We start from the raw sequence: 56,079 nt of genomic DNA, 5'->3' as shown, positions 1-56,079 counted from the left end.
CTTGAGCGAACCGGTGGGGTGCACCGACTCGTCTTTCAGATACAGATCGATGCCCCACTCGGGCGGCAGAGGGAACAGATGCAGATGCGTGTCTGCGCTGCGGTTCGCATCGGCTTCCAGCAGGGCGATCGCGGTGCTGGTCCAGTCGCTCATCCTTCGAGCGTAACGCCCGTCTACCTGTCGGTGTAGCCGCCCTCGCCCGTCTCGCCGTCGTAGGTGAAGACCTTGTCTTCGAGAGAGATCTTGATGTCGTCGCCGAGCGGCTGCTGGGCGAGCAGGCGCTCCTCGAGCATCGCCATCCGCTCCTCGTATTCCTGCGCCTGCGCCTCGTCGGCGCCCCAGAGCGTCGCGACCTTCATATCGGTGAGGAGGTAGAGGAAGGCCGAGACGGCGGTGCGGTTGAAGTCGTTGTCGGGGATGCTCTCCCACAGTGCGCCGCTGTCGCGCAGTCGCTTGTACTCGTCGATCTTCGCCTGCAGCGTCGCCTCGATGCCCGACGCATCGGAGTCGCCGGAGTCGTCGGAATCGGAATCCGACTCGTTCTGCGGTGGGGCGGAGGGAGCTGCGGGCTCTTCCGTGATGGTCGTGGCCGGCGGAGCGGTCGCCGGTTCGGTACGCGAACTCAGCAGCAGGGTCACGGCCACGCCGACACCGACGACGATGATCAGCACGAACGCGGCGACCGCCGCGATCACGATGCCGAGGGTCCTGCCCGAGCGCGAAGGAGGGCTCGGGGGCGCGGAGGGGTACGGGTATGCCGCTCCGTAGGATGCAGACGACTGCTGCCCCGTCGGGAACCGGCCCGGTTGCGGAGCCGGATACTGACCTGGCTGGTCTGCGGGATACTGCGACGGATGCTGCCCTGGCTGCGGAACCGAGGCGTAGGGAGGCAGCGGAGGTGCGGGAGGGCCCGCCGGGGAAGCGGGCTGCGAGCCGACCGCGTAGGGAGGGAGCGGAGGTGCCGCAGGGCCACCCACCGGCGGCGCGAGCGGCACGGATGACCCGGCGCCGGCGGGCGGCACAGCGGGAGGCGGGGGGATGACCGGATCGGGATCCGCCCCTGTCGCGTGCGCGTCGTCGACCATCGTGTTGCCCCCCTGCTCGCGTCACCCGGTGCGACGCGTGCTCCGCTTCAGGCTAGCGGCCTCGGCCGACTCGCCCGGCTCGCTCGTCCGGCTCGCCTGTTCAGCTGACGGTGCCGGCGCGGGACGTGCCGCCGTCGCCGTCGACGTGCAGCAGCGACGCCTGCGACTGCTCCTGCTGCAGTTGGAACTCGAAGCGCGAGCGGTCACCACGGTGGTGGGCCACGAAGTACTCGATCGGGATGCCGTCGGCGGAACGACTCACGCTGCGCAGCCGCAGCAGCGCCGAGCCGGCGCTCACGCCGAGATGCTGCGCCTGCTCGTGGGTCGCGACTGTCGCCTCGGCCGACCGGACGCCGCTGGTCGCCACGATGTCGTGATCGGACAGCAGGCGATACAGCGATCGCTCCGACAGGTCGACGCCGAGCGTGACGCCGCCGACGGCATCCGGCATCCAGGTCGTGGAGAGCGACCACGGCTCGCCGTCGACGTGACGGAGGCGATCGAGCACCACGACGGGCGTGCCGACCTCGACCTCGAGCGCCGCCGCGATCTCGTCGTCGGCGAGCGTCTGCTCGTGCCGCAGCACGTCGCTGTGCACGTGTCCGCCGCGGCGCTCGACGTCGTCGTAGAGCCCGACCAGCGTGTGCACGAGGCTCTCGCTCGTGCGCGGACGCGAGACGAACGTGCCCTTGCCCTTGACCCGCTCGACAAGGCCCTCGTGCTCGAGCTGGGCCAGCGCCTGGCGCACGACCGTGCGCGAGATGCCGTAGCGCTCGCACAACCGGTGCTCGCCGGGCAGCGGGTCGCCCGGCTGCAGGCCGTCTCGCGAGATGCCCTCGATGATCAGCTGACGCAGCTGGTCGTACATGGGTGCCGCGGAGTGGCGGTCGATCGTGTCGTTCATCTCAGTACGCCACTCCCGCGTGCAGGATCACATTGGCATACGGAGTGAACTCGCCCGAGCGCACGAACGCGCGCGCCGAGTGCGTCAGCTTCTTGAACTCGACGTGCGGGATGAGCTCGATCTCGAAGTCCTGGTCGGCGAAGCGCTCGCGCAGAGCAGCCAGCACCTCGGGGCTCTTCTCGGCGACCTCTTCCGACACCGTCGCTCCCTCGACGACGAGCTCGGCCAGCACGGTGTCGAGCACGTCGAAGAACGCCGGCGCCCCGGGGCGGTACGCGAGATCGATGCGCTCGGACCCCGGCGGAATCGGCAGCCCCGCATCGGTCACCACCAGCAGATCGGTGTGGCCCGTCTCGCTGATGACGCGCGAGAGGGCGGGGTTGATGGTCGTCGCTGTCTTGCGCATGGTGTCTCCTCGGAGGACGTCAGTGGGCTTCTCGTGCGGCCAGGAATGCATCGACCTCGGCTCGCAGCGGCAGGCTCGGCGATGCGCCCTGCTTCGTGACGGCGAGGGCGCCGGCCGCGGTGGCGATGCGCACGGCATCCGTCAGCTCGAGGCCGTTCGCCAGCGCAGCACCGAGATACCCGGCGTAGGCGTCGCCCGCGGCGGTCGTGTCGACGGCCTCGACCGGGAACGGTGGGATGACGGATGCTCCGGCCGCCGTCACGACGCAGGACCCCTGTCCTGCGAGCGTGATCACGGCCGCACCGACACCGCGGTCGAGGAACCAGCGTCCTGCGAGCGCGGCTGAGGCGGCATCCGTCACCTCGATGCCGCTGAGCACCGACGCCTCGGTCTCGTTCGGAGTGACGATGTCGATGCTCGCCCAGACCGCGTCGTCGAGAGGAGCGGCGGGTGCCGGGTCGAGGATGACGGTCATGCCGTGCTCGCGTCCGCGCGACGTGATGTGCGCGGTGAGCGCCGACGGCGTCTCGAGCTGAGTCAGGAGCACCGACGTGGTCGGCGCGAGGGCCGCGAGCGCCGCATCGATCTGCTCGGTGCTGAGAGCGGCGTTGGCGAGCGGCACCATCACGATGTCGTTCTGCGCCGAGGCGTCGACGCGGATGTGCGCGATGCCCGTCGGCCCGGGCACCGTGCGCAGGTGCGCGAGGTCGACGCCTGCCTCGCTCAGCCCGTCGACGACGAGGTCGTGGAAGAGGTCGTCGCCGACGCATCCGACGAAGCTCGTGCGTGCTCCGGAGCGCCCGGCCGCGACCGCCTGGTTCGCGCCCTTGCCGCCGAGCATGAGGGTGAACTCGTCACCGAGGATGGTCTCGCCGCGGGCGGGGAGTCGGGTCGAGAAGGTCGTCACGTCTGCGGTCACACTGCCGACGATGACGACGCCGGTGCGATCGGGCGAGGTGGCGGCTGTCATGGCACTCCTGATCGTCGTCGATGCGGGGTGCTTTGACATCCTCCGCGGCTGTCATTACATTAGCCGAATCCGAACCTGTAACGACAGGTTGTGCACAAGGAGACCCGATGACCGCGCTGGCCCCCCGTCTCTATGTCGACAGCGCGGACGTCGACCGCGTCTCTTCTCTGCTCGCGGCGGGGGTCGTGCACGGCGTCACGACCAACCCCACGATCCTCGAGCGGGGTGGACGCACCGCCGCCGAGATCCCCGACCTCTATGCGCGCTGGTCGAGTGAAGGCGCCCGGGAGATCTTCTTCCAGACGTGGGGCGGCGACACCGCATCGTTCCTGCGCAACGCCGAGGGCATCCGGGCGCTCGGCGACAGGGTGGTCGTGAAGGTCCCCGCGACGCGCGACGGCTTCGCCGCGGCATCCGCTCTGGTGGCCGACGGCGCGACCGTGCTCGTCACCGCCGTCTACACGGTCGCGCAGGCGCTGGCCTGCGCCTCGATCGGTGCGCAGTACATCGCCCCCTACCTCGGGCGGATGCGGGATGCCGGCATCGACGGCGACGCCGTGATCGCCCGCATGCAGGAGGTCTGCGCGGGCAGCGAGTCGAACGTGCTCGCCGCGAGCCTGCGCTCACCCGACGACATCACGGGTCTGCGGCTCGCGGGGGTGCCGTACTTCACCGCAGCCCCCGACGTGATCGAGCAGGTGCTGTTCCACGAGGTCAGCGACAGCTCGGCCGCCGAGTTCGACGCGGCCATGGGGCGGCTCGGGGCCTGAGGCGGGATTCGATCGGGTGGTCCAGCGTCGGCCAGACGTGCCAGATGCGGCCCGACGTCACGGATACGGCCGACCGAAGCGCGTCTGGCCGAACGTGCCGGCAAGGGCCGGGTGACGCGAGCGTGAAGGGAAGCCCCGAGGGACGTGCGCGTGGCCGAGAGAGGACGACGCGGCGTCAGGCGGATGCCGCCTGGCGCAGCCACCGCTCGACCCCGGCGATGTGCGCGGTGGCGAGCGAGATCGCGAGGCCCGAGTCGTGCCGCGCGATCGCCTCGGCGATGGCCCGGTGCTCCGACAGGGTGCGTTCGACCGCCCCGCCCTCGGTGAGGCCTCGCCACACGCGGGCACGCACGGTCTGGCTGCTCAGGTGCTCGATGAGGCTGGCGAGATAGGCGTTGCCCGCCATCCCGGCGATCTCGCGGTGGAAGCGGATGTCGTGCTCGACGAGCGCTTCGACGCTGACGGTGGGGTCGATGGACTCGACCTCGCGCTCGAGGTCGGCGATCGCCTCGTCGGTGCCGAGGGTGGCCGCGAGACCGGTCGCCTGCGACTCCAGCATCCGTCGCACTGCGAAGATCTCGAGCATCGAATCGTCGTCGTGCATGTCGACCACGAACGAGATCGCCTCGAGCAGCAGGTGGGGTTCGAGGCTCGTCACGTAGGTGCCGTCGCCGCGCCGCACGTCGAGCACGCGGATCACCTCGAGCGCTTTCACCGCCTCGCGCATCGAGTTGCGAGAGAGCCCGAGTCGCTCGGACAGCTCCTTCTCGGGAGGGAGGCGATCGCCGGGGGCGAGCTCGCCCGACACGATCATCGCCTTGATCTTCTCGATCGCGTCGTCAGTCACAGCCATGGCGTCATCCTAGCCATTCATCGGATGTCTGCGGCAGGATGGGGGCATGCGCGTACTCGATTCGCACCTGCACCTCTGGGATCCCGAGCTTCTGCACTACATCTGGCTCGAAGGCCCCCTCGGCTGGCTGTTCGGTGCGACCGAGATCGAGCATGCGCGAATACGGCGGGCAACCTCCGAGCGGGCGGTCTTCGTGCAGGCCGAGACCATCGAAGACGACTTCCTCGACGAGGTGCGCTGGGTCGCGGGCCTGGCTGATCGGGTCGGGGTGGTCGGAATCGTCGCCGGCGCCCGCCTCGACCGCGGCACCGACACCACCGCGCACCTCGAGGGCCTCGCCGCCGAGCCGCTCGTGGTCGGAGTGCGGCACAATCTGCAGGGCGAGCCCGACGGACTCGCGGTGTCGGCCGCGTTCGTGACGGGGGCACGCGAGGTCGCCGCGCGCGAGTGGGCCTTCGACGCATGCGTGCGCGCCTCGCAGCTTCCGGAGATCGCTCGTCTCGCGGGAGCGGTGCCCGAACTGCGAATGGTGCTCGATCATCTCGGCAAGCCGACGGTCGGCACCGCGGATGCTCCGGTGGCACCGACGATGGAATGGGTGCGCGACCTCGACGACCTCGCACGGCATCCGAACGTGTGGTGCAAGCTGTCGGGGCTCCCGGCGGAGGCCGGCGGCGACTGGTCGGCCGAGCAGCTGCATCCGTTCCTCGATGCCGCAGCCGACGCGTTCGGGGTCGAGCGGCTCATGTGGGGGAGTGACTGGCCGGTCTCGGTCATCGGCCCCGCCGAGGCGGATGATCCGTATGCGAACGAAGACGGATCCCCGATGTACCAGCCGACGGCGCGCAGCCGGTGGGCGGATGCCGTGAGCGGCTGGGCCGAGCGCCGCGGGCACGATGTCGACGCCCTCATGTGGCGCAACGCTGAGGAGTTCTACCGGATCGGCCAGCGGCCCGCTCACGTCGATGCTCGGGAGGAGCGGCCCCGTCGCGGGTTCCTGGGATGGCTGCGCGGCGACCGCGCGTAGCGGGCGCTCCTCACGCCCCGCAGTCACGTCGTGCACACCGAGCCCCGAACAGCACACGAACTGCCGAGGATCGTGTGCGAATCGGGGCCTGCTGTGCTGTCCGAGGCCGGGGAGGAGGACGACGCGCTCAGCTGCCGGCGGGGCGGAGGCGCAGCTGCGCCATGCCGCCGTCGACCTCGATGAAGGTGCCGGTGGTGGATCCGGCGGAGGGGCTCACCAGGTAGGCGACAGCCGCGGCGACCTCGTCGGGCGAGACCAGGCGGCCGTGCGGCTGACGGGCCTCGAGGGCGGCGCGCTCGGCGGCCGGATCGTCGGCCGAATCAAGCAGGCGTCCGACCCAGGGGGTGTCGGCGGTGCCGGGGTTCACCGCGTTGACGCGGATGCCCTCCCGCAGGTGATCGGCCGCCATGGCGCGGGTCAGAGCGGAGACGGCCCCCTTCGACGCGCTGTAGAGGGCGCGCTGGGGCAGACCGGTGGTCGAGGCGATGGATGCCGTGTTGCAGACGGCCGCACTCGGCGACTTCTTGAGCCACGGCAGCGCCGCCGAGGTGACGCGGGCGATGCCGGTGACGTTGATCGAGAGCACCCGGGCCCACTCGTCGTCGTCGTTGGCGCTGATGTCGCCCTGCGCGCCGACCCCGGCGTTGTTCACCACGATGTCGATGCGGCCGAACCTCGCGGCGACGGCATCCACAGCGGCATCCACCGATGCGCGGTCCGACACGTCGGCCGTGAACGCGGCGAAGGCGGCATCCGCTCCGGAGATGTCCCGGTCGAGCACCGCGATCTGAGCTCCATCGGCGTGCAGGCGGGCGGCGACGGCGGCGCCGATTCCGGATGCTCCGCCAGTGACGATCGCGACGAGTCCGTCGAGTGCGTTGCTCACTTCTGTGCCTCCCATGCCACGAACTCCTGTCGCTGGTGCCCGAGTCCTTCGATCTCGATCTCGACCACGTCGCCCGCCGTCAGGTAGGGGAACTTGCCGCCGAAGGCGACGCCCTGCGGAGTGCCGGTGAGGATCAGATCGCCGGGCTCGAGGGTGACGTACTGCGACAGGTGGTGCACGATCACGCGCACGTCGAAGATCATGTCGTTCGTGTTCGAGTCCTGACGGGTCTCGCCGTTGACCCAGCTGCGCAGTTGAAGGTCGTCGACGTCGACCTCGTCGGGGGTGACCAGCCACGGGCCGGTCGGGTTGAAGCCGGGCGCGATCTTGCCCTTCGACCACTGCCCGCCCGAGACCTCCATCTGGAAGGCGCGCTCCGAGACGTCGTTCGCGGTGACGTAGCCGGCGATGTGTGCGTCGGCATCCCCGGGCGAATCCAGGTAGGCGGCGCGGGCGCCGATGACGATGCCGAGCTCGACCTCCCAGTCGGTCTTCTCGCTGCCGCGGGGGATCGTGACGGCATCGTTCGGGCCGACGACCGTGTTCGGGGTCTTCAGGAACAAGATCGGCACGGTCGGCGGCTCGGAGCCCGACTCGCGGGCGTGGGCGGCGTAGTTCTGACCGATGCAGATGACGGCGCTGGGGCGGGCGATCGGCGCTCCGATGCGCATCGCAGCGGCGTCCTCGAGCACAGGCAGCTCGTCGGCGGCGCGAGCGGCGTCGATCCGTGCGCGGAAGTCGGTGGCGAGGAAGTCACCGTTCACATCGGATGTCACCGACCTCAGATCGAGGTAGCGCTCGCCTTCGACGAGGACGGGGATCTCGGCGCCGGGAGTGCCTAGCCGTGCGAACTTCATGTCTCTCCTGACCGCTGGGGATTCTGTGCTGCTGAGGGCGCGCCGTGGTGGCCCGTCTCGTTGACAGTATAGACATCGGATGTTTACACTCCAAGAGATCCGCACGAATCCCCACCCGTGCACGAGAGGACCCCGTGAGCCGCATCGTCGCCCTCGACACGACCGACATCCGCTTCCCCACGTCGCTGAGTCTGGACGGGTCGGATGCCATGAACCCCGACCCCGACTACTCCGCTGCATACGTGATCGTGCGCACGGATGCTGAGGACGGCATCGACGGCCACGCCTTCGTCTTCACGATCGGCCGCGGCAACGACGTGCAGGTCGCCGCGATAGACGCGCTCGCCGGGCACCTCGTCGGTCGCGAGATCGAGCCGCTGCTGGACGACATGGGCACGACGTTCCGCGACATCATCGGCGACTCGCAGCTGCGCTGGCTCGGCCCCGAGAAGGGCGTGATGCACATGGCCATCGGCGCGGTCATCAACGCGCTGTGGGACATCAAGGCCAAACGCGCCGGTCTGCCGCTCTGGCAGCTGCTGGCGAGGATGACGCCGGAGGAGCTCGTAGGCCTCGTCGACTTCCGCTACCTCACCAATGCGCTGACGCCCGAGGATGCCCTCGAGATCCTGCGCGCCGCCGAACCCGGGCGCCTCGAGCGCGAGCGGGAGCTCCTGGCCACCGGATATCCCGGTTACACGACCAGCCCCGGCTGGCTCGGCTACTCCGACGAGAAGCTCGAGCGCCTGGCTCGCGAGGCGATGGCCGACGGCTTCACGCAGATCAAGCTCAAGGTCGGCGCCGACCTCGACGACGACATCCGCCGGTTCCGCAAGGCGCGCGAGGTCTGCGGACCCGACTTCCCCATCGCGATCGACGCGAACCAGCGGTGGGAGGTGTCGGAGGCGATCGAGTGGGTGAATGCGCTCGCAGAGTTCCACCCCGCCTGGATCGAAGAGCCCACCAGCCCCGACGATGTGCTCGGTCACGCCGAGATCGCGAGGGGAGTCGCGCCCATTCGCGTCGCGACGGGCGAGCACGCGCAGAACCGCGTGATCTTCAAGCAGTTGCTGCAGGCCGAGGCGATCTCGGTCATGCAGATCGACGCCGTGCGCGTCGCGGGGGTCAACGAGAACATCGCCAACCTGCTGCTCGCCGCCAAGTTCGGTGTGCCGGTGTGCCCGCACGCCGGTGGTGTCGGACTGTGCGAGGCCGTGCAGCACCTGTCGATGTTCGACTTCGTCGCCGTCACCGGCACACGCGAGGGCCGGATGATCGAGTTCGTCGACCACCTGCACGAGCACTTCGTGATCCCCACCGACATCCAGGGCGGCTCGTACATGGCGCCGATCGTGCCGGGATCGGGCATGGAGATGAAGGCCGAGAGCATCGCCGCCTACACCTGGACGGGGCAGCATGTCGGGGTCTGACGCTCTGGCGATTCCCTCGCTCGGGTACGGCGCCGCGAACGTCGGCAACCTGTTCCGCGCGCTGAGCGACGACGAGTCGTGGGCGATTCTGGAAGCGGCGTGGGACAGCGGCATCCGCTACTTCGACACCGCTCCGCACTATGGCCTCGGGCTCTCGGAGCGTCGCCTCGGGGCGTTCCTGCAGACCAAGCCGCGCGATGAGTACGTGCTGTCGACCAAGGTCGGAAGGCTGCTGCGGCCGAACCCCGACCACGACGGCGGCCTCGATACCGCGAACGACTTCCACGTGCCCGACGACCTGCAGCGCGTGTGGGACTTCTCGGCATCGGGGATCCGCGCCAGTCTCGACGAGTCGCGCGAGCGCCTCGGCATCGAGCGGATCGACCTGCTCTACCTGCACGACCCCGAGCGGCACGACCTCGACCTCGCACTCGCGGAGGCGCTGCCGGCGCTCGCGCAGCTGCGCGCCGACGGCGAGGTGGCTGCCGTCGGGATCGGCTCGATGGTGTCCGACGCGCTCGCCGCGTCCGTGCGCGCCGCAGACCTCGACCTGGTCATGGTCGCCGGTCGGTACACGCTGCTCGAGCAGCCCGCAGCGGCTCACGTGCTGCCGGCCTGCCGCGAGACCGGAACGGGGATCGTCGCGGCGTCGGTCTTCAACTCGGGATTGCTGGCGTCGGACGAACCCCGTCGGGACGGCCGGTACGAGTACGGGCAGCTGCCCGACGAGCTCTGGGAACGGCTGCTGCGCATCGCGCGGGTGTGCGCCGAGCACGACGTGCCGCTGCCCGCCGCGGCGATCCAGTTCCCGCTGCAGTCGGATGTGGTGCGCTCGGTGGTGGTCGGAGGAAGTCGGCCGGCGCAGCTGCGCCAGAACTCCGAGTACGCGGCGCTCGAGATTCCCGGTGCGCTGTGGGAGGAACTGGCGGCAGAGGGGCTGATTCCGGCCTGAGCCAGGGGCGGCGGGTCAGCGGCCGACGGTCGACTCGCGGACCACGAGCTCGGCGGCGAACGGCGTCGGCGCGGGGAGCTCGGCCGTGGGGTCGGAGAGCTGACGGATCAGCGCGGCACCCGCGGCGCGGCCGATCTCGTACCCGGGCTGCCGCACGCTCGTCAACGGCACGACGCTCTGGTGGGCCTGTGCGACATCGTCGAAGCCGACCAGCGCGATCTCCTCGGGAACGCGGATGCCCCGGCGCAGCAGCTGGGTGAGCACGCCGATCGCCACCATGTCGTTCGCGGCGAAGATCGCGTCGGGGCGTTCGGCGGCGGGCATCTCGGCGATCCGCGCGCCGACGTCGAGGCCGTCCTCGGTCGTCAGGTGCGGCACATCGATGACATCGGCCGTCATGCCGGCCGCGGTGACGGCGTCGCGCAGCCCGAGGAGCCGGTCGTTCGACTGGCTGACGCTCGGCGCCCCCAGGAACAGGATTCTGCGGCGTCCGATCGACAGCAGGTGCTCACCGGCGAGACGCCCGCCGCCGCGGTCGTCGAAGAGGACGGAGCCGACGGTCGGGGAGTCGGGGATGGGCCCGACGACGACCGAGCGAATGCCGCGGTCGGCGAGCTGTTCGAGCCGGGGCACCACGTCTTCGAGCGGGTAGATGACGATGCCCTGCACCCGGTGCGCCTCGAACATGTCGATGTTGCGGCGCTCGAGAGAGGCGTCGCGGTTGCTGTTGCTGAAGAAGAGCGACCAGCCTTCCTCTCGGGCGACATCTTCGACCCCGCGCGAGAGCTCGTGGAAGTACGGAAGCCAGGCGTCGAGGAGGATCAGCGCGAGCGCCTTGCTCGACCCCGCGCGCAGCTGCCGTGCCGACTCGTTGGGCACGTAGCCGAGCTGTTCGATCGCGTCCCTGACCTTCGCTGCGCTCGCCTCGCCCAGCACATGCGGGTGGTTGAGGTAGTTCGACACGGTCGAGGAGGAGACCCCGGCGAGGGCGGCGACGTCTTTGACGCTGGCTGGCATGGAGCTCCCTGTCGACTGCGCGGTGCGCGATTGTGCGAGCGTGGCTGCTCGCCCGCGCGGCGCTGACGGATCCACAGTAGCCGAGAGATTGGCACGTGCCAAGAAAGTTCTTGACACGGTCATCCGACCCCGCGTACCGTGACCTGAACGCAGACTTGGCACGTGCCAAATTGCAGAGGCGATGGTGCCCCACACCCGTCTCCGAGAGGTCTCATGAACATCGGATGCCACGGGCTCGTCTGGACCGGACGCTTCGACGCCGACGGCATCCGCCTCTCCGTCGAGAAGACCAAGGCGGCGGGGTTCGACCTGATCGAGTTCCCGCTGATGGATCCCTTCACGTTCGATGTGGCCGCCGCGAAGGATGCCCTCGAAGAGCACGACCTCGCCGTCAGCGCCTCGCTCGGGCTGTCGGGTGCGACCGACGTCACCAGCTCCGAGCCTGCGGTCGTGGCCGCGGGGGAGGCCCTGTTGCTCAAGGCGGTCGACGTGCTCGCCGATCTCGGCGGGCAGCATTTCTGCGGCGTGATCTACAGCGCGATGCAGAAGTACATGGATCCGGTGACCCCCGAGGGTCTCGAGAGCAGTCGCCGCACGATCGCCCGGGTCGCCGACCACGCCGCCGAGCGCGGCATCTCGGTCTCACTCGAGGTGGTCAACCGCTACGAGACGAATGTGCTGAACACCGCACGGCAAGCGCTCGCCTACCTCGCGGAGGTGGACCGGCCGAACCTCGGCATCCATCTCGACACGTACCACATGAACATCGAGGAGTCGGATATGTTCGCGCCGGTCCTCGATGCGGCTCCCGCCCTCCGCTACGTGCACATCGGCGAGAGCCACCGCGGCTATCTCGGCACGGGAACCGTCGACTTCGACAACTTCTTCAAGGCGCTCGGCCGCATCGGCTACGACGGTCCGATCGTGTTCGAGTCGTTCTCGTCGGCGGTCGTCGCGCCCGACCTCAGCCGGATGCTCGGCATCTGGCGCAACCTGTGGACCGACAACGTCGAACTCGGCGCGCACGCCAACGCCTACATTCGCGACAAGCTCGTCGCGGTCGACTCGATCCGACTGCACTGAGTGGGCCCGATCACCGGATCGGGCGACCTGTTGCCAACTTGTTATTACAGGTCTTCCCATCCGGAGAAGTCTTAGTTACATTTAGATACAACTTGCGCAGGGTGGGGCGCAGGACGCAGAATTGATCCGATGTTTCCAGGCCCGACTGGAATATCGCATTTCGACCTTCAAGGAAGCAGGTGAGCACATGAGTGACCCCATTCTCAGAGTCGAGGGGATCAGCAAGGGATTCCCCGGTGTGCAGGCTCTCAAGGACGTGCACCTCGAGGTGCGAGCCGGCGAAGTGCTGGTGCTCGTGGGCGAGAACGGCGCGGGCAAGTCGACTCTGATGAAGATCCTCTCCGGGATCTACACCAAGGACGAGGGCACGATCACGTTCGAGGGCCAGGAGGTCGAGCTCACCAGCCCGCTGCAGGCGCAGCAGCTCGGCATCACGATCATCCACCAGGAACTCAACCTGATGCCCGACCTCACCGTGGCGCAGAACATCTACGTGGGACGCGAGCCCACCACGGGGCCCTTCCTGTCGGAGCGCAAGCTCAACACGCAGACCGCCGAGCTGCTCGATCGCCTCGGCATCCGGCTCAACCCACGGCAGCTCGTGGGTGAGCTCACCGTGGCCGAGCAGCAGATGGTCGAGATCGCCAAGGCGCTCTCGTTCAACGCCAAGGTGCTCATCATGGACGAGCCGACCTCGGCGCTCACCGACTCCGAGACCGAGACCCTGTTCGTGCTCATCGAGCAGCTGCGGGCGACCGGCACCGGAATCGTCTACATCTCGCACCGCATGGACGAGCTGCGGCGCCTGGCGGACCGGGTCACGGTGCTGCGCGATGGCACATACATCGGATCACTGGACAAGTCAGAGGTCAGCATCCCGAAGATCATCGAGATGATGGTCGGACGCGTGATCGACGAGGGGACCCGCCCCGAGGCCCGCGAGCACGCCAACGATCCGATCGTGCTCGACGTGCAGGGGCTCTCGACCAAGAGCCTGCTCAAAGACGTGTCGTTCCAGCTGCACAAGGGCGAGATCCTCGGATTCGCCGGTCTCATGGGTGCCGGACGCACCGAGACGGCTCGGGCCATCATCGGCGCCGACCACCGGGATGCGGGCACGATCTCGATCAGCGGACGACCGGTGCGCATCGCACAGCCGGCGGATGCCGTGAAGCACGGTCTCGGCTACCTCTCGGAGGACCGCAAGCTGCTCGGCCTGATGCTCGAGCAGGACGTGACCTTCAACACCGTGCTCGCCTCGCTCGGCTCGTATGCCAACGGCATCGGGTGGATGGGCGACAGCAAGGCCAAGAGCCGCACCAAGGAGTACGTGCAGCAGCTGAGGGTCAAGACGCCCTCGGTGAACCAGGTCGTGAAGCTGCTCTCGGGAGGAAACCAGCAGAAGGTCGTCATCGCCCGGTGGCTGATGCGCGACTGCGACATCCTCATCTTCGACGAGCCGACGCGAGGCATCGACGTCGGCGCGAAGGAAGAGATCTACCGCCTGATGCAGCAGCTCGCTGACCAGGGCAAATCCATCATCGTCATCTCGTCGGAACTTCCGGAGGTCCTCCGCGTCGCGAACCGCATCGCGGTCTTCGCGAACGGACGCGTCACCGGCACCCTCCGCAACGAGGAAGCCAGCCAGGAGAAGATCATGCAACTCGCAGCCCACGGAGAGGAAGACTGATGAGCGCTCCGCAGCAGCCCGGATCGTCTACGACGACGATCATCCAGACCGCGCTCGATGAGAACACCGACAAGCGCGATGTCGGAGCGTTCCTGAAGCGTCAGCTCCAGCAGTCGCTCGCCTTCGGCACGCTGATCGTGCTGGTGCTGTTCTTCTCGATCGCCAGCCCCAACTTCTTCACGTTCAGCAACATCGCCACGGTGCTGCTCTCGACGGCGGTCATCGGCATCCTCGCCCTCGGCACCACGTTCGTCATCATCACCGGCGGCATCGACCTGTCGATCGGCACCGGCATGGCGCTGTGCGCGGTGATGACGGGTGTCATCGTCACGAACATGGGCCTTCCGGTCTGGGTCGGCGTCATCGGCGGCATCCTCACCGGTGTGCTGATGGGCCTGGTGAACGGCGTGAACATCACGTTCCTCCGACTCCCTCCGTTCATCGCGACGCTCGCGATGATGATGATCGCCGGCGGTCTCGCCCTCGTCATCTCGAACGTCGCCCCGATCTACTTCTCGACCTCGGCTCCGGACTTCAAGAAGATCGCGCTCGGCGTGATCATCCCCGGCATCCCGAACGCGGTGCTCATCACCGCGGCTCTCGCGATCGTCGCCTTCCTCGTGCTGTCGAAGACGCTGCTCGGTCGGTACACGTTCGCGATCGGCTCGAACGAGGAGGCGACCCGCTTGTCGGGCGTCAACACCCGCCGCTGGACGATCCTCATCTACATGTTCGCCGGCGCCTTCACCGGTATCGCGGGCATCGTGATCGCCGCCCGGCTCGACTCGGCGCAGCCCCAGATCGGCACCGGCTACGAGCTGCAGGCGATCGCCGCGGTGATCATCGGCGGCACCTCCCTGCTCGGCGGACGAGGGTCGATCCTCGGCACCGTCATCGGCGCGCTGATCATGAGCGTGCTCGTCAACGGCCTGCGCATCATGTCGATCCAGTCGGAATGGCAGAACATCGTCGTCGGCGTCGTCGTGCTGCTGGCCGTGTTCCTCGACTCGCTGCGCAACCGGCAGCGCACCTGACCCACTCGACCTATCCCCCCACCACCACACAGAGAACAATGGAGTTTCCATGAAATTCGGCAAGAAGACCGCATTCGCGGCACTCGTGGCCGCATCCGCCCTCGTCTTCGCGGGGTGCGCAGGCGGCGGTGACGTCATCGAAGAAGGCGGCGGCACCGACGGATCGAGCGGCGACGGTGAGATGTACATCGCGCTCGTCTCGAAGGGCTTCCAGCACCAGTTCTGGCAGGCCGTCAAGCAGGGCGCTCAGGAGAAGGCAGACGAGCTCGGCGTGAAGATCACGTTCGAAGGCCCCGCCGCCGAGACCGAGATCGCCCAGCAGCTCGAGATGCTCACCAGCGCCATCGACAAGAACCCGGATGCCATCGCATACGCAGCGCTGGACCCCGAGGCCTGTGTCGCCCCGCTCGAGCAGGCGAAGTCGAAGGACATCCCTGTCGTCTACTTCGACGCTCCCTGCAACGGCGACGTCGGGCTCAGCCTGGCCGCGACCGACAGCAAGGTCGCCGGCGCGCTGGCCGCAGAGCACATGGCAGAGCTGATCGGCGGCGAGGGCGAGGTCGCGATCGTCGGCCACTCGCAGATCAACTCGACCGGTGTCGAGCGTCGTGACGGCTTCGTCGAGAAGATGGAAGCCGACTTCCCCGACATCGACATCGTCGACATCCAGTACGGCGACGGCGACCACCTGAAGTCGGCCGACATCGCCAAGACGCTGATCGCCGCGCACCCCGACCTCAAGGGCATCTACGGCACCAACGAGGGTTCGGCCATCGGCGTCGTGAACGCCGTGAACGAGCTCGGTCTCGAGAAGGGCAAGATCACGATCGTCGGCTTCGACTCGGGAGCGGCCCAGATCAACGCGATCAAGGACGGCACGATGGCCGGCGCCATCACGCAGGACCCGATCGGCATCGGCGCGCAGGTCGTCCAGGCGGCATACGACGCAGCCAACGGCGACTCGGTCGACGAGTTCTACGACACGGGTTCGTACTGGTACGACAGCACGAACCTCGAGGATGAGAAGATCGCAGCCGTCCTCTACGAGTGACGCGCTGAGATCGCAGAAGCCCCTCGCCTTCGGGCGGGGGGCTTGCTGTGTGCCCGGGCTTCTGCGTGCCGGGTGGTTTTCTGTGTGCCGGGTGGCCGGGGGCTGGCGGCATCCGTGCACGGCTGCATGCTCAGATCGCGGATGCAGGCCCAGACGCGGGGAATCGGCATGCAGGTGTGTTCTGGGCGTGCAGGTGTGAGGGGCTGCAGGTGTGAGGGGTGGATGCGGGAGGGGTGCGGGTGAGGCATCGGCGCACAGGTGCATGCTCAGATCACGGATGCAGGCCCAGACGCGCGCAATCGGCATACAGGTGTGTTCTGAGCATGCAGGTGTGAGGGGCGGATGCCGGGGAGGGGAGCGCGCGGCGCCGTCAGATCCGGCGAAGGAAGGTGAGGATCGACGACGGTTCGACGATCAGCTGCTGCAGCGCCTCGTTGAACGGGACCCCGGCCGGGGCTGCGATGTGCGCCTGGAAGGCCGCCTCGTCGCGATAGACCTCGTAGACGAAGAACCGGTCGGGGTCATCGACGAGGCGCGTCGCATCGAACACGACGTTGCCCTCTTCGGCTCGCACGACCTCGGCGAAATCGCGGAGCAGTGCGGCGACCTCGTCGCCCTTCTCGGGGCGTGCGGTGAACACGGCGTGCAGGATGGTCGGCTCGGCCATGAGGGCTCCTCGGGGTGGATACGGGATGCGGGATGCGGGATGCGGGGCAGGCGATGCGGGATCAGGGCGACAGGGCGAGCAGCCGCGCGGGGTTCGCGACCAGCATCCGCTCTACGGCGTCGTCGCCGACGGCGGAGCGCAATCGCGGCAGGTAGCGCTCGCCGAGGTAGGCGAGTCCGGGCATGCCTCCGTAAGAGATGTACCGGGTGCGGCGGGCGACGTCGCCGCCGAGTAGCACCCGATCGACCGCGCCGAGCTCGACGACCCGCTCGGTAAGCGCGAGCAGCTCGGCATCCGACCGGGTGCGGGGGCGTGCGAATCCGTCGTATCCGAGGTACGCGCCGCGTTCGGCGAGGGAGGCGTGCAGACCCGAGTCCGGATCGCGGTCGGCGTGCGCGAGGACGACGCGATCGGATGCGACGCCCTCGGCCTCGAGCACGTCGAGCACCTCGTGCGCGGCGGTGCAGAACTCCAGGTGCACCATCACCGGTGCTCCCGTCTCCCGATGCGCCGCCGCGACCGCGAGCAGGGTCGTGCGCTCGAAGGGGCTGATGCTCCAGTAGCCGACGCCCGTCTTGAGCATCCCGGCGCGCACTGGTGACCCATCCGGAGCTGCGGCACGCGGGACGTCGGGCGTCTCGAACACCAGCGCGTCGTCGACGAGCATCCCGCGCGTCACCTCGGCGACGAACAGCTCGGTCAGACGCTCGGCGCTCCACACGTGCATCGGGTGGTCGTCGCCGTAGTGCGCCTCGCGGTGGCGGCCGGTCGTCGCGACGACGCGCATCCCGGTGCCGGCACTGATCCGTGCGACGCCCTCCGGGTCGCGCCCGAGCCCGAACGGCGTCGCATCCACCATCGCCGCGAAGCCGCTGGCCTTCAGCAGGGCGGCCTCCTGCCCGGAGAGGTCTTCGTCGTCGAGCTCGTCGCCCACCAGCAGCGGCGAGATCTGGAAGAGGTGCTCGTGATAGTCCGTCGCCCCGAGCTGTGCCGGGTCGATGTCGCCGAGCACCGTGCGCACGACGGGCATCAGCGCACCGATTCGGCAGCCTCGGCGAGCCGCTCGACGATCTCGGGGGTGAGGTCGATCTCGAACACGTCGGCGACGACCTGCGACCAGCCGTGGATGAAGTAGCGCCAGCCGTCGATCACGTGCAGCCCGCGCGCGGCCTCCTGCGCCCGGGCCTGGTGGAGGAACTCGAGCGACCCTCGATAGTTGAACTCCCACACCCACGCGCCATCGGGGAACGCGACGTCGTCGGGCAACGGGGAGCCGGGGCGGTCCTTGCCGAGTCCCGTGGCGTTCACGATCAGCGACCCCGCGGGAGCCGAGGCGACGATGGCCGCGGCATCCTGCACCGTGTCGGTGCGCACGTACGTGATCAGACCGTCGGGAGTACCGTGCTGGCGGTGCACCTCGCGCAGGTGATCGAGCTTGTCGTCGTCGCGGGCGGTGACGGTGATCTTCGCCGGAGCATCCGCTCTCTCCGCCAGCGCCCAGCTGAGCGCCGTGCCAGAGCCGCCGGCGCCGAGGATCACGACTTCGGCCCCCGTACGCCCGAAGTGGTCGGCCGGGAGGAAGTCGTTCAGCGCGAGGTCGACGGTGAGCGGGTCTTTCGCGCGGCCGATCAGACGATCGCCCCGCTTCGAGATGCTCGAGATCTCCGAGCATGAGACGGCGAACGGGTCGAGCTCGTCGAACAGGCCGGATGCCGCGGCGAAGACGTTCATCTTGTGCGTCGTGACGAGAGCGCCCCGGTGGTGCGGGTCGTCGCGGATCTGCTCGACCATCGCGACATACTGCGCGGGCGTCGCATCCATCGGCAGGTCGTGCCCGATGAGGTTCTCGGTGGGGAGCCCCAGCACCTCGGCCCACTTCGGGAACACCTTCATGATCGACGACGAGCCGGTGCTCACGCCGACGAAGCCCATGTAGCCGCCGGTGGTGGTCGCGGGGGTCTCGGTGAGGGTCATGGCCTGGTCCTTCAGGGTCGGGGAGAGACAGGGTGGGCGGGTGCTGTGCCCGCCAGCACGGCGAGCACGTCGTCGAGAGACATCGACCCCATGTTGTCGACGGCCTGCGTGGTCTGCGCACCGAGGTGCGGGGTGACGGTCACGCGGTCGGCGAGGTCGTCGGCGAGCAGCGGGCTCGCGCTCGCTGCCGTGTCGCCGTTCAGGGTGTCGGCGGCGTATCCGCCGAGGCGTCCGTCGTGCAGGGCCTGCGCCAGCGCGTGCTCGTCGACGAGGTCGGGGCGGGCGGTGTTCACCAGGATCATTCCCGGACGGATGCTGTCGAGTCTGGCGGCATCGACCAGCGTCTGGCCGCCGGGGGCATGCAGGGTGATCAGGTCGGCGGTGCGGAACAGCTCATCGAGGTCGACCGGCTCGGCCCCTCGCGCGGCGATGACGTCGGCGGGGAGTAACGGATCGGTGGCGAGCACTCGGGCGCCGAAGCCGCTGAGGCGTCGGGCAACGCCCTGGCCGATCCGGCCGAAGCCCACGATGCCGACCGTGGCGGCTCCGAGTTCGCGGCCGCGGCGCACGCTCCAGTCGCCGATGCGCACACGGCGGTCGCCGTCGGGGATGAACCGGAGGGCCGCGAGCATGAGTCCGACGGTGTGGTCGGCGACGGCATCCGCATTCGCGCCGGGGGTGTTCGTCACCGGGATGCCACGCCGCATCGCCGCAGAGAGATCGACCGCCTCGGTGCCGACGCCGTAGCGGGCTACGACCCGAAGGTTCGGTGCGGCGGCGAGATGCTCGTCGGTCACGGGACCCGTGCCGGCGATCCAGCCCTCGGCCGCGGCGAGCAGCGGCGCGAGCTCGGTGAGCCCGTGGTGCGCGGGGCCACGGACGATCTGGTGGCCGGCCGCCTTCGCCCGCCCGACGAGGTCGAGATCGCCGTCGGAGAACGAGCGGCTGGTGGCGAGGATGACTCCCATCAGGCTTCCCGCGTGGCGGGTGCCTGGGCGAACCACGGCTCGAGCGCGGTGTAGGCGTCGACGAAGCGGGCGTGCCGCTGCGCGTGGACGGCGTGCCGACCGGCATCCGGAGTGAACTCCGCCGTCACCTCGCTGAGCGCCCTCGCCGCCGAGAAGTCGGCGAGGCCGAGGCCGACCGCGCCGGTGACCGCGGCGCCGAGGCTGTTGGCCTCTTCGACGATCGTGCGGCGGCGGATCGGAACTCCCCAGACATCGGCGAGGACGCTGAGCCACGCGTTGCTCTGCGCTCCGCCGCCCACCGCGTCGATGCGGTCGATGGAGGCTCCGCATTCGCGGAACGCGTGGATGCAGGTGAGCAGGTTGTAGGCCACGCCCTCGAGCACGGCGCGGGTCAGGTGCGCGCGGGTGTGGTGACGACCCAGGCCGACGAAGGCTCCGCGCGCGTGCGGGTCCCACAGGGGAGAGCGCTCGCCGAGCAGGTAGGGGAGGAAGTAGAGGTCTTCCGTGTCGAGGTCGCCCCCGGCCTCAGCGGTCAGCCGCGCGGTGTCGGGGTGCGCGGGGTCGGGGGAGAGCGCTTCGGCGATCCACTGCACCGATGCGCCGCCGGCCTGCATGGTCGCGGTCGGCACGAACGAGCCGGGCACGACGTTGTCGAACGTCATGGTGCGCATCTGCGGATCGTGCAGCGGAGCGAGGCTCGCGAACGAGATCCACGACGACGTGCCCAGGCACACGTAGGCGCCGTCTGCGGGGGCGACGATGCCCGAGCCCACGGCGGCGAGCGGGCCGTCTCCGCCGCCCATGACCACTCGGACGGATGCCGACAGCCCGAGCGCGTCCGCAGACTCGGTCGTGACGGTTCCGGCGACGGCCGTCGATTCGAGGATCTCGGGGAAGAGCGCGGCGTCGAGTCCCGCTGCCGCGAGCACCTCGGCCGACCAGGTGCCGCGCACCTGGTCGTAGGCGTTCGTGCCCGAGGCGTCGGAGCGCTCGGTGGCGAGGCGCCCGGTGAGCCGGTAGACGATGTAGTCCTTGGCGACGCAGAAGTGTCGCACGCGAGCCCAGACATCAGGCTCGTTGTCGCGCACCCACATGATCTTCTCGAGCGAGTAGGTGGGGTTCAGGCGGTGGCCGAGCACGCGGTAGGCGGCTTCGACGCCGAGGCGCTCTTCCAGCGCGCGGGTCTGCGCGCCCGAGCGGGTATCGGCCCAGATGATCGCGGGCCGCACCGGATCGCCGTGGGCGTCGAGCAGCACCGTGCCCATCATCTGGCCGCTCACGACGAGGCCGCCGACGGTCTCGGGGGCGATGCCCGCCCGCGACAGCAGCTGCCGGGTCGCCGAGACGACGGCATTCCACCAGTCCGCCGGGTCCTGCTCGGCGATGCCGCCGGCGGCGAAGTGGGCCGGGTAGGGGACCGTGACCGACGTGACGAGACGGCCGTCGTCATGGTGCAAGGACGCCTTGTCGCCGGTCGTCCCCAGGTCGTGCGCGATCAGCATGGCCGACCCCTATTCCGCGGAGGGGGTCGCGGAATAGGGGCGCAGGTCGACGCCCTCGGCCGAGCGGTAGGCGCGTGAGCCCATCCCGTGCTCGAGCACCCAGCCGTAGTCGTGGCCGGCGCCGCCCGGATACACGGCGAGGAACGCATACGGTTCGTCCCCCGTGTTCACTGAGCGGTGCGCCCACCCTGGCGGGATGTAGCCGATGGTGCCCGGCAGCATGTCGAGCCATTCGGTGCGCTCGCCGTCGAACATCAGCAGGCCGCCGCGTCCCTTCAGCGCGAGGTAGATCTCGCCCTGGTGATTCGGATGCTGGTGCCCCTTGGTCATCCAGAGCTCACCGGACGTGTCGCCGGGCATGATCGTCGTGATCGACTGCGGCAGTTCGCGGTCGATCTCGGGCACGGGCGAGCTGGTGACGGTGTAGACCACGGGGTTCTCCCCGGCGGACGCCGAGGCCCAGGCCTCCGCGTCGAGGAACAGGCCCTCGAGGTCGGACATGCGCCGTGTCAGGGTGGGCCCTTCGGGCGAGAGAGTGAGGTTCTCGGCGTCGAACGCGATCGCCATCGGCGAGATCGGGGGCGTGTGGAACTGGGGCATCGGTGCTCCTCGGGCGGATGCTGCGGCGCTGCGCAACCTGTAATGACAAGCTGAGTGTACCTGTTATGACAAGTGGCGTCCAGTGCTCCGATGCGCGGTTGTGAGCGCGCGGGCGTGGGCGCGGGGTGCGGGGCTGTTGCCGGGACGCGAGATCAGGAGGATCGACCCGAATCAGGAGAGAAGGGCGAGAATCGTCCTGATCTCGTCGCCTTCTCCTGATCTCAGGATGCCGCGCGTAGCGCGCGTGCCAGGTGGGACCTGCCGTCGCGGACCGCCTCGGCTGCCACCTCCTCGACCCCCGGATATTCGGCGTGGCCCGCGGGGAGGACGGCGAGTTCGAGCATCCGAGCCGCGTTCGCGACGCCGAACTGTCCGGGCGGCGGCACGTACGGGTCCCACATCGCCGCCTCGACGCGCACCGGGATGCGAGCGAAGCCGAGGGCCGTCGAGGCGTCGAACAGGCGCAGCACTTCGCGGGCCTCCGGATGGGCAGCGACGTGGTCGCGCACGGTCTCGCCGCTGCCGACGCAGTGCACGGCGAGGCGCTCGTCGTACTGTCCGAAGCTCGGCACGATGAGGGTCGCCCCGACGTAGCGGTCGTCCCACGGCAGGGCGAGGGCGCCGATGCCACCGCCGAAGCTCTCGCCGACGTAATAGAGGGGCAGGGGGCCGACGAGGGCGGTGAGAGCATCCGCGGCGAGCCAGAGGTCCCGGGCACAGAGGCCGAGCACGTACGAGTCGGGGCTCTCGATCCCGGCCAGCACATGCTCGGCCTGGGGTGCGGGGGCGCCGACGCCCGTGTTCAGCGTGGGCAGCCCTCGGGCGACGGGGAAGATCGCGGCCGCATCGTCGGGTATGCGAGCGAGGTCGATCGCATCCCGCCCGCCGTAGCCGTGGCTGTGCACGACACCGACGCGCGCCGGGGCGGCGAGGGGTTCGACCAGCCAGGCCCGCAGGCGAGTGCCGTCGGCTCCCGCGTGCTCGATGACCGACACTCGTCGGCCGTGGGCGGTCTCGGCGGACAGCACGGTGGGTGCGGCATCCACCGTCTTCGCCTGCTGCCGCCAGCCCTGCCACCGTTCGGCGAATCCGTCGGGTGCGGCGACCGGAGCGATCGCGCGGAGCGTGCTCAGTGTGTGGCCGTAGCTCGCGTCGAACTCGGCGTCGGCGAACCAGATGTCGTAGGGGGAGGGGGAGATGCTCATCGGTCACCGAGGCTACCCGGCCGAGATCATGAGAGTGTGCCGAGATCAGGAGCATCCCGCGGAGATCCTCCTGATCCGGCGCGGTTCGCCTGATCTCAGGCGGGGCTGCGGACGACGCCGAGGGCGCATCGGCTCAGGCCCGGTCGGGCCACGATGCCGCGGCTCAGGCGCTCGCGCGCCGCGCGCGATATGCGGCCACGGCGTTGCGGTTCGTGCAGGTCGTCGAGCAGAAGCGCTTCGAGCGGTTGCGAGACAGATCGAGGGCGAGCGCCTGGCAGGTGTCGTCGGCGCAGATCGAGATGCGCGACCCCTCGTCGGCGCGGATGACGTCGATCAGTGCCATGGCCGTCTCGATCAGCACGCGCTCGGGCAGGGGGCGCTCGTCCGCGACGGCGTGCAGGTGCCAGTCGACGTCGTCGTGGCGCACCAGCCTCGGAGCCAGATGCGCTTCGGCGAGTGCGGCGTTGACGTGCTCGGCCATGTCGTCTCGGGGTGCGAGCAGCATGGTGCGCAGCCGCGGACGCAGGGCTCGCAGCGCGCCGAGTTCGGCCTCGTCGCGGTCGAGTCGACCCGAATAGGCGAAGTTCGCGAGGAACGCGTCGTAGTCGGCGAGCGTCTCGAGGGTGTCGGGGTCCTCCGCAGAGTTCACGAGCCAGACGGCAGCACGGAGGGTCTCTTCCGTGTCATCGGCGAAGTTCATGTTGACACCTTACATCGTGCACGAGTAGCGTCACCTGTCATGAGCAAGGTTGCAAATGACATCACGGCGCCGGGCGTGCGCTTCGGTCTGCCGCTGGCGATCGGCGCGGCCTTCGCGTTCGGCATGTCCGGCGCCTGGGCTCGGGGGCTGATCGACGCGGGCTGGACTCCCGGCGCTGCGGTGACCGCGCGGGTCTGGGTCGCCGCCCTCGTGCTGCTCGTGCCCACGATCCTGTCGCTGCGCGGGCGGTGGGGAGTGCTCCGCAAGAACGCCGGGATGGTCGCCGCCTACGGTCTGCTCGCCGTGACCGCCACGCAGCTCTGCTACTTCCAGGCCGTCGCCGTGATGGACGTCGGCCTCGCGCTGCTCATCGAGTACACCGCGCCGATCGCCGTCATCCTGTGGTTGTGGCTCCGTCGCGGCGAGCGCCCGAGCCGCCGCAGCGTGATCGGCGCCGCCATCGCCTTCGTCGGTCTCGTGCTGATGCTCGACATCCTCACCGGGGCCGAGGTCAACGTCGCCGGCATCCTCTGGGCGCTCGCCGCGATGGTGGGTGCCGCGACGTACTTCCTGCTCTCGGCCAAAGCCGACACCGGATTGCCGCCGATCGCGCTCGCCGGAGGAGGACTGCTTCTCGGGGCCGTCGCTCTGACGATCGCCGGCCTCGTCGGCATCCTGCCCATCGCCTGGACGACCGACGACATCACCTACCGCTTCGGCACCGTGCCGTGGTTCGTGCCGGTGCTCGCGATCGGGCTCATCGCAACGGCCCTCGCGTACGTGCTCGGCATCGCCTCGACCCGGATGCTCGGCTCCCGCCTCGCGTCGTTCGTCGCTCTCTCCGAAGTGGTCGCCGCACTGCTCTTCGGCTGGCTGCTGCTCGGTCAGCTGCCCGACCTTCTGCAGGCCCTCGGCGGAGCGCTCGTGCTGGTCGGCGTGGTCGTCGTGAAGCTCGGCGAGCCGCGGCCGGCCGAGTTCGTCGAGCCGGTGCCGGATGCCGCGGAGCTGCCGCAGCGGTAGCTCAATGTATACGTGAGGCACTCAGAGCTCGCCCGAATGACCAACCTCGTGTATTTGTGTATACACTAAGGGAATGAGTTCCGTCGCCGATCGCATCAGCGCGAGTGATCGAGCCCACGCGGCACTGCTGGAGGAGATCCAGTCGGGCGCCCTCCCCGCCGGCTTCGTGCTGGGCGAGGTCGAGCAGGCCGCCCGCCTCGGCATCAGTCGCACTCCGATGCGCGAGGCGCTCCGACGCCTGGCGGCCGACGGCCTGGTCGTGCAGCAGTCCCCGCGGGTCACGGTGGTCGCAGACCTGGATGCCGACGACATCCGCGCGCTGTTCGAGATCCGCCGCGCGCTCGAGGAGACCTCCGCCCGTCTCGCCGCCCAGCGAGGAGACGCCGATCTCTTCGCCGCGCTCGCCGACGAGTTCGCGCACGTCGACCTCGCCGCGGGCGAGGGGCGCGACGCGTACTACGCCCTCATCGCCCGCTTCGACGCGGCGCTCGACGCCGCGGTCGACAACGACTACATCGCTTCGGCGCTGCGCACCGTGCGCGCCCACCTCGTGCGGGTGCGCCGGATGGCCCGCGACAAGCCCGACCGTCTCGCGGCCTCCGCCGCCGAGCACCGCACGATCGCCGCAGCCCTCGGCGCCCGAGACGGCGACCTCGCCGCTCATGCCACGCACGTGCATCTGCACAACGCGCTCGCCGGCATCCTCGACTCCCTGACAGCCAACCCAGAAGGTGTGAAATGACCGTCACCCACCACGTCCGCGTCCACCGCAGCGATGAGAACCTCGCCCGTGAAGACCAGCTCGCCTGGAAGATCGCCGAGGTCGCCGCAGACCCGGTCGAGGTCGAGCAGGACGTCACCGACATGATCATCAACCGCATCATCGACAACGCGTCGGTCGCGGCGGCATCGCTCACCCGCGGCCCCATCAACGCGGCCCGCGCCCAGGCGTTCAGCCACCCCGTCTCGACCGGCGGCATCGGCGCCACGGTCTTCGGCGCGGCGCTCGACCACCGCACGAGCCCGGAGTGGGCGGCCTGGGCCAACGGCGTGGCCGTGCGCGAGCTCGACTATCACGACACGTTCCTCGCGGCCGAGTACTCCCACCCGGGTGACAACATCCCGCCGATCCTCGCGGTCGCCCAGCACGTGCAGGCCGACGGTCGCGCGCTGCTGCGCGGCATCGCCACCGGCTACGAGATCCAGATGGACCTCGTGCGCGCGATCTGCCTGCACAAGCACAAGATCGATCACGTCGCGCACCTCGGCCCGTCGGCCGCCGCCGGCATCGGCACCCTGCTCGGCCTCGACGTCGAGACGATCTACCAGGCCGTCGGCCAGGGACTGCACACCACCACCGCCACTCGCCAGAGCCGCAAGGGCGAGATCTCGACCTGGAAGGCGCACGCCCCGGCCTTCGCAGGCAAGCTCGCGGTCGAGGCCGTCGACCGGGCGATGCGCGGCCAGACCAGCCCCGCCCCGATCTACGAGGGCGAAGACGGCGTGATCGCCTGGATGCTCGACGGCAAGGACGCCGCCTACGAGGTGCCGCTGCCCGCCGCGGGCGAGGCGAAGCGCGCGATCCTCGACTCGTACACGAAGGAGCACTCGGCCGAGTACCAGGCGCAGGCGTGGATCGACCTCGCCCGCAAGCTCGGCACCGAGAACCCGGCGCTGCGCGACCCCGCGAACATCGAGGCCATCGTGCTGCACACCAGCCACCACACCCACTACGTGATCGGCTCGGGAGCGAACGACCCGCAGAAGTACGACCCCACGGCATCGCGCGAGACGCTCGACCACTCGATCCCGTACATCTTCGCCGTCGCGCTGCAGGACGGCGGCTGGCACCACGTCGACTCGTACACCCCCGAGCGGGCCGGTCGCGAGGACACGGTCGCGCTGTGGCACAAGATCACCACGGCCGAGGATGCCGAGTGGACGCGCCGCTACCACTCCGAAGACCCCGACGTGAAGGCGTTCGGCGGTCGCGTCGAGTTCCGCCTCACCGACGGCGCCACCGTCGTCGACGAGATCGCCGTCGCCGACGCGCACCCTCTCGGCGCCCGTCCGTTCGCCCGAGACAACTACATCGCGAAGTTCCGCCTGCTGGCCGAGCCCGTGCTCGAGCCGGCCGAGATCGAGCGCTTCCTCGCGCTCGTGCAGCGTCTGCCCGAGCTGACGGCCGCCGAGGTCGGCGAGCTGTCGATCATCGCGAAGCCCGGCCTGCTCGAGGGCGCCGACGCCCCGAAGGGCCTGTTCTGATGCTCTACTCCCACGTCACCCCGGCCGAGAAGCGCCGCCTGTTCCGTGAGCGGCTCGCGAGCGGTGAGCTGCTGCGGTTCCCCGGCGCCTTCAATCCGCTGAGCGCCCGACTCATCGAGCAGAAGGGCTTCGACGGGGTCTACATCTCGGGCGCGGTGCTCTCTGCCGACCTCGGGGTGCCCGACATCGGTCTCACCACCCTGACCGAGGTCGCCGGCCGTGCCAAGCAGATCGCGCGGATGACCGACATCCCCGCGATCGTCGACGCCGACACCGGCTTCGGTGAGCCGATGAACGTCGCCCGCACGATCCAGGAGCTCGAAGACGCGGGCCTCGCCGGCACCCACATCGAAGACCAGATCAACCCGAAGCGCTGCGGGCATCTCGACGGCAAGAGCGTCGTCGACGAGAGCACAGCGATCCGTCGCATCCGTGCGGCCGCAGATGCACGCCGTGACCCGAACTTCCTCATCATGGCCCGCACCGACATCCGCGCGGTCGAGGGGCTGGACTCGGCGATCGACCGCGCCAAGGCGCTGGTGGATGCGGGCGCCGATGCGGTGTTCCCTGAGGCGATGCGCTCGCTCGCCGAATTCGAGGCGGTGGCGAACGCACTCGACGTGCCGATCCTCGCCAACATGACGGAGTTCGGCAAGAGCGACCTCTTCTCGGTGGACCAGCTGCGGGATGCCGGCGTCAACATGGTCATCTGGCCGGTGTCGCTGCTGCGCATCGCGATGGGCGCGGCCGGTCGTGCGCTCGATACGCTGGGCGAGGAGGGGCACCTCACCTCGAAGCTCGGTGAGATGCAGCACCGTGCAGATCTCTACGACCTGATCGACTACGAGTCCTACACGCAGTTCGACTCGGGCGTCGCAGGCTTCACCGTCACGAAGGAGTGAGCATGACCGAGCCGGACATCAAGAAGGGCCTCGCCGGGGTCGTCGTCGACACGACCGCGATCTCGAAGGTCAACCCCGAGACGAACAGCCTGCTCTACCGCGGGTACCCCGTGCAGGAGCTGGCGGCGACCCAGTCGTTCGAGGCGGTCGCCTACCTGCTCTGGCACGGGGAGCTGCCGGATGCCGCGCAGCTGGCCGCATTCCGTGCGACCGAGCGCGAGCATCGAGCGCTCGCCGAGAACGTCAAGACGGCGATCGACCTGGTGCCCGTCGAGGCTCACCCGATGGACGAGGTGCGCACGGCCGTCAGCCTGCTCGGCGCCTCCGACACGAACGCGGGCGGGTCGGTGCTGGATGCCGGTGGCAGCCCCGAGCAGAACCTCGAGCGCAGCATCCGCCTGTTCGCGGCCCTGCCGGCGATCGTCGCCTACGGACAGCGCCGCCGTCGGGGGCAGGAGCCGATCGCGCCCCGCGAAGACCTCGACTACTCGGCGAACTTCCTCTGGATGACGTTCGGCGAAGAGCCCGACCCGGTGGTCGTCGACGCGTTCAACCGTTCGATGATCCTGTACGCGGAGCACTCGTTCAACGCCTCGACGTTCACGGCCAGGGTGATCACGTCGACGCTCAGCGATCTCTACTCGGCCGTGGTCGGTGCGATCGGTGCGCTCAAGGGACCGCTGCACGGCGGCGCCAACGAGGCCGTGCTGCACATCTTCGACGAGATCGGCGAGGCATCCAACGTGGTGCCCTGGCTCGATGCGGCTCTGGCCGAGAAGCGCAAGATCATGGGCTTCGGCCACCGCGTCTACAAGAGCGGCGACTCGCGTGTGCCCACCATGAAGGCCGCGCTCGACACGCTCGTCGAGCACTACGACCGCGCCGAGGTGGCCGAGCTGTACGACGCCCTCGAGTCGGAGTTCATCGCCCGCAAGGGCATCTACCCGAACCTCGACTATCCGTCCGGCCCTGCCTACAACCTGATCGGCTTCGACACCCTCACCTTCACGCCCCTGTTCGTGGCGGCACGGGTGACGGGGTGGACGGCACACGTGATCGAGCAGGCCGGCGCCAACGCCCTGATCCGCCCGCTGTCGCTCTATAACGGCGTCGACGAGCGTCACATCGAGAACTGAGCGGGGCACCGGCCCGGGTCAGTGCACCCGGGTCGGGTTCGATCGAACGCCGCACTCGCCGCGGCGGAGATGATCAGCTCGCGCGAGTGAGGTTCCCCAGCTCAGCGCCCGATGCGTCCTTGATCACGAGGACGTCGCCGTCGATCTCCACGGCACGAACGCCCCGCATCCAGTCGTCGACGCCGGGGCACGCCTTCAGCGTCGAGGCGAATCGGGCGAGGTCGACGCGGTCGCCGTTCACCGAATAGGTCGTCGTGATGCCGTTGCAGCCATCGCTGCCGTGCACCTCTCCGTCGGCGGTGAACTCCAGGTGCGGCTGGCCCGAGGCGTCGTCGCCCCACAGGCCGACGAGCTTCTCGACGATGGCGTTGTCCTCGCCCGTGGGGTCGCCGCTCGAGGTCGGTGCGCCACTCGGGGCGCCGGTCGCGCAGGCCGCGCCCATCAGGGCGAAGGCTCCCAGCATCGCGAGGCCGACGAGGTTTCGTGCTCTGCGGTGGGTGCTCATGCTGGCCATGCTAACGGTGCCGCCTGCGAACGCAATGGCGCGCGTGATCCGGCCGGAGCTGACCGATCCCGCATCCCGATGACGCAGCGCGGGCGCGTGTACCCCACACCGGACGTCCAGGTCAAGGGGTGAAATTCCGGTAAACAATTTCCCCATTCTGTGGATTTACTGGGTACTCTTCTAGAGATCCCTGTTCGTCCCGACGGACAGGATCCTGCTTGTCGGGGGGCCAGCGTCGCAGTTCACGCCTCCACCGGGAGGCGAACGGTTCTGTGTGCATCGCACACTGCCGGAGATGAAACTGACTGACGATCCGTGACCAGCAAGGACATACATCACATGAAGCACAGAGTGACAGGCCGACGCCCATTGGCGTTGACGGCCGCCACCACCCTCGCCCTCTCGGGCCTCTTCCTGGGAGCGCCTGCGGCGTTCGCGCAGGATGACGCCGAGCCGACTCCGGCTCCGACCACGACCGAAGCCCCCGTTCAGGACGCTCCGGACGCAGAGGTCGTCGAGGCGACCAAGAAGGCGGCCGAGCAGGGCGTCGAGGTCGTCGCCTTCGGCACGAACGCAAACGGTGGAGGCGTTGTCGTCGTCACCTCCGACAGCCCGACCAGCGGCGAAGCGATCGACGATGTCGCGGCCAAGGCCCGTCTCACCGACCCGGCCGTCGTCACGGTCGACCGCGTGCTCTCGGCTTTCGACGAGGGTGACGTCGTCGGCGGACAGGGCTACCTGTCGGTCAGCCCCGACCTCGAGAGCTTCGTCGCCGGAGAGCCCGGAAGCAACGCCTGGTCGTGCTCCGTGGGCTTCGCCGCATTCACGCCCACCGGTGACCCTGCGCTCCTGAGCGCCGGACACTGCGCCTTCGACGAGAGCGGCGCACCGCTCACCGACACGACTCTCACCGTTCCCGGCGACGAGCCGGCAGTCGGCGGATCCCCCTCACTCCCCGCGTCGATCGAGCTGCTCGGCACGTTCGGCTTCGCCCAGTTCGGCGGCGGCGACGGTGGCCTCGGCTCGAACGGCGACACCACCGCGACCGACATCTCGGTCATCGACATCGACGAGGCCGCCGGCTGGAACCCTGTTCCCGCGGTCACCGACTGGACCACGGCCGGTGACTCGCTGAGCTCGCTCGCCGACAGCGTCATCGAGATCAAGTCCGTCGCCGCCCCGGCGCTCGGCGAGGTCAACAAGAGCGGTCGCACCACCGGCTTCACCACCGGTGTGGTCGACGGCGACGACATCCTCGACGGATGGGCGAGCATCGACGGCCACTGGGTTCAGGGCTTCTCGAGCAACACTCCCGCGGCTCCCGGCGACTCCGGCGGCGCGGTCATCCAGGGCAACGCGGCCGTCGGCCTCATCAGCGGTGGATCCGAGGCGACCGAGACCGAAGAGCAGTTCACCTGGGCGGCATCGCTCGTGACCGCTCTGCCCAAGACCAACGGCTACCAGGTCGCGCTCGACCTCGACGCTCCGGTCATCACGAGCCCGACCGACGGTGCAGAGGTGCAGCCCGGAACGGCCATCACCGGAACCGCTCCCGGAGCGGCCAAGGTCACGGTCAGCGGCTTCGGCGCAGACCAGACGGTCGACGTCGTGGACGGCGCCTTCTCGGTCGTCGGCCCTGTCGAGCTCGGTGAGCAGACCATCTCGGTCCGTGCGCGCACCGGCTTCAGCTCTTCCGAGACCGTCTCGATCGACGTGACCGTGGTGCCTGCTCCGCTCGTCGCACCGGTCATCACCTCGCCGGCTGACCGCTCGACGGTCACCGAGGCCGTCACCGCGATCAGCGGCACCGGCCTGCCGACCACCGGCATCACGGTGACGGACGCCGAGACCGACGACGTGCTCGGCACGACCGAGGTCGCCGCAGACGGTTCCTGGACCGTCGACGGACTCACCTTCGGGTACGGCGAGCACAGCGTCGTCGTGACGCAGACCCGCGACGGCGAGGTCTCGCCTGAGGCCACGTCCACGTTCGCCGTCCGCCCCGTCTCGCCGGCCGTGACCTCGGTCGCGAACGGTGCGGAGTTCGCCCACAACGACGGCCCCTCAGGGCTCGCCGGCACGGGCATCGACGGCGCGACCGTCACGGTGAAGCTCAACGGCGCTGAGCCGGCATCGGCGAACACGGCGGCCCTCGCGGGCGCCTTCGCCGCCGCGAGCGGCACGTTCACGGCCACGGTCGAGGACGGCGCATGGAGCGTCCAGTTCGGCGCGGCTCTCGAGTCGGGCACGTACACGGTGTCGGCGACGCAGGTCGTCGACGGCGTCTCGTCGGCTCCGACCGATCTGGCGTTCGCGGTTCTCGCCGCACCGGTCGCCGGTGGTGGCGGCGCTGCTCCCGGTGACGGTGGTGCAGCCGCACCCGGTGACGGCGGACTCGCCGTGACCGGTGCCGACATGCTCGTCCCGCTCTCTGCCGCAGCCATCGCGCTCGCGCTGCTGTCGGGTGGACTGCTGCTGGTCTTCCGTCGTCGCCAGACGATGGAGAGCTGAACACGCTGATCACCCGTCGGTGACGCCGGAAGGCGCCGCTGACTGAAGATCGAGAAGCAACGCGGGTCCCGTGGCGAATGCCGCGGGACCCGCGTTCTGTGTAGGGTGATCTCGCGGTGAATCAGCGTTTCTGCAACGGTGAGCCGAAGGGATCCGGGAGGCGCCATGGCGGTGACGTTGCACGATGTGGCACGCCTGGCCGAGGTGTCGATCAAGACGGTGTCGAACGTCATCAACGACTATCCGCACATCCGCCCGGCCACTCGTGAGAAGGTCGAGGCCGCGATCGCCGAGCTCGGCTACACGCCGAACCTCACGGCGCGCAATCTGCGCTCGGGGCGCACGGGGGCCATCGCCCTCGCCCTGCCCGACCTGGGTCTGCCGTACTTCGCCGAGCTCGCCGCGCTCGTGATCCAGGAGGCCGAGGCGGCCGGCGTCGTGGTCCTCGTCGAGCAGACGGGTGCCGACCGCGTCCGCGAGCTCGATCTGCTGCGCAGCCCCCGACTCAAACTGACCGACGGGCTGATCTTCAGCCCGCTCGGCATGGGGCAGGAGGATGCCGCGGCTCTCGACGTCTCGTTCCCGCTGGTGCTCCTCGGCGAGCGCATCTTCGACGGTCCGACCGATCACGTCACCATGCGCAATGTCGAGGCGGCCCGTGCCGCGACCGAGCACCTCATCTCGCAGGGGCGTCGGCGCATCGCGGTGGTGGGTGCGCACGAGGGCGAGGTCCTCGGCTCGGCGGCGCTGCGCCTGCAGGGCTACCGCGAGGCGCTGGAGGCGGCGGGCATCGCCTACGACGAGACGATCATCGGCTACACGACCCTGTGGCACCGCGCGAACGGTGCGGACTCGATGCGCGAGCTCCTCGCCCGCGGGGGCGAGTTCGACGCGGTGTTCGGGTTGAACGACACTCTCGCGCTCGGCGCCATGCGCGTTCTCCAGGAGTCGGGGCGCCGTGTGCCCGATGACATCGCCGTGGTCGGCTTCGACGGGCTGGATGAGGCCGCCTATTCGATCCCCTCGCTGACGACGGTCGACCCCGGGCGTGCCTGGATCGCGAAGACCGCGGTGTCGACCCTGCTCGCGCGGATCGCGGGGGATGCCGACGCCCCGGCCAGGACACTCCTCGCGGACTACCGCATCCTCGAGCGGGAATCCGCCCCCTCGGCCTGATCCGACTCGGCCGTACGCCCCCGGAATTGGCGATTGACAGTTCCGGTCAATCGAGTCACAATATCTTCTACAACGTTTACTACAACGTTGTAAACGAGTGGGACCGTTCCAGCGCAGCAGCTGAGCGACGACATCGAAGTCACTTCCCGAGAGGAATCACAGCACAATGAAGTCACGGATCCTGGCCGTCGCCGGCGTCATCGCCCTCGCCACGGCAACCATCACCGGATGCTCGAGCGGCACGGCCGCAGGGGGCGACAGCGACACGCTCACCTTCATGTTCCGCGGCAGCGATGCCGAGAAGGCCGCGTACACCGCAGCGATCGAGCAGTTCGAGAAGGACAACGACGTCACGGTGAAGATCATCATGACGACGGCCGACGAGTACAGCACCAAGCTCAAGGCGGCGATCACCGGCAAGCAGATCCCCGACGTGTTCTACGTCGATCCCGGTAGCGTGCAGGCGTACGTGAAGTCCGGGATCATCAAGGACATCACGAAAGAGGTCGAGGCCACGGTCGACCTCGACAACGTCTGGCAGTACGGCGTCGACAGCTACCGCTTCGACGGCACGCTCATGGGCGAGGGCGCGATCTACGCGATGCCCAAGGACGTGGGGCCATTCTCGTTCGGCTACAACAAGACCATGTTCGAGGCGGCCGGCATCCCGCTGCCCTCGGTCGACGACCCCTACACGTGGGACGAGTTCATCGACGTCGCCAAGAAGCTGACGCTCGACACCGACGGCGACGGCGTCCTCGACCAATGGGGCACGGGCCTCAACGTGCAGTGGAACCTGCAGTCCTTCGTCTGGTCGAACGGCGGTGACTGGCTGAACGACGACCGCACCGAGGTCACCGTCGACAGCCCCGAGTTCGCCGAGGCCCTGCAGTTCTTCGCCGACATGCAGAACGTCGCGCAGGTGACGCCGTCGGTCACCGACGCGCAGACCCTCGACACCTACCAGCGGTGGATGCAGGGCGACATCGGCTTCTTCCCCGTCGGGCCGTGGGACGTGCCCACCTACGAGACGCTCGACTTCGACTGGGACCTGATCCCGTATCCGGTCGGCTCGACCGGCGAGACCGCCACATGGGTCGGCACCCTCGGCATCGCCGTCGCCGAATCGTCCAAGAACGCGGATCTCGCCACGAAGCTCGCGATCTACCTCTCCACCGACGAGACCGCGCAGCAGTCGCTCGTCGACGCCGGCGTGCAGGTGCCCAACCTCAAGGACATGGCAGACACGTGGGTGGCATCCGCGACGCTGCCGCCCGCCAACAAGCAGGAGTTCCTCGACATCGTCAACCAGGACGGCCGCGCCCTGCCCGCCAACACGACCTACAGCGCCGAGTGGTACGACGAGCTCTTCAAGAACATTCAGCCGGTGCTCGACGGCAAGCAGACCGCCGCCGACTACCTCGCCGAGGTGCAGCCGCGCATGCAGGAGCTGCTCGACAAGGCCAACGCCGACGCCGGCATCGGCTGACCGTCCTGCGGGGCCGCGCATGTGCGCGGCCCCGCAGAGCCCCAGACCACATCCGCTCCCGTTCTCTGAGAAGAGGTGACCATGTCGACGACGACATCCCGTCGATCCCGACTGCACCGCCGTGAACATCTCGTCGCGGCCGCGTTCGTCGCGATCCCCGTGCTCGGCTTCCTGATCTTCATCGCCTATCCGCTGCTGTTCTCGTTCTACGCCTCGTTCACCAAATGGAACGGCCTGAGCGACCCGGTCTTCAACGGTCTCGACAACTACGCCGAGATGTTCGCCGACCCGTACTTCTGGCAGGCGATGGGCAACACCGTGTTCATGATGATCGGCATCCCGATCGGACTCGTCCTGTCACTGCTGCTCGCGCTCGCGCTCAACCGCAAGATGCGCGGCACGACGTTCTTCCGCACCGTCTACTACGTGCCGGTGATCTCGTCTCTCGCCGCCGTCGCGATCCTCTGGCAGTGGGCGTACAACGGCGACTTCGGGCTCATCAACCAGGTGCTCGCGATCTTCGGCATCGACGGCCCCAACTGGTTGCAGAACGCCGACACCGCGAAGCCCGCGATCATCATCATGTCGGTGTGGAAGGGCCTCGGCTTCTCGATGCTGCTGTACCTCGCAGCGCTGCAGTCGGTGCCCAGGCACCTGTACGAGGCCGCGGCCATCGACGGGGCGAACGCATTCCAGCAGTTCCGGCACATCACGATCCCGATGCTGAGCCCGGTGACGTTCTTCCTCGTCGTGACCAGCATCATCGGCGGAGCCCAGATCTTCATCGAGATCAACATCATGACCCCGACCGGCGGCCCCGAGTTCTCGACGGCATCCATCGTCTGGTACATCTGGCAGAAGGCATTCAACTACCTGCAGATGGGCTACGCCACCGCGATGTCGGTGGTGCTCGGACTCCTGGTCTTCGTGATCACCGCGATCCAGTTCCGGATCAACCGCCGCTTCCAGTTCTCGATCGACTGAGGCCCATCATGAACCAGCTCCTGACCGACACCGCCGACGACACCGTCGCGGTCACCGTCCCCACCGCCCGTCGTCGTCGTCAGCTCCGCGGAGGCGTGGGCCGCCCCACCGGCAACGGCATCACCACCGGGCGATCGCGCACGACCCGACGCCGTGCCGTCGACGCGATCCTCTTCGCCGTGCTCTCCCTCGGCGGCGTCATCATGATCGCGCCGCTGCTGTGGACCTTCAGCACCTCCCTCAAGACCAAGGAGGCGGTCTTCTCGCTGCCGCCGCAGTGGATCCCCGATCCGGTGCAGTGGGAGAACTACATCCGGGTGTGGTCCGCCGGTCCGCTCGCCAGCGGCATCGTGAACAGCCTCATCGTGTCCGTGAGCGTCACGATCGTCGGCACCGTCAGCTCGGCGATCGCGGCGTTCGCGTTCGCGAAGATGCGCCTGCCGTTCAAGAACGTCGTGTTCCTGTCGCTGCTCGCCGCCATCATGATCCCGTTCCCGACGATCATGATCCCGCAGTTCACGATGTTCGCGAACGCCGGACTCGTCGATACGCTCTGGCCCCTGATCCTGCCCGGGATCTTCGGCAACATCGTCATGATCTTCTTCCTGCGCCAGTATCTCGACTCGGTGCCCGACTCGATCATCGAGGCTGCGAAGCTCGACGGCGCCGGCTATCTGCGGATCTTCGGGACGCTCATCTTCCCGGCGATCCGGCCGGCGATCGCCGCGCAGTTCATCCTCTGGTTCATGGCGGTGTGGAACGACTACCTCGCGCCGATCATCTACCTGAACACCCCGGAGCGTCAGACCCTGCAGCTCGTGATCGCGAGCTTCAACGCCACCTACGCGAGCCAGACCGACTACCCGCTGATCATGGCGGCGTCCTTCATCGCGCTGATCCCGGTGCTCACCGTGTTCGTGGTGTTCCAGAAGCAGATCATCGAATCCGTGGCGCTGACCGGAGCGAAGGGCTGACATGCACGCCGACATCGACATCGATATCGACACCTCGACCTGGGGTGCCAGGCACGCGCACGACCCGACCGTCGTCCGCGGGGATGACGGGTTCTGGTACATGTTCTCCACGGATGCCGTGGCCGGTGCCGATCGAGTTCCGGCCGGAGCTCACGTGCGCACCTCGCCCGATCTGGTGGAGTGGACCTATCGGGGCACCGCGCTCGACGGAGTGCCCGATCAGGCGCAGGAGTGGAGCGGGGCCTCGGGGCTGTGGGCCCCCGAGGTCGTCCGCTGGCCCACGGCGGACGGCTCGCCGCGGTGGCACATGTACTACTCGGCGTCGACCTTCGGGTCCCGCACCTCGGCCATCGGGCTGGCGACGGCGACCGATCTCGCGGGTCCGTGGGTCGACCGCGGCATAGTGATCGCCACCCGTCACGATCGCGACGGGTTCAACGCGATCGACGCGGCCGTCATCCTCGACAGGGCGGGCTCGCCGTGGATGCTCTACGGGTCGTTCTTCGGCGGCATCCACGCTGTGGAGCTGTCGCGCGAGACGGGTCTTCGCCTCCGCGACGAGCCCGGTGTGCTGATCGCGCGCCGGCCCCGCAGCGTCGACGGCGCGATCGAGGGCGCCTACGTGCTGCACCGCGATCAGGAGGACCGGTACGTGCTGTTCGTCTCGTTCGATTCGCTGGTCGACACCTACAGCGTGCGGGTCGGCGTGGCAGACGAGATCACGGGCCCCTATCGGGATCAGCAGGGACGGGACCTGACCTCTCCGTCAGACGCCGAGGCCCTCGTCGCGGGCACGAAGATCCTGGGTGGCCTGCGGTTCCCCGACGGCACCGGCCTCATCGCGCCGGGACACAACTCGATCTTCCATGACGGAGACGCGACCTTCATGGTGCACCACGTGCGCTTCGCCGACGACCCCGCTCAGCACGAGGCGCAGGTGCGGCGCGTGCACTGGACCGCATCGGGATGGCCCGTCGTGTCGCCGCATCCGTTCGCCGGACTGGGCACCGAGCGGCTGTCTGCGGCCGAGCCGGTGGCAGGGGAGTGGGATGCCGTGCGCTTCGCCCCCGAGGTGTCGACGATGGTCGATTCCAGACGGGTGCACTGCGAGTCAGTGCTGTCGTCCGACGGTGAACCCGTCGCAGCGTCGTTGATCCTCAGGCTGTCCGACGATGACGGCGCGAGCGACGGCGCGGGCATGACCGCCGACGCCGAGGCAGTCGTTCTCGACGCCGTCGTGTTCGGCGCCTGGGATCCCGTCGCCGAGTGCACGGTGCTCGCCTTCAGCGGCATCGACGCGCACGGCGTGGTCTGGAGCGGTTCTCAGGCGGTGCGATCGTGAGCGCCGACGCGCAGGTGGGGCTCGGCTGGACCGGCCGGGTCATGCAGGTGCTGCAGGCGGTGTGCACACTGGTGCTGGTGAACCTGCTCTGCGTGGCCGGCGTCGTCGCCGGCCTCGGGATCCTCGGGCTGATGCCCGCGAGCGTGGCCGCCGCAACGGTGCTGCTCCCCGGTGACGCCTCCGAGACCGGCACGGTGCGACGGTTCCTCCGCGCGTACCGGGAGTCGTTCGTGCGGGCCAACCTGACAGGCGGTCCGCTCCTCCTCGCTGGCGTGCTGCTCGCCGCCGACGCCCTGGTGCTCCCGCGGCTCGACGGCCCCTTGGCCGCCGTGCTCACCGCGCTGACCACGGCCGTCGCGCTCGCGGTGCTGCTGATGTGGATCGTCTGCGCCACTCTGCTCGTGCGCTACCGCGACACCCCCGTCGCCGTGCTGCGCTACGCGTTGACCATTCCGCTCACCTCTCCCGTCACGGGCGCCGGTGTGCTCGTCGTCCTCGTCGCCTTCGTGGTGATCGCCGGGGTCTTCCCCGTCGTCGTCCCCCTCATCGGCGCCTCTCTTCCCCTCGCCATCGCGGTGCGCCTGATCGATCGACGCCTGGCGACGATCGATGCTCGCGATCCGCAGTCCGCGGACGCGCTGCGCTGAACACCGCAGTGCTCGTCCCCACTCACCGACCCCCTCGCCGACTCGCCGAGCCGGCCCGTACCAGAGAAGGAAACCCTGTGACCAAGGCACGCATCTCCATCGACCGTGAGGCGGTCGTCGCGACGATCGATCGACGCATCTTCGGCTCGTTCGTCGAACACCTCGGCCGCTGCGTCTACGACGGCATCTACGAGCCGGGGCATCCGACCGCGAACGAAGACGGCTTCCGTCTCGATGTCGTCGAGCTCGTGCGCGAGCTGGGATCGACCACGATCCGCTACCCCGGAGGCAACTTCGTATCGGGCTTCCGCTGGGAGGACTCCGTGGGGCCGCGGGACCAGCGGCCGGTGCGCCGTGACCTCGCCTGGCACTCGCTCGAGACCAACCAGGTCGGCGTCGACGAGTTCTCGCGGTGGCTCGCGCTCACCGGCTCGGAGCTCATGATGGCAGTGAACCTGGGGACCCGCGGAATCGAGGCGGCCCTCGACCTGCTCGAGTACTGCAACCACCCGTCGGGAACCGCGCTCAGCGACCAGCGCATCGCGAACGGCACCGTCGAGCCGCACGGCATCCGCATGTGGTGCCTCGGCAACGAGATGGACGGCCCCTGGCAGACCGGCTACATGACGGCCGACGACTACGGCAAGATCGCCGCCCGCACCGCCCAGGCGATGAAGGCGGCCGACAAGGACCTCGAGCTGGTCGTCTGCGGGTCGTCGGGATCGTCGATGCCGACGTTCGGCGACTGGGAGCGCACGGTGCTCGAGCACGCCTACGAGCACGTCGACTTCATCTCCTGCCACGCGTACTACCAGGAGCGCGGCGGCGATCTCGCGTCGTACCTGGCTTCATCGCTGGACATGCAGTACTTCATCGAGACCGTGGTCTCCACCGCCGACCACGTCGGCAACAAGCTCAAGTCGTCGAAGAAGATCAAGCTCTCCTTCGACGAGTGGAACATCTGGTACCTCGACGAGCACCAGGCGTCCGACGAGGTCAACGACGAGTGGCGCGTCGCGCCGCGTCAGCTCGAGGACGTGTATTCGGTGGCGGACGCGGTCGTGCTCGGCAATCTGCTCATCACCCTGCTCAAGAACCACGATCGCGTGGCGTCGGCCTCGCTCGCGCAGCTCGTCAACGTCATCGCCCCCATCATGACCGAGCCCGGCGGCGCCGCCTGGCGTCAGACGACGTTCTTCCCGTTCTCGGTGACGTCGAGACTCGCGAAGGGCGAGATCGTCCGGCCGCGCATCGACGTGCCGACCTATGAGACGGCGGTGCACGGATCCGCTCCGCTCGTCGACTCGGTGGTGACGACCGACGGCACGGCATCGGCGGTGTTCCTCGTGAACCGCAGCCAGACCGAGGCGATCGAGGTCAGCATCGCGGTCTCGGAGCTCGGTGCGACGCGCATCGACGAGGCCGTCACCGTGTGGGACGACGACGTGTACGCCAAGAACACGCTCGCGGATCAGGAGCGCGTCGGGTTGAAGAACCTCGACGGTGCGGTGATCGCGGACGGGGTGCTCACGGTCACACTGCCTCCGGTCTCGTGGTCGGCTCTCGCCCTCGGTTGAGCAGCATGATCCGCCCCGCGCGCCCGGTCGGTGCCGCCGCAGTCTTCATCTTCGCGGCGGCGCTGGCCGGCTGCGCGGCGGCGCCGCCCGCGGCAGAGCCGGCGGCCGCGCTCTCGGGCGACGTGTTCGTGCACGACCCCGCCTATGTGAGTGACGGTGACGAGGCATTCGTCTACTCCACCGGCAACGGGCAGATCGGCGACGGCAACGTGCAGATCCGTCGATCCGACGACGGCATCGACTGGGAGTACGTCGGCGAGGTATGGGCGGAGAAGCCCGCATGGCTGTCGGAGGCGGTGCCGGGGGTGGACAACCTCTGGGCGCCCGAGCTGTATGAGCACGACGGCACCTGGTACCTCTATTACTCGGCATCGACCTTCGGAGCGAACACGTCGGTGATCGCTCTCGCGACCAACACCACGCTGGACCCCGACGACCCCGAGTACGAATGGGTCGACCGCGGAGAGGTCATCGCGTCCGCAGGCACCGACTTCAACGCGATCGATCCCGGGATCGTCGAAGACGAGGAGGGCGTGCCCTGGATGGCCTTCGGCTCGTTCTCCTCGGGCATCCGCATGGTGCAGCTGTCGTGGCCGAGCGGTCTGCGGGCCGACGAGGACGAGCCTCTGCGCCTCGCCGATCGCGGGCTGATGGAGAACGCGATCGAGGCGCCGTACATCGTCGCGCACGACGGGGCCTTCTATCTGTTCGCGTCTCGTGGTTTCTGCTGCCGCGGTGTCGACAGTACGTACGAGATCATCGTCGGCCGGTCGACATCGGTCGGCGGACCCTATCTGGATGCCGACGGGGGTGCTCTGCTCGACGACGGCGGCACCGTCGTGCTCGCCACAGACGGCGATCGCATCGGACCGGGCGGGCAGTCGGTGTCTGACGGCGCGCTCGCGTTCCACTATTACGACGGCCGTGCAGACGGTGTCGCGACGCTCGGCCTGCTGCCGATCACCTGGGAGGACGGCTGGCCGCACGTCGAGTGGCCGGCCGACGACTCGGCGGACTGATCGACCGCCGTCCGGCCGTCGAATCGCCCATCTGCCCGGTGTTCCGAAGAAACGGGTCAGATGAGCGATTCGATTCCGGCGGTCAGGCCAGCTCGATCACCGACCACGACAGCGGCGGGAGCATCGCTCGCACCGCGCCGTCGACGACCTCGGCGGCTGCGAGCGGCACCATGTGCACGGCATCCTGCGTGGTCTCGAGGTTCGCGGTCTTGCGGTCGCCTCCCTCGGGGATCGTGAGGGTCTCGGCGTTCACGACGCGGAGTCCCGTGAGGCCGCGCAGCTCGACGGTCAGGTCGCTCTCCTCGTCGAGAGAGCGGTTGGCGACGAACACGACGACGCGGCCGGTCTCCTCATCCCACGTGGCTGCGGCGTCGACCGAGTCGACCCCGCCGTAGCGCTTCGTCTCGATCTGCGGTGCCGACACCGCGAGGCGCAGGATGCGGCCCTTCGCGAGGCGCGCCATGCGCTCGAAGGGCCAGAAGCTCGTCTGGCGCCAGGCCGGACCGTTCTCCTCCGAGCGGATCGGCGCGATCACGTTGACGAGCTGCGCCTGGTTGGCGATCTTCACGCGGTCGCCGTGACGTAGCAGGCTGTTGAGCAGGGTGCCGACGACGACGGCATCCGTCACGTTGTAGGTGTCTTCGATCAGCCGCGGGTGCTTCTTCCACCCCGCCTTAGCGATCTCGACCGACTCGACGTCGTTGAACGTGCGCTGATCCCACACGTTCCACTCGTCGAACGAGATGTCGACCTGCTTGGTGTGCTTGCCCGCGGCCTTGACGGCGTCGATCGTCGCGATGACGCCGTCGATGAACGCATCCATGTCGACCGACTCCGCGAGGAACGACTCGGCGTCGCCGTCGTGCTCCTGGTAGTAGGCGTGCATCGAGACGAAGTCCACCTCGTCGTAGGCGTGCGTGAGCACGGTGTGCTCCCACGTGCCGAACGTCGGCATCGACCGGGCCGACGAGCCGACCGCGACGAGTTCGATCGTCGGGTCGACGAGCTTCATCGCCTTGGCCGACTCCTGCGCGAGGCGGCCGTACTCGGTCGCGGTCTTGCCGCCGATCTGCCAGGGGCCGTCGAGCTCGTTGCCCAGGCACCACAGCTTGATGTCGAACGGCCGCTCGGCACCGTTCTTGCGACGAAGGTCCGACCAGTAGGTGCCACCGGGGTGGTTGGCGTATTCGACGAGCGACCGTGCCTCTTCGACGCCGCGGGTGCCGAGGTTGATCGCCTCCATGACCTCGACGTCGGCCTCCTTCGCCCAGTCCATGAACTCGTGCAGGCCGAACGCATTCGTCTCGATCGTGTGCCATGCCCCGTCGATGCGCACGGGGCGGTCTTCGACCGGGCCGACCCCGTCTTCCCAGCGGTACCCCGAGACGAAGTTGCCGCCCGGGTAGCGGACCACGGTCGGACCCATCTCCTTCACCAGGGCGAGCACGTCCTGGCGGAAGCCGCGCTCGTCGGCCTGCGGGTGCCCCGGCTCGTAGATGCCGGTGTACACGCAGCGCCCCATGTGCTCGACGAACGACCCGAAGAGCCTCCGGGGGACGTCGGCGATGGTGAAGTCGCGATCGATGGTGATGCGGGCCTGAGACATTGCTCTCCTAGGTTCTGGCTCTCGAGCCGGGTGGGGACTACTGACCGCCGAAGCCGCTGGTCGCGACGCCCTTGACGATCTGCTTCTGGAAGACGATGAACACGATGATCAGGGGAAGCGCCGCGAGCACGGCCTGCGCCATGACCTGGGCGTACTGCACGCCGTAGGCGCTGATCACCGTCTGCAGGCCGACCGGCAGCGTCATCAGGGTGGTGTCGTTGATGACGAGGAACGGCCAGAGGAAGTTGTTCCAGGCGCCGATGAAGACGAAGATCGCGACGGATGCCAGGATCGGCCGCGAGAGCGGCAGCACGATCGACCAGAAGATGCGCAGGCGGCTGGCGCCGTCGACGCGGGCCGCGTCTTCGAGCTCGATCGGGATCGCGTCGAAGAAGCGCTTCAGGATGAACACCATCGCGGGGGTGACCACCTGAGGCAGGATCAGACCCCAGTAGGTGTCGATCATGTTGAACGCGAGCATCTCGTAGAACAGCGGGATGATGAGCACCTGCGGTGGCACGACGATCGAGGCGATGATCGCGACGAACAGCCACTTGCGGCCGGTGAAGTCGAGCCGGGAGAACGCGTAGGCGGCCAGCGCGGAGATCGTAAGGGTGATCAGGGTCACCGCGACCGACGTCCAGAGGCTGTTGAACGCCCACGTGTAGACGTTCCCCTGCGACAGGATCGCCGTGAAGGCCTCGACGGTCGGGCCCGAGGCGCCGATCCATGACGGGTCGCCGCTGGCGGCATCCGTCTCGGTCTTGAACGCCGTCGCGACCGCCCAGAGGAACGGCAGCAGCCAGCCGATCGCGAGGATGATCAGGACGACGAGGGCGCTGATTCGCAGCGCTCCGAACGGCTTCTGACCCGGCAGGTGCGAGCGGCGGGCGCGCGCCGGCTTGGTCGTGGTGATGGTCTCGGTGAGTGTGGCGGTGGACATCACAGCTGCGACTCCTTCCGGCGGCGCATGATCAGAGCCTGCGCGACGCCGATGATGACGATGAGAGCGAAGAACACATAGGAGATCGCGGCCGAGTAGCCGAATCGGTAGCTGACGAATCCTGCTTCGTAGATGTACTGGACGATCGAGCGGGTGGTGTCGCTCGCGACGCCGCCGAGCATCTGGTATGCCTGATCGAAGAGCTTCAGAGACGCCAGGATCTGCAGGATCAGGATCAGCACGGTCGCGGGGCCGAGCTGGGGGAGCGTGATCGACCAGAACTGCCGCCACGGGCCCGCGCCGTCGAGCGAGGCGGCCTCGTACTGCTGCGGTGGGATGTTCTGCATCGCGGCGAGATAGAGCAGGAAGTTGAATCCGACCGTCCACCAGATGGTGGCGATGACGATCGACAGCATGTTGGTGTCGGGGTTCTGCAGCCAGGCGAGCGGCTCTAGACCGAAGAACTCGAGGATGTTGTTCGCCGCGCCGATCTGCGGGTTGAAGATCCAGACCCAGATCTGCGAGATCACGGTCGAGGCGAGCAGATAGGGCATGAAGAACGACAGCCGCCACAGCCACTGGCCGGGGAGGCCGCGGTCGACGAGTGCCGCCATGAGCAGCGCGATCACGACGAGCGGCACGGTCGACAGCAGCGTGAACCACACCGTGTTGCCCATCGACTGCCACATCTTGGGATCGGTGAGTGCCTCGGCGTAGTTCGCGAAGCCGATGAACGATCCGCCTGCTCCCGTGAGGGACTGGTCGGTGAAGCTGAGGATGATGCCATGCACGATCGGCCAGGCGAGGAACAGCACGAACGCGAGAAGGAAGGGAGCGAGGAACGCCCAGCTGATGAGCTGCTCTCGGTTGCGGGAGCCGGCGCGTCGAGCGGGAACGGCCGACTTCGAGCCGGTGACGATGGTGCGGGTGGAGTCCGTTGCGGTGGTCATGATGCGAACGTCCCCTCGGGGTCTGCCGGGTTGGGCTGCCGGAGGAGTGTGTTGACGCGAGCCTCGAACCGGTCGATGGCCGCGGCTGGATCGTCGCCCGAGAGCAGCACTCCCTGCACGGCGGCGCCGAACTCGCCCTGGAAACTCGATCCTGAGCCGGTGAACCACGCGGTGGGGTCGTAGACGACGTGCTGCGCGGCCTCGGCGTAGTTGGCCTGGGGAATCAGGTCGGCGTACTCGGGCGACTCGGTGACCGGCAGGAATGCGGGGATGTGCCCGGCCTCGGCCCAGCCGAACGAGCCCTTGAGCATGTCGGCGACGAACCGGTAGGTCAGGTCGCGCTTGGCGGGATCGGCGTTGGTCTGGTGCGGCAGCACGAACGAGTGCGAGTCGGCGTAGACCGCCGGCGTGCCGAACAGGGTGGGGATCATCGTCGCGTCCAGCGGCAGCTCGGCCGCCTGCATGGTGCGCAGCTCCCAGACGCCGGTGAACAGCATCCCGCTCTTGCCGGTGGCGAACTCGGCCACCGCGCTGCCGTAATCGGCCTGCGCGAGCGCGATCTCCCCGTCGAGCAGCGTGCGCATGAGGGTGAGCGACTCGACCGCGGCGTCCTTGTCGATCACTGCCTTGCCGCCGGCCGGCAGCTCCATCGCACTGCCGTGCTGCGAATAGAACGTATAGAAGAGGCGCCACATCTGGGCGCCGTCGCCGAGGTAGCCGTACGAGAGCGCGTGCCCTTCGGCCTGGCCGCCGATGGCGCGCAGCTGGTCGAGGAACTCGTCAGGAGACGACGTCTCCTGCAGGCGTCCGTCGCTGTCGAGCACGCCGGCGGCGTCGCAGATGTCGGTGTTGAACATCGCGACGAAGGGATGCGCGTCGAGCGCGACGCTGTACATGTCCTTGCCGACGAAGCCCTTCTCCCAGATCGGCTTCGGGAACGTCGACGCGTCGACGCCGAGATCGGCGAGCCGGTCGAGGTCCCAGGTGTCGAGCAGGCCGCCCGGCGCCCAGCCGACCGTGCGCGTCGCGTGCATGATCGCGACGTCGGGGGCACGACCGCCGGCGCCTGCCATGGCGAGCTTCGTGTAGTACGGAGTGCCCCAGGCGAGCACGGTGGGGCGGATGCGGTAGTCGCTCTGCGCCGCGTTCGCGGTGTCGAGCAGCTGCGACATGGTCACGCCGTCGCCACCGGAGAGCAGGTGCCAGAACTGCAGGGTCGTGGCGTTCGAACCGGGGACGGTGCCGGGGGCGCAGCCCGCGAGCAGCGCCGCGGCGGCTGTGACGGAGGCGGCAGTCAGGAACTGCCGCCGAGACAGATCGAGCGGGGGCGTCATCGTCACTCCTTCGTGACAGCGGGCGGGGTCGGCCCATCATTACATCGATGTAATCGTCGGCGCAAGAGCGACTCTGCTGCCGTGGGCGAGAGGGAGAGTCAGGGGCGGTGGCCGCGCGGTCGGCCGCGGGTGCTGTCGCGCTCGAGCAGATGATGCGAGAGGGTGAGCGCTCGCGGGGGAGCGGTGCGGTCGTCCATGCGCGACTCGAGCAGCGTGAGGGCCGCGTCGGCGAAAGCGCGACGGTCGAAGGCGATCGTCGTGAGCGACGGAGACGTGTAGCGCGAGAACTCCACGTCGTCGAAGCCCGTCACGATCACGTCGTCCGGCACGCTCACCCCGTGGTCGTGCAGCGCGTGCAGCGCGCCGAGCGCGAGAGAGTCGGTGAAGGCGATGATCGCGTCGAACGCGACGCCCCGCCGGAACAGGATCTGCACGCCATCCGCCCCGCCGGTCATCGACCACGGCATCGGATTGATCTCCCTGGCGGTGTCGCGGGGGATGCCCGCCTCTCGCAGCGCGTCGTGCACGCCCTCGAGGCGCAGGCGGCCCGTCGCCGTCGCGTCCGACGGGTCGTCGTCGGCGCCGATCACGGCGATGCGCGTCGCCCCGCGAGACAGCACGTGCCGGGTCACATCGGCTGCGGCTCGCCGGCTGTCGATGCGCACATGGTCGGCCCTGTTCTGCTCGACCTCGCCGAGCACGACGAGAGGGGGCAGCCGGTCGGCGTACTTCAGCACGCTGTCTTCCAGACGGATCGGGTTCAGGATCAGACCGTCGACCAGGTGCGCCCGAGCGCGGGACACGAGCTCCCTCTCTCGCTCGGGGTCGGTCGCGGTCTCCTCGATCTGCACGGCCAGGCCGCGTTCATGCGCGGCGTCGACGATGCGGTGCATGAGCTCGGCCGAGAACGCGGTGGCGAGATCGGGCAGGGCCACCGCGATGATGTTCGAGCGGCCTTTGCGGAGCCCCCGGGCGTTCAGGTTCGGCACGAAGTCGAGCTGCGTCATCGCCGCCTCGACCCTGAGCCTGGTCTCCTCGCGCACGGCGACGGTGCCGGTGACGACGTTCGAGACGGTCTTGGGCGAGACGCCCGCGAGCGCGGCGACGTCCTTCATCGTCGCGCGCGGCGGCGGCATCGCTGTCATCCGGTCAGCCTATCCATGGCTCCGCTCGGGCGCGTCGCGGCGTCGGCGCATGTCCGCACCCGCTGGCTACTATGGCCCGATGACCATCGAACGCAACTGGGCCGGCAACCTCACCTACCGCGCATCCGCCGTCGAGCACCCCGCCTCGATCGGCGAGCTGCGCGAGCTGCTCGCCCGGGGCGGCGCCGTGCGGATCCTCGGATCGCGGCACTGCTTCAACGACATCGCCGACACCGACGGGGTGCTCATCGCCCTCGACCGGCTGCCCGTCGTCTTCGAGGTCGCCGAGGCGCGCGACGCGGTGCGTGTCTCGGGAGGGCTGCGCTACGGTGACCTCGCTCCGCTGCTCGACGCGGAGGGCCTCGCGCTCGCGAACCTCGCCTCGCTGCCTCACATCTCGATCGCCGGCGCGGTCGCGACGGGCACGCACGGCTCCGGCGACGCCACGGGGTCGCTGGCCTCCGCCGTGCGCGCTCTGACCATCATCACCCCGGCAGGCGAGACACGCACGCTCTCCCGCGGCGACGACGACTTCGACGGCGCGGTCGTCAGCCTCGGCGCTCTGGGAGCGGTGGTCGACGTCACGCTCGACGTCGAGCCCGCCTACGACGTCGCCCAGCACGTGTTCGAGCGCCCCTCGTGGGATGCGATCCTCGCCGACTTCGACGAGGTCACGAGCATCGGCACGAGCGTCAGCATCTTCTCGCGTTGGGAGCACACCGACTTCGCCGACCAGATCTGGGTCAAGCAGCGCCAGCCGGAGGCGCGGGAGAACACTCGCGCCGACCTGTTCGCCCGGCTGGGTGCGGAGCCGGCGACGACGAAGCGGCATCCGATCATCGGCGTCGATCCTGTCGCCTGCACCGAGCAGCTCGGCGTGCCCGGGCCCTGGTTCGAGCGGCTCGCGCACTTCAAGCTCGAGTTCACGCCCTCGGCCGGCGCCGAGATCCAGAGCGAATACCTCGTGCCACGGGCCGATGCGGTCGCCGCGATCCAGGCCGTCCGTACACTCGCGGGCCAGATCGCGCCGCTGCTGCTCGTGAACGAGATCCGCACGGTCGCCCCCGACTACCTCTGGCTCAGCTCATCGCAAGGCACGGATGCCGTCGGCATCCACTTCACCTGGAAGCCCGACGAGGCGGCGGTGCGAGAGTTCCTGCCCACGCTCGAGGCTGCGCTGCCCGAGACAGCCCGCCCGCACTGGGGCAAGGTGTTCACCCTCGACGCCGCCGAGGTGCGTTCGCGCTACTCGCGGTGGGACGACTTCGCCGCGCTCGCCGCCCGGTTCGACCCCGAGCGCCGGCTGGTCAACCCGTACCTCGAGCGCCTCGGGCTCTAGAGAGGATCCATTGCACCACCCCGGTTGTTCTCGGTAACATTCTCCGAGGCTCGGCCGACGGAGGTGTGCATGGCGAACGTCGGCTCAGACAAGCCCAACATCCGTCAGGTCGCGACCATCGCTGGCGTCTCGCACATGACGGTGTCGCGTGTTCTCAACGATCACCCGAACATCAAGCCCGACACGAAGCGCCGCGTCCTCGAGGCGATCGAAGAGCTCGACTACCGCCCGAATCTCGTCGCCAGGGCCCTCGCGACCCAGCGCACCCGGCGCATCGGCGTGATCGTCGAGAGTGCCGTGGCGCACGGTCCGACCAGCATCCTGCGGGCCGTAGAGCTCTCCGCGCGTGCGACCGGGTACTCGGTCACACCGATCGCTCTGCACGAAGGCGACCCGCTGTCTCCGCAGGAGGCGGTCGACCACCTCGTGACGCAGGGGGTCGACGCGCTCTGCGTGATCGCGCCCCGTTCGTCGTCCGTCGCGGCTCTGCGACGCATCGCCATCACGGTTCCCATGCTCGTCGTCAAGGCCGACGCTGATCCGACGTTCCTGACGGTGTCGATCGACCAGCACGCCGGCACGACGTCGGTGGTCGACCACCTCGTCGCTCTCGGGCATCGCGACATCCTGCATCTCTCCGGTCCGCTGGACTGGCTCGACGCGCGAGCCAGGGAGCGCGCCTTCCACACGAGGGCCAAGTCGTGGGGCATCCGTGAGCGGCCCATCGTCGTCGGAGACTGGTCGGCCGACTTCGCCTACGACTTCGCGAAGGGTCTCACGCGGCTGCCGGACTACACGGCGATCTTCGCCGCCAACGACGACATGGCGATGGGGCTGATCCACGGGCTGCACGACAGGGGCTTCGAGGTGCCCAGAGACCTCAGCGTGGTCGGGTTCGACGACATCCCGCTCGCGCGCCACTTCATTCCTCCGCTCACGACGGTCCGTCAGGACTTCGGAGCGCTGGGGGTCGCGGTGGTCGAGATGCTGCGCGCGGCCATCGAGGGTCGCGACATCCCCACGCTCACCCGGATCCCGACCGAGCTCGTCGCCCGCGCATCGTCCGCCGCACCCAGGGAGGTGCGATGACACCCGACCGTGGTCCCGAGCCGGTGGTGCGGCTCGAGGGCATCACGGTCGAGTTCCCCGGTGTGCGCGCGCTCGACGGCGTCGACTTCCGCTTGTTCCCCGGCGAGGTGCACGCCGTGATGGGGGAGAACGCCGCGGGCAAGTCGACACTCGTCGCGGTGATCACCGGCACGCTCTCGCCCGATGTGGGCGTGGTGGTCGTCGACGGCGAGCCGCGGCGCTTCTCCGGAGTGGCCGACAGCAGAGCGGCCGGCATCGCGACGGTGTTCCAGGAGGCGCAGCTGAGTCCCAACCTCAGCGTGGCCGAGAACGTGATGCTCGGGCGAGAGCGTCGCGGCCGGTTCGGCATCGACTGGCGCAGGACCAGAGCGGATGCCGCCGAGGCACTGGCGAGGCTCGGGCTCGACGATCTCGACCCGAAGACCCCGCTGGCGCTGCTGACGCCGGCGCAGAAGCAGCTGGTCGCGCTCGCTCGGGCGGTCGTCGACGACCCGAGGGTGCTGATCCTCGACGAACCCACGTCGAGCCTCGACGTCGCAGAGGTCGCCACCCTGATGCGGGTCATCCGGGGTCTGCGGCAGCGGGGGGTCGCGATCCTGTTCATCTCGCACTTCCTCGAACAGGCGTTCGCGATCAGCGACCGCATGACCGTGCTGCGCAGCGGTCGACGCGTGGGGGAGTACGCGACCCGCGACCTCGATCGTGCAGACCTGATCTCCCAGATGCTCGGCAAGGACATCGACAGCCTGAGAGCACTCGGCTCGGAGCGCAAGGCCCATCACTATGCATACGACGGGGAACCGGCGATGCAGGCGTCCGGCGTCGGTCGACGCGGCGAGCTGGAGCGGATGGACGTCGAGATCCAGAGGGGTGAGATCGTGGGGCTGGCGGGGCTCCGGGGGTCGGGCCGCACCGAGCTCGCCTCGCTGCTCAGCGGTTCGGTCCGCACCGACAGCGGGGAGCTCTGGGTCGACGGCGAACGGGTGCAGCTGCGGAGTCCGTCGGCGGCGCTGCGGCATCGCATCGCGCTGTCGGCCGAGAATCGCGGCACCCAGGGCATCATCGGCGAACTCTCGGCTCGCGAGAACATCATCCTCTCGCTGCAGGCGCTGCGCGGATGGACTCGTCCTCTGTCGCACGCAGAATCGAGAGGGCTCGTGGAGACCTACGTCGAGGCCCTGCATCTCGACCCTGCGGATCTCGACCGTCCGGTCGGCCTCCTGTCGGGGGGAACGCAGCAGAAGGTGCTTCTCGCTCGTGCGCTGGCCGTGCGCCCGCACGTGCTGATCCTCGACGAGCCCACCCGCGGGATCGACATCGCGGCGAAGGTCGACGTGCAGCGCCGCATCAGTCAGCTCGCCGGAGACGGAGTGGCAGTCGTGTTCATCTCGTCGGAGCTCGAAGAGGTCGTGCGGCTGAGCGATCGCATCATCGTGCTGAAGGACCGCGAGAAGATCGGCGAGCTCAGCAACGGTCCGGGCGTGACCGTCGACACGGTGGTCGAGATGATCGCCGCCGAACTGAGTCACAGCGCCGAACTGTGATCGGTAACAACATCGCCCGACTCTGAACTGCGCGATTTGGTAACGAAGTCTTGTGTTCCGCAAATTGTTCCCGGTAACATCACCGCAGGACATGCGAAGCAGCTGTCCTGCAATCACGACAGGACCATGACTGGTCCGCCACTGCCGGAGTGACCACCGGCATCTCAAAGAGGAGAAGAAATGTCCGCGAAGAAGCGCATCCGCGTCGCGTTCGGCCTGGCAGCAGTCGGCGCACTCACCATCGGCCTGGCGGCCTGCTCGTCCGGTGACTCGGGCGAGGGGAGCGGCGGGTCCGATGACGTCACCACCGTCGGCTTCGTGGCCGTCGGCCCTGAAGGCGCCTGGCGCGAGGCGAACGAGCAGAACATCCAGGACACCTTCACGGAGGAAGCCGGATACGAGCTCAAGTACGCCCCCGCCACCAACCTCGACCAGAAGTCGCAGATCGACGCGTTCACGTCGTTCGTCGATGAGGGCGTCGACGTGATCCTGCTGTCGGCGACCGAGGCCTCGGGCTGGGAGGACTCGCTCAAGCGTGCGCAGGAGGCGGAGATCCCCGTGATCCTGCTCGACCGCGGCATCGAGCCCGACGACGACAGCCTGTACGTCACCCGCATCGCGCCCGACAACGTCGAGGTCGCCAAGGAGGTCGGCACGTGGGCTGCGGCCGCGTTCCCCGACGGCGGCAACTACGTCGTGCTCGAGGGGCCGGCCGGAGTCGGCGTCGTGAACGAGCGCAACACCGGCTTCGACGAGGGCCTCGGTGACTCGTCGCTCACGAAGCTCGACGCGCAGACCGCGAACTGGTCGGCGGAAGAGGGCAAGAGCGTGTTCGAGACGATGCTGAAGTCCTCGAACAACGACATCCAGCTCGTGTTCGCCCAGAACGATGAGATGGGACTCGGCGCCGCGCAGGCTGCGGAAGAGGCCGGACTCGTCGTCGGTGAAGACGTCAAGATCGCCACGATCGACGGCACGAAGAACGCCATGCAGGCGCTCGCCGACGGTCAGCTCAGCTACGTGCACGAGTACAACCCGCTGTTCGGGGAGACCGCGATGGAGGTCGTCGAGAAGACACTCGCCGGCGAGGACGTCGAGTCGTACATCGTCGTCCCCAGCGAGGCGTTCGATTCGGCGGAGGCGGCCCAGGCCGTGCTCGCCGACCGCAAGTACTGACCGAGCACCGAACCCGACGCCGGAGTGATCCGGCAGCGAGCCCGGGTGGGGCAGGAGCACTGCGCCACCCGGGCTCTGCAGACGGAGAGACAGCGATGAACGAAGCACTGCCCATCGTCGAGATGCGCGGGATCTCAATCGAGTTCCCGGGCGTGAAAGCCCTCGACAAGGTCGATTTCCGGCTGTTCCAGGGCGAGGTCCACGCGCTCATGGGCGAGAACGGCGCAGGGAAGTCGACCCTGATCAAAGCCCTGACCGGCGTCTACCGGATCGACTCCGGCTCGATCGTCGTCGCCGGACAGGAGCGCAGCTTCGGCGGCGCCGGCGACGCGCAGGATGCCGGGATCTCGACTGTGTACCAGGAGGTCAACCTCGCCCCCAACCTCTCGATCGGCGAGAACGTGATGCTCGGTCATGAGACGCGAGGTGTGTTCGGCATCAACTGGACGGCCACCCACCGCGCCGCGACCGACGCCCTCTCCCGACTCGGGCTCGGACACCTCGATACGCGCCGACCGCTCTCGACCCTCTCGATCGCGCTGCAGCAGCTCGTCGCCATCAGCCGCGCGATGGCGATCAAGGCCAAGGTGCTCATCCTCGACGAGCCGACCTCCAGCCTCGACGCCGCCGAGGTCGAGGGCCTCTTCACCGTGATCCGCGCACTGCGCGACCAGGGGGTCGCGATCCTCTTCGTCTCGCACTTCCTCGATCAGGTCTACGCGATCAGCGACCGCCTGACGGTGCTGCGCAACGGACTGTACGAGGGTGAGTACCTCACCCGAGACCTCGACCGCCACGCTCTCATCTCGAAGATGATCGGCAAGGACCTCGATGCGCTCACGTCGCTCGGAGGCAACCGCCGCCGCGCGCCGCGCGAGGCCGATGAGAAGCCGCTGCTCGCGGCATCCGGCATCGCACGACGCGGAGCGGTCGAGGCGACCGACCTCGACATCCGCCCCGGCGAGGTGATCGGCTTCGCCGGGCTGCTCGGCTCCGGGCGCACCGAGCTCGCCCGACTGCTCTATGGTGCCGATCGCCCCGACGAAGGCACGATCGAGCTGCACGGACGCCGGGTCGACCTCAAGTCGCCCGCCGATGCGCTGCCTCGCCGGATCGCCTTCTCGACCGAGAACCGCCGCGACGAGGGGATCATCGGAGACCTGACCGTGCGCGAGAACATCATCCTCGCCGTGCAGGCAGAGCGCGGCTGGGCGCGTCCCATGAGCCGCAAGGAGCAGGATGCGATCGTCGACCGCTACATCGACCAGTTCCACGTCCGTCCGGCCGACCCCGACCGGATGATCAAGAACCTCTCCGGCGGCAACCAGCAGAAGGTGCTGCTCGGCCGCTGGCTCGCCACGCAGCCCGAGCTGCTGATCCTCGACGAGCCGACCCGCGGCATCGACGTGGGTGCGAAGGCCGAGATCCAGGAGGCGGTGGCCGAGCTCGCCGAAGACGGCGTCGCCGTGGTGTTCATCTCCTCCGAGCTCGAGGAGGTCGTGCGCCTCTCCGAGCGGATCGTCGTGCTCAAGGACCACCGGAAGATCGGCGAGATCCAGAACGGACCCGATGTCACCGCGCAGGTGATCGTCGATGTGATCGCCGCGCACGGGGTCGAGGCCGCTGCCGAGACGCTCGACGACACCGACGGCGCCGTGCCCGATAGCATCGCCCCCACGACCGACAGGGAGGCAGCGCGATGACCGCGTCAGCCGGCACCACCATCTGGCGGGACCTGATCCACAAGCCGTTCTTCTGGGGAATCGTCGCGATCTTCGCGCTGCTCGCCCTGAACGTGATCAAGGACCCGACCTACCTCGCGCTCTCGATCAACCCCAACAACGGCCACCTCGTCGGCAACCTCATCGACATCCTGCGTCAGGCGGCGCCGATCATGATGATCGCCATCGGGATGTCGCTCGTGATCGCCACCGGTGGCATCGACCTCTCGGTCGGATCCCTGATGGCCGTCGCCGGGGCCGTCTCGATGGAGTTCCTCAGCGCCGCAGGCGACTCCTTCGGCGCAGCGCTCGCCGCGGTCGGACTCGCGCTGGTCATCACCGGCATCCTCGGGGCGGTCAACGGTCTGCTCGTCGCCTACGTCGGGCTGCAGCCGTTCATCGCCACACTCGTGCTGATGCTCGCGGGTCGAGGGATCGCCAAGGTGATCACCGGCGGGCAGAACACCACGGCCTCGAACGACGCGTTCCGCTGGATCGCGAACGGCTTCGTGATCGGCATCCCCGTGGTGTTCATCCTCGCCGTGCTCATCGTGATCGCCGTCGGCTGGGTCGTCAGGCGCAGTGCGCTCGGGCTCATGATCGAGGCGATCGGCATCAACCCCCGGGCCAGCCGCATGGCGGGCATCAAGCCGAAGGGTCTGCTGCTCACGGCGTACATCATGAGCGGCATCCTCGCGGGCGTCGCGGGCATCATGTCGGTCGGCAGCGTCATGACGGTCGACATCTCGCGCACCGGATATCAGCTGGAACTCGACGCGATCCTCGCCGTGGTGATCGGCGGTGCGTCGCTCGCGGGCGGCAAGTTCTCGCTCAGCGGCGCGTTCGTCGGAGCGCTGCTCATCGCCACGCTCGACAAGACCGTGCTCTACCTCGGCGTCTCGTCGTCGGCGACCCCCGCGTTCAAGGCCATCGTGATCGTCGTGCTGTGCCTGCTGCAGTCGCAGCGGGTGCGCAGCTGGTTCCGCTCACGTCGCAAGGCTCGACCGGTCGAGCAGATCATCGCCAAGGAAGAGGTGTCCGCATGAGCGTCGTGACCGCCGCCCCCGCTCCGCAGGCGACCGAGACCGTCGTCGACCGCGTGCGACGCATGATCACGGCGAATCCGTCGGTGCTGCCGACGATCGCCTCGGTCGTCATCTTCGTCGGCATGGTGATCTTCGGCGAGGTGGCCTACGGCCGCATCCTGCAGTTCAACACGCTCTCGAATCTGCTGATCAACAACGCGCACCTCATCGTGCTCGCGGTCGCCCTGACCTTCGTGATCCTCACCGGCGGCATCGACCTCTCGGTGGGGTCGATCATCGCCGTCTCCTCGGTCGCCGGCGTGATGCTCTCAAACGAAGGATGGAACGCGTTCGCCGTGATCGTCGCGATGATCGGCATCGGCGTGCTCTTCGGCATCGTCTCGGGGGTGCTGATCAGGTACTTCGACGTGCAGCCGTTCATCGCGACGTTGGCGATGATGTTCCTCGGTCGGGGCCTCGCCTCGCTGCTCAGCACCAAGCCCGAGCGACTCGGCGAGGAATCGCCGATCCGATGGATCGGCACGCAGCTGAAGATCATCGACGGACCCAAGGTCAACGACCTCGTGATCACCCCCGCCGTGCTCGTCGCGGTGATCGTCGTGGCTGCCGCGTTCTTCGTGCTGCACCGCACCCGCACGGGGCGGACGGTCTATGCGATCGGCGGGTCCGAGAGCTCCGCGCTGCTGATGGGGCTTCCCGTGCAGCGCACCAAGGTTCTCGTCTACGTGATCAGCGGTGGCCTGGCCGGTCTCGCCGCCGTGCTGTACACCGCACGGCTCGGCACTGCCCAGAACATCACCGGCATCGGATGGGAGCTCGACGCGATCGCCGCAGCGGTGATCGGGGGCACTGTGCTGACCGGTGCGTACGGCTACGTTCTGGGCTCGGTCATCGGGGCGCTGGTGCTCGGTCTCATGAACGTGCTGATCACCCGCGACGGCGGCATCCCTCCCGAGATGACGACGATCATCACCGGCGGCATCCTGCTCGTGTTCGTGCTGCTGCAGC

General features: G+C 68.6%; 52 protein-coding genes (2 of these 52 cut by a window edge). 29 read left to right on the top strand and 23 right to left on the bottom strand.

What is annotated here, in order from left to right; translation table 11 throughout:
- The 5 genes from ACZ0AA_RS11720 to ACZ0AA_RS11700 form a co-directional block, all read right to left on the bottom strand.
- A protein-coding gene (locus ACZ0AA_RS11720) for a PLP-dependent cysteine synthase family protein (protein WP_400864280.1) crosses the window boundary here: on the bottom strand, window positions 1–153 show its 5' end (the start). Its footprint begins 906 nt before the window's first position; only the first 153 of its 1,059 coding nucleotides appear in the window; its start codon is at window positions 151–153; its stop codon lies beyond the left edge, outside the window.
- Between the two features lie 20 nt (window positions 154–173).
- Window positions 174–695, bottom strand: a complete 522-nt coding sequence (locus tag ACZ0AA_RS11715) for a hypothetical protein (RefSeq protein WP_463512988.1) — start codon at window positions 693–695, stop codon at window positions 174–176.
- A gap of 490 nt (window positions 696–1,185) precedes the next feature.
- Window positions 1,186–1,989 (bottom strand): GntR family transcriptional regulator, encoded by an 804-nt coding sequence (locus ACZ0AA_RS11710; protein WP_400864286.1) that lies wholly within the window; start codon window positions 1,987–1,989, stop codon window positions 1,186–1,188.
- Window position 1,990: 1 nt separating this feature from the next.
- Entirely contained in the window at window positions 1,991–2,395 is a 405-nt protein-coding gene (gene rbsD / locus ACZ0AA_RS11705; protein WP_210096044.1) for a D-ribose pyranase, read from the bottom strand.
- 19 nt (window positions 2,396–2,414) lie between these two features.
- Window positions 2,415–3,365 carry a ribokinase gene (locus ACZ0AA_RS11700; protein ID WP_400864292.1) on the bottom strand — a complete coding sequence of 317 codons (951 nt, stop codon included), beginning with the start codon at window positions 3,363–3,365 and terminating at the stop codon, window positions 2,415–2,417.
- Between the two features lie 107 nt (window positions 3,366–3,472).
- Between ACZ0AA_RS11700 and ACZ0AA_RS11695 the strand changes: the two genes are divergently transcribed.
- Window positions 3,473–4,135 carry a transaldolase family protein gene (locus ACZ0AA_RS11695; protein ID WP_463512987.1) on the top strand — a complete coding sequence of 221 codons (663 nt, stop codon included), beginning with the start codon at window positions 3,473–3,475 and terminating at the stop codon, window positions 4,133–4,135.
- A 175-nt stretch (window positions 4,136–4,310) separates the two neighbouring features.
- Here ACZ0AA_RS11695 and ACZ0AA_RS11690 read toward each other — a convergent pair whose 3' ends face one another.
- Entirely contained in the window at window positions 4,311–4,988 is a 678-nt protein-coding gene (locus ACZ0AA_RS11690) for a FadR/GntR family transcriptional regulator (protein WP_463512986.1), read from the bottom strand.
- 46 nt (window positions 4,989–5,034) lie between these two features.
- On the opposite strand from ACZ0AA_RS11690, the gene ACZ0AA_RS11685 reads away from it, so the two are divergent.
- Window positions 5,035–6,015 carry an amidohydrolase family protein gene (locus tag ACZ0AA_RS11685; RefSeq protein ID WP_463512985.1) on the top strand — a complete coding sequence of 327 codons (981 nt, stop codon included), beginning with the start codon at window positions 5,035–5,037 and terminating at the stop codon, window positions 6,013–6,015.
- A 127-nt stretch (window positions 6,016–6,142) separates the two neighbouring features.
- Here ACZ0AA_RS11685 and ACZ0AA_RS11680 read toward each other — a convergent pair whose 3' ends face one another.
- A complete protein-coding gene (locus tag ACZ0AA_RS11680) occupies window positions 6,143–6,916 on the bottom strand; it encodes an SDR family NAD(P)-dependent oxidoreductase (RefSeq protein ID WP_463512984.1) in 774 nt (257 codons plus the stop codon).
- Window positions 6,898–7,758 (bottom strand): fumarylacetoacetate hydrolase family protein, encoded by an 861-nt coding sequence (locus ACZ0AA_RS11675; protein ID WP_463512983.1) that lies wholly within the window; start codon window positions 7,756–7,758, stop codon window positions 6,898–6,900. Before ACZ0AA_RS11675 ends, ACZ0AA_RS11680 begins: the two co-directional genes overlap by 19 nt.
- 134 nt (window positions 7,759–7,892) lie before the next feature.
- Here ACZ0AA_RS11675 and ACZ0AA_RS11670 point away from each other — a divergent pair, with 134 nt between their 5' ends.
- Together ACZ0AA_RS11670 and ACZ0AA_RS11665 are read left to right on the top strand one after the other, a co-directional pair.
- A complete protein-coding gene (locus tag ACZ0AA_RS11670; RefSeq protein WP_463512982.1) occupies window positions 7,893–9,188 on the top strand; it encodes an L-fuconate dehydratase in 1,296 nt (431 codons plus the stop codon).
- Entirely contained in the window at window positions 9,175–10,140 is a 966-nt protein-coding gene (locus tag ACZ0AA_RS11665) for an aldo/keto reductase (RefSeq protein ID WP_463512981.1), read from the top strand. The genes ACZ0AA_RS11670 and ACZ0AA_RS11665 overlap by 14 nt, the downstream gene beginning before the upstream one ends.
- A gap of 15 nt (window positions 10,141–10,155) precedes the next feature.
- Here the strand turns inward: ACZ0AA_RS11665 and ACZ0AA_RS11660 are convergent, their stop codons facing one another.
- Window positions 10,156–11,157: a LacI family DNA-binding transcriptional regulator gene (locus ACZ0AA_RS11660; RefSeq protein ID WP_463512980.1), complete on the bottom strand. Its 1,002-nt coding sequence runs from the start codon at window positions 11,155–11,157 to the stop codon at window positions 10,156–10,158.
- A gap of 213 nt (window positions 11,158–11,370) precedes the next feature.
- On the opposite strand from ACZ0AA_RS11660, the gene ACZ0AA_RS11655 reads away from it, so the two are divergent.
- The 4 genes from ACZ0AA_RS11655 (at window position 11,371) to ACZ0AA_RS11640 (ending at window position 16,015) form a co-directional block, all read left to right on the top strand.
- Entirely contained in the window at window positions 11,371–12,240 is an 870-nt protein-coding gene (locus ACZ0AA_RS11655; RefSeq protein WP_463512979.1) for a sugar phosphate isomerase/epimerase family protein, read from the top strand.
- A 187-nt stretch (window positions 12,241–12,427) separates the two neighbouring features.
- Entirely contained in the window at window positions 12,428–13,930 is a 1,503-nt protein-coding gene (locus ACZ0AA_RS11650) for a sugar ABC transporter ATP-binding protein (protein WP_463512978.1), read from the top strand.
- Entirely contained in the window at window positions 13,930–14,964 is a 1,035-nt protein-coding gene (locus ACZ0AA_RS11645; RefSeq protein WP_311257874.1) for an ABC transporter permease, read from the top strand. Before ACZ0AA_RS11650 ends, ACZ0AA_RS11645 begins: the two co-directional genes overlap by 1 nt.
- Window positions 14,965–15,013: 49 nt before the next feature.
- On the top strand, window positions 15,014–16,015 hold the full coding sequence (locus ACZ0AA_RS11640; RefSeq protein WP_463512977.1) for a substrate-binding domain-containing protein: 1,002 nt from the start codon (window positions 15,014–15,016) through the stop codon (window positions 16,013–16,015).
- Between the two features lie 370 nt (window positions 16,016–16,385).
- Here ACZ0AA_RS11640 and ACZ0AA_RS11635 read toward each other — a convergent pair whose 3' ends face one another.
- From ACZ0AA_RS11635 to ACZ0AA_RS11600, 8 genes are all read right to left on the bottom strand, one after another.
- Window positions 16,386–16,682: a putative quinol monooxygenase gene (locus tag ACZ0AA_RS11635; protein WP_120494319.1), complete on the bottom strand. Its 297-nt coding sequence runs from the start codon at window positions 16,680–16,682 to the stop codon at window positions 16,386–16,388.
- Window positions 16,683–16,743: 61 nt separating this feature from the next.
- Window positions 16,744–17,712 carry a phosphotriesterase family protein gene (locus tag ACZ0AA_RS11630; protein ID WP_463512976.1) on the bottom strand — a complete coding sequence of 323 codons (969 nt, stop codon included), beginning with the start codon at window positions 17,710–17,712 and terminating at the stop codon, window positions 16,744–16,746.
- Complete coding sequence (locus tag ACZ0AA_RS11625) at window positions 17,712–18,656, bottom strand: shikimate dehydrogenase family protein (RefSeq protein ID WP_463512975.1); 945 nt, start codon at window positions 18,654–18,656, stop codon at window positions 17,712–17,714. The genes ACZ0AA_RS11630 and ACZ0AA_RS11625 overlap by 1 nt, the downstream gene beginning before the upstream one ends.
- A gap of 11 nt (window positions 18,657–18,667) precedes the next feature.
- A complete protein-coding gene (locus tag ACZ0AA_RS11620; RefSeq protein WP_463512974.1) occupies window positions 18,668–19,624 on the bottom strand; it encodes a phosphoglycerate dehydrogenase in 957 nt (318 codons plus the stop codon).
- Window positions 19,624–21,126, bottom strand: a complete 1,503-nt coding sequence (gene xylB, locus ACZ0AA_RS11615; RefSeq protein ID WP_463512973.1) for a xylulokinase — start codon at window positions 21,124–21,126, stop codon at window positions 19,624–19,626. Before xylB ends, ACZ0AA_RS11620 begins: the two co-directional genes overlap by 1 nt.
- 9 nt (window positions 21,127–21,135) lie before the next feature.
- Window positions 21,136–21,726 (bottom strand): glucose-6-phosphate isomerase family protein, encoded by a 591-nt coding sequence (locus ACZ0AA_RS11610; protein ID WP_400864337.1) that lies wholly within the window; start codon window positions 21,724–21,726, stop codon window positions 21,136–21,138.
- Window positions 21,727–21,947: 221 nt separating this feature from the next.
- On the bottom strand, window positions 21,948–22,931 hold the full coding sequence (locus tag ACZ0AA_RS11605; RefSeq protein WP_463512972.1) for an acetylxylan esterase: 984 nt from the start codon (window positions 22,929–22,931) through the stop codon (window positions 21,948–21,950).
- A 163-nt stretch (window positions 22,932–23,094) separates the two neighbouring features.
- The gene (locus tag ACZ0AA_RS11600; RefSeq protein WP_463512971.1) at window positions 23,095–23,631 is read right to left on the bottom strand and encodes a CGNR zinc finger domain-containing protein; all 537 of its coding nucleotides are present in this window, start codon (window positions 23,629–23,631) and stop codon (window positions 23,095–23,097) included.
- A 39-nt stretch (window positions 23,632–23,670) separates the two neighbouring features.
- Here ACZ0AA_RS11600 and ACZ0AA_RS11595 point away from each other — a divergent pair, with 39 nt between their 5' ends.
- The 5 genes from ACZ0AA_RS11595 (at window position 23,671) to ACZ0AA_RS11575 (ending at window position 28,954) form a co-directional block, all read left to right on the top strand.
- Window positions 23,671–24,651: an EamA family transporter gene (locus ACZ0AA_RS11595; RefSeq protein WP_463512970.1), complete on the top strand. Its 981-nt coding sequence runs from the start codon at window positions 23,671–23,673 to the stop codon at window positions 24,649–24,651.
- 73 nt (window positions 24,652–24,724) lie between these two features.
- On the top strand, window positions 24,725–25,393 hold the full coding sequence (locus ACZ0AA_RS11590) for a GntR family transcriptional regulator (protein WP_463512969.1): 669 nt from the start codon (window positions 24,725–24,727) through the stop codon (window positions 25,391–25,393).
- Window positions 25,390–26,916 carry an MmgE/PrpD family protein gene (locus ACZ0AA_RS11585; protein WP_463512968.1) on the top strand — a complete coding sequence of 509 codons (1,527 nt, stop codon included), beginning with the start codon at window positions 25,390–25,392 and terminating at the stop codon, window positions 26,914–26,916. Before ACZ0AA_RS11590 ends, ACZ0AA_RS11585 begins: the two co-directional genes overlap by 4 nt.
- On the top strand, window positions 26,916–27,818 hold the full coding sequence (gene prpB / locus ACZ0AA_RS11580; protein ID WP_463512967.1) for a methylisocitrate lyase: 903 nt from the start codon (window positions 26,916–26,918) through the stop codon (window positions 27,816–27,818). Before ACZ0AA_RS11585 ends, prpB begins: the two co-directional genes overlap by 1 nt.
- 2 nt (window positions 27,819–27,820) lie before the next feature.
- Window positions 27,821–28,954 (top strand): bifunctional 2-methylcitrate synthase/citrate synthase, encoded by a 1,134-nt coding sequence (locus ACZ0AA_RS11575; RefSeq protein ID WP_463512966.1) that lies wholly within the window; start codon window positions 27,821–27,823, stop codon window positions 28,952–28,954.
- 73 nt (window positions 28,955–29,027) lie between these two features.
- Here ACZ0AA_RS11575 and ACZ0AA_RS11570 read toward each other — a convergent pair whose 3' ends face one another.
- Complete coding sequence (locus tag ACZ0AA_RS11570; protein WP_400864357.1) at window positions 29,028–29,459, bottom strand: META domain-containing protein; 432 nt, start codon at window positions 29,457–29,459, stop codon at window positions 29,028–29,030.
- 339 nt (window positions 29,460–29,798) lie between these two features.
- Between ACZ0AA_RS11570 and ACZ0AA_RS11565 the strand changes: the two genes are divergently transcribed.
- From ACZ0AA_RS11565 to ACZ0AA_RS11525, 9 genes are all read left to right on the top strand, one after another.
- A complete protein-coding gene (locus ACZ0AA_RS11565) occupies window positions 29,799–31,970 on the top strand; it encodes a S1 family peptidase (protein ID WP_400864360.1) in 2,172 nt (723 codons plus the stop codon).
- A 165-nt stretch (window positions 31,971–32,135) separates the two neighbouring features.
- On the top strand, window positions 32,136–33,146 hold the full coding sequence (locus ACZ0AA_RS11560) for a LacI family DNA-binding transcriptional regulator (protein ID WP_463512965.1): 1,011 nt from the start codon (window positions 32,136–32,138) through the stop codon (window positions 33,144–33,146).
- A gap of 166 nt (window positions 33,147–33,312) precedes the next feature.
- Window positions 33,313–34,635, top strand: a complete 1,323-nt coding sequence (locus ACZ0AA_RS11555) for an ABC transporter substrate-binding protein (RefSeq protein WP_463512964.1) — start codon at window positions 33,313–33,315, stop codon at window positions 34,633–34,635.
- 81 nt (window positions 34,636–34,716) lie between these two features.
- Window positions 34,717–35,619, top strand: coding sequence for a carbohydrate ABC transporter permease (locus ACZ0AA_RS11550; RefSeq protein WP_400864366.1), 903 nt, complete (start codon window positions 34,717–34,719; stop codon window positions 35,617–35,619).
- Between the two features lie 8 nt (window positions 35,620–35,627).
- Window positions 35,628–36,593, top strand: a complete 966-nt coding sequence (locus ACZ0AA_RS11545; RefSeq protein WP_400864368.1) for a carbohydrate ABC transporter permease — start codon at window positions 35,628–35,630, stop codon at window positions 36,591–36,593.
- 1 nt (window position 36,594) lies between these two features.
- Window positions 36,595–37,935: a family 43 glycosylhydrolase gene (locus tag ACZ0AA_RS11540; RefSeq protein ID WP_463512963.1), complete on the top strand. Its 1,341-nt coding sequence runs from the start codon at window positions 36,595–36,597 to the stop codon at window positions 37,933–37,935.
- The gene (locus tag ACZ0AA_RS11535; protein ID WP_400864373.1) at window positions 37,932–38,582 is read left to right on the top strand and encodes a YesL family protein; all 651 of its coding nucleotides are present in this window, start codon (window positions 37,932–37,934) and stop codon (window positions 38,580–38,582) included. The genes ACZ0AA_RS11540 and ACZ0AA_RS11535 overlap by 4 nt, the downstream gene beginning before the upstream one ends.
- A gap of 77 nt (window positions 38,583–38,659) precedes the next feature.
- Complete coding sequence (arfA, locus tag ACZ0AA_RS11530) at window positions 38,660–40,159, top strand: arabinosylfuranosidase ArfA (protein ID WP_400864375.1); 1,500 nt, start codon at window positions 38,660–38,662, stop codon at window positions 40,157–40,159.
- 5 nt (window positions 40,160–40,164) lie between these two features.
- Window positions 40,165–41,178, top strand: coding sequence for an arabinan endo-1,5-alpha-L-arabinosidase (locus tag ACZ0AA_RS11525; protein ID WP_400864378.1), 1,014 nt, complete (start codon window positions 40,165–40,167; stop codon window positions 41,176–41,178).
- An 82-nt stretch (window positions 41,179–41,260) separates the two neighbouring features.
- Here the strand turns inward: ACZ0AA_RS11525 and arfA (ACZ0AA_RS11520) are convergent, their stop codons facing one another.
- From arfA (ACZ0AA_RS11520) to ACZ0AA_RS11500, 5 genes are all read right to left on the bottom strand, one after another.
- Window positions 41,261–42,784, bottom strand: a complete 1,524-nt coding sequence (arfA, locus tag ACZ0AA_RS11520; protein WP_400864380.1) for an arabinosylfuranosidase ArfA — start codon at window positions 42,782–42,784, stop codon at window positions 41,261–41,263.
- 37 nt (window positions 42,785–42,821) lie between these two features.
- The gene (locus ACZ0AA_RS11515) at window positions 42,822–43,727 is read right to left on the bottom strand and encodes a carbohydrate ABC transporter permease (protein WP_400864382.1); all 906 of its coding nucleotides are present in this window, start codon (window positions 43,725–43,727) and stop codon (window positions 42,822–42,824) included.
- Window positions 43,727–44,677: a carbohydrate ABC transporter permease gene (locus tag ACZ0AA_RS11510; protein WP_400864384.1), complete on the bottom strand. Its 951-nt coding sequence runs from the start codon at window positions 44,675–44,677 to the stop codon at window positions 43,727–43,729. Before ACZ0AA_RS11510 ends, ACZ0AA_RS11515 begins: the two co-directional genes overlap by 1 nt.
- Window positions 44,674–46,011 (bottom strand): extracellular solute-binding protein, encoded by a 1,338-nt coding sequence (locus tag ACZ0AA_RS11505; RefSeq protein WP_400864387.1) that lies wholly within the window; start codon window positions 46,009–46,011, stop codon window positions 44,674–44,676. Before ACZ0AA_RS11505 ends, ACZ0AA_RS11510 begins: the two co-directional genes overlap by 4 nt.
- A 98-nt stretch (window positions 46,012–46,109) precedes the next feature.
- Window positions 46,110–47,156, bottom strand: coding sequence for a LacI family DNA-binding transcriptional regulator (locus ACZ0AA_RS11500; RefSeq protein ID WP_400864388.1), 1,047 nt, complete (start codon window positions 47,154–47,156; stop codon window positions 46,110–46,112).
- 79 nt (window positions 47,157–47,235) lie between these two features.
- On the opposite strand from ACZ0AA_RS11500, the gene ACZ0AA_RS11495 reads away from it, so the two are divergent.
- The 7 genes from ACZ0AA_RS11495 to ACZ0AA_RS11465 form a co-directional block, all read left to right on the top strand.
- The gene (locus tag ACZ0AA_RS11495) at window positions 47,236–48,495 is read left to right on the top strand and encodes a D-arabinono-1,4-lactone oxidase (RefSeq protein WP_400864390.1); all 1,260 of its coding nucleotides are present in this window, start codon (window positions 47,236–47,238) and stop codon (window positions 48,493–48,495) included.
- A 69-nt stretch (window positions 48,496–48,564) separates the two neighbouring features.
- On the top strand, window positions 48,565–49,584 hold the full coding sequence (locus ACZ0AA_RS11490; protein ID WP_400864392.1) for a LacI family DNA-binding transcriptional regulator: 1,020 nt from the start codon (window positions 48,565–48,567) through the stop codon (window positions 49,582–49,584).
- Window positions 49,581–51,128, top strand: coding sequence for a sugar ABC transporter ATP-binding protein (locus ACZ0AA_RS11485; protein WP_400864394.1), 1,548 nt, complete (start codon window positions 49,581–49,583; stop codon window positions 51,126–51,128). The genes ACZ0AA_RS11490 and ACZ0AA_RS11485 overlap by 4 nt, the downstream gene beginning before the upstream one ends.
- Before the next feature lie 180 nt (window positions 51,129–51,308).
- Window positions 51,309–52,304 carry a substrate-binding domain-containing protein gene (locus ACZ0AA_RS11480; RefSeq protein WP_463512962.1) on the top strand — a complete coding sequence of 332 codons (996 nt, stop codon included), beginning with the start codon at window positions 51,309–51,311 and terminating at the stop codon, window positions 52,302–52,304.
- 95 nt (window positions 52,305–52,399) lie between these two features.
- Entirely contained in the window at window positions 52,400–54,007 is a 1,608-nt protein-coding gene (locus ACZ0AA_RS11475) for a sugar ABC transporter ATP-binding protein (RefSeq protein ID WP_463512961.1), read from the top strand.
- Window positions 54,004–55,071, top strand: a complete 1,068-nt coding sequence (locus ACZ0AA_RS11470; protein WP_463512960.1) for an ABC transporter permease — start codon at window positions 54,004–54,006, stop codon at window positions 55,069–55,071. The genes ACZ0AA_RS11475 and ACZ0AA_RS11470 overlap by 4 nt, the downstream gene beginning before the upstream one ends.
- Window positions 55,068–56,079, top strand: partial view of an ABC transporter permease gene (locus ACZ0AA_RS11465; protein ID WP_463512959.1) — the 5' portion only. It continues 26 nt past the right edge of the window; the window shows 1,012 of its 1,038 coding nt (coding positions 1–1,012); the start codon lies at window positions 55,068–55,070; its stop codon lies beyond the right edge, outside the window. Before ACZ0AA_RS11470 ends, ACZ0AA_RS11465 begins: the two co-directional genes overlap by 4 nt.

It is taken from the genome of Microbacterium sp. AC035 (assembly GCF_979258485.1).
This window is presented reverse-complemented; position numbering and strand designations above follow the sequence as displayed.

What these genes read in the sequence shown, in the direction of transcription:
- ACZ0AA_RS11710 (WP_400864286.1), bottom strand. Translation starts at nt 1,989, where the DNA reads ATGAACGACACGATCGACCGCCACTCCGCGGCACCCATGTACGACCAG.
- rbsD (WP_210096044.1), bottom strand. Translation starts at nt 2,395, where the DNA reads ATGCGCAAGACAGCGACGACCATCAACCCCGCCCTCTCGCGCGTCATC.
- ACZ0AA_RS11700 (WP_400864292.1), bottom strand. Translation starts at nt 3,365, where the DNA reads ATGACAGCCGCCACCTCGCCCGATCGCACCGGCGTCGTCATCGTCGGC.
- ACZ0AA_RS11695 (WP_463512987.1), top strand. Translation starts at nt 3,473, where the DNA reads ATGACCGCGCTGGCCCCCCGTCTCTATGTCGACAGCGCGGACGTCGAC.
- ACZ0AA_RS11690 (WP_463512986.1), bottom strand. Translation starts at nt 4,988, where the DNA reads ATGGCTGTGACTGACGACGCGATCGAGAAGATCAAGGCGATGATCGTG.
- ACZ0AA_RS11685 (WP_463512985.1), top strand. Translation starts at nt 5,035, where the DNA reads ATGCGCGTACTCGATTCGCACCTGCACCTCTGGGATCCCGAGCTTCTG.
- ACZ0AA_RS11680 (WP_463512984.1), bottom strand. Translation starts at nt 6,916, where the DNA reads ATGGGAGGCACAGAAGTGAGCAACGCACTCGACGGACTCGTCGCGATC.
- ACZ0AA_RS11675 (WP_463512983.1), bottom strand. Translation starts at nt 7,758, where the DNA reads ATGAAGTTCGCACGGCTAGGCACTCCCGGCGCCGAGATCCCCGTCCTC.
- ACZ0AA_RS11665 (WP_463512981.1), top strand. Translation starts at nt 9,175, where the DNA reads ATGTCGGGGTCTGACGCTCTGGCGATTCCCTCGCTCGGGTACGGCGCC.
- ACZ0AA_RS11660 (WP_463512980.1), bottom strand. Translation starts at nt 11,157, where the DNA reads ATGCCAGCCAGCGTCAAAGACGTCGCCGCCCTCGCCGGGGTCTCCTCC.
- ACZ0AA_RS11655 (WP_463512979.1), top strand. Translation starts at nt 11,371, where the DNA reads ATGAACATCGGATGCCACGGGCTCGTCTGGACCGGACGCTTCGACGCC.
- ACZ0AA_RS11650 (WP_463512978.1), top strand. Translation starts at nt 12,428, where the DNA reads ATGAGTGACCCCATTCTCAGAGTCGAGGGGATCAGCAAGGGATTCCCC.
- ACZ0AA_RS11645 (WP_311257874.1), top strand. Translation starts at nt 13,930, where the DNA reads ATGAGCGCTCCGCAGCAGCCCGGATCGTCTACGACGACGATCATCCAG.
- ACZ0AA_RS11640 (WP_463512977.1), top strand. Translation starts at nt 15,014, where the DNA reads ATGAAATTCGGCAAGAAGACCGCATTCGCGGCACTCGTGGCCGCATCC.
- ACZ0AA_RS11635 (WP_120494319.1), bottom strand. Translation starts at nt 16,682, where the DNA reads ATGGCCGAGCCGACCATCCTGCACGCCGTGTTCACCGCACGCCCCGAG.
- ACZ0AA_RS11630 (WP_463512976.1), bottom strand. Translation starts at nt 17,712, where the DNA reads ATGCCCGTCGTGCGCACGGTGCTCGGCGACATCGACCCGGCACAGCTC.
- ACZ0AA_RS11625 (WP_463512975.1), bottom strand. Translation starts at nt 18,656, where the DNA reads ATGACCCTCACCGAGACCCCCGCGACCACCACCGGCGGCTACATGGGC.
- ACZ0AA_RS11620 (WP_463512974.1), bottom strand. Translation starts at nt 19,624, where the DNA reads ATGGGAGTCATCCTCGCCACCAGCCGCTCGTTCTCCGACGGCGATCTC.
- xylB (WP_463512973.1), bottom strand. Translation starts at nt 21,126, where the DNA reads ATGCTGATCGCGCACGACCTGGGGACGACCGGCGACAAGGCGTCCTTG.
- ACZ0AA_RS11610 (WP_400864337.1), bottom strand. Translation starts at nt 21,726, where the DNA reads ATGCCCCAGTTCCACACGCCCCCGATCTCGCCGATGGCGATCGCGTTC.
- ACZ0AA_RS11605 (WP_463512972.1), bottom strand. Translation starts at nt 22,931, where the DNA reads ATGAGCATCTCCCCCTCCCCCTACGACATCTGGTTCGCCGACGCCGAG.
- ACZ0AA_RS11600 (WP_463512971.1), bottom strand. Translation starts at nt 23,631, where the DNA reads ATGAACTTCGCCGATGACACGGAAGAGACCCTCCGTGCTGCCGTCTGG.
- ACZ0AA_RS11595 (WP_463512970.1), top strand. Translation starts at nt 23,671, where the DNA reads ATGAGCAAGGTTGCAAATGACATCACGGCGCCGGGCGTGCGCTTCGGT.
- ACZ0AA_RS11590 (WP_463512969.1), top strand. Translation starts at nt 24,725, where the DNA reads ATGAGTTCCGTCGCCGATCGCATCAGCGCGAGTGATCGAGCCCACGCG.
- ACZ0AA_RS11585 (WP_463512968.1), top strand. Translation starts at nt 25,390, where the DNA reads ATGACCGTCACCCACCACGTCCGCGTCCACCGCAGCGATGAGAACCTC.
- prpB (WP_463512967.1), top strand. Translation starts at nt 26,916, where the DNA reads ATGCTCTACTCCCACGTCACCCCGGCCGAGAAGCGCCGCCTGTTCCGT.
- ACZ0AA_RS11575 (WP_463512966.1), top strand. Translation starts at nt 27,821, where the DNA reads ATGACCGAGCCGGACATCAAGAAGGGCCTCGCCGGGGTCGTCGTCGAC.
- ACZ0AA_RS11570 (WP_400864357.1), bottom strand. Translation starts at nt 29,459, where the DNA reads ATGAGCACCCACCGCAGAGCACGAAACCTCGTCGGCCTCGCGATGCTG.
- ACZ0AA_RS11565 (WP_400864360.1), top strand. Translation starts at nt 29,799, where the DNA reads ATGAAGCACAGAGTGACAGGCCGACGCCCATTGGCGTTGACGGCCGCC.
- ACZ0AA_RS11560 (WP_463512965.1), top strand. Translation starts at nt 32,136, where the DNA reads ATGGCGGTGACGTTGCACGATGTGGCACGCCTGGCCGAGGTGTCGATC.
- ACZ0AA_RS11555 (WP_463512964.1), top strand. Translation starts at nt 33,313, where the DNA reads ATGAAGTCACGGATCCTGGCCGTCGCCGGCGTCATCGCCCTCGCCACG.
- ACZ0AA_RS11550 (WP_400864366.1), top strand. Translation starts at nt 34,717, where the DNA reads ATGTCGACGACGACATCCCGTCGATCCCGACTGCACCGCCGTGAACAT.
- ACZ0AA_RS11545 (WP_400864368.1), top strand. Translation starts at nt 35,628, where the DNA reads ATGAACCAGCTCCTGACCGACACCGCCGACGACACCGTCGCGGTCACC.
- ACZ0AA_RS11540 (WP_463512963.1), top strand. Translation starts at nt 36,595, where the DNA reads ATGCACGCCGACATCGACATCGATATCGACACCTCGACCTGGGGTGCC.
- ACZ0AA_RS11525 (WP_400864378.1), top strand. Translation starts at nt 40,165, where the DNA reads ATGATCCGCCCCGCGCGCCCGGTCGGTGCCGCCGCAGTCTTCATCTTC.
- arfA (WP_400864380.1), bottom strand. Translation starts at nt 42,784, where the DNA reads ATGTCTCAGGCCCGCATCACCATCGATCGCGACTTCACCATCGCCGAC.
- ACZ0AA_RS11515 (WP_400864382.1), bottom strand. Translation starts at nt 43,727, where the DNA reads ATGTCCACCGCCACACTCACCGAGACCATCACCACGACCAAGCCGGCG.
- ACZ0AA_RS11510 (WP_400864384.1), bottom strand. Translation starts at nt 44,677, where the DNA reads ATGACCACCGCAACGGACTCCACCCGCACCATCGTCACCGGCTCGAAG.
- ACZ0AA_RS11505 (WP_400864387.1), bottom strand. Translation starts at nt 46,011, where the DNA reads ATGACGCCCCCGCTCGATCTGTCTCGGCGGCAGTTCCTGACTGCCGCC.
- ACZ0AA_RS11500 (WP_400864388.1), bottom strand. Translation starts at nt 47,156, where the DNA reads ATGACAGCGATGCCGCCGCCGCGCGCGACGATGAAGGACGTCGCCGCG.
- ACZ0AA_RS11495 (WP_400864390.1), top strand. Translation starts at nt 47,236, where the DNA reads ATGACCATCGAACGCAACTGGGCCGGCAACCTCACCTACCGCGCATCC.
- ACZ0AA_RS11490 (WP_400864392.1), top strand. Translation starts at nt 48,565, where the DNA reads ATGGCGAACGTCGGCTCAGACAAGCCCAACATCCGTCAGGTCGCGACC.
- ACZ0AA_RS11485 (WP_400864394.1), top strand. Translation starts at nt 49,581, where the DNA reads ATGACACCCGACCGTGGTCCCGAGCCGGTGGTGCGGCTCGAGGGCATC.
- ACZ0AA_RS11480 (WP_463512962.1), top strand. Translation starts at nt 51,309, where the DNA reads ATGTCCGCGAAGAAGCGCATCCGCGTCGCGTTCGGCCTGGCAGCAGTC.
- ACZ0AA_RS11475 (WP_463512961.1), top strand. Translation starts at nt 52,400, where the DNA reads ATGAACGAAGCACTGCCCATCGTCGAGATGCGCGGGATCTCAATCGAG.
- ACZ0AA_RS11470 (WP_463512960.1), top strand. Translation starts at nt 54,004, where the DNA reads ATGACCGCGTCAGCCGGCACCACCATCTGGCGGGACCTGATCCACAAG.